Below are 57671 nucleotides of genomic sequence, written 5' to 3'. Positions count from 1 at the left end.
CGCTGAACGAGCAGCAGGTAGGACAGGTTGAGGTCCTGGATCTCGTCCAGAATGGAATCGGTAGTCATGGTAGGTGTTCCCTGCGTTGTTCGTTATCAGGCCGAGCTCTTGTGGCTCTGGGCAGTGCGTAGTGCGCCGTTGTGCCCTTATTATCGTCGCCCGTTGTCATTCCCCTTGGGCGCCTGCTCGGTTGCCGGTGTCCGGCGCGAGCTAGGATGAACGTAGTTTGAGACTTTTATATGATGTCTTTCAACACCCATCTTCAACGGGCTGAGGTAAAGGCACTAAACCTTGACCTGAATCAAACTGCAGAGAGGGAAGGGAAAACAGCAGGTTAAGTTAAATTACTAAATTTTCACGTAGCAATTTAGAGACATTAGGACATCCACGCAGAGACAATTTATTACAATTTGTCTCCCATCACTGACGCGTTTCTTCCTCCAAAGACAGCTCACGGGCCCAGATCAGCAGCTCGGCAATCACCTCATAGAGGGTCGAAGGTATCCGTTCGTCGATATCCAGCTGCATCAACAGGCTGACCAGCTCCGGGGCATCGTGCACGAAGACGCCCTGGCGCCGCGCCTCGGCGATGATGCGTTCGGCCAGGTCGCCGTAGCCGCGCGCCAGCACCCGCGGAGCGCCATCGCTCTCCTGATAGGCCAAGGCCACGGCCTGGCGGCGCCTTGGGGGCGTAGTGCGTTCACTCATGATGGTCCCCCTCCTCGACGCGCAGGCGCGCCAGCAGCGCCACTTCCTGGAAGCCGCGCGCCGTCAATCGGTCACGCAGGCGCTCCTTGCCCTCCTCCAGACGCTGGACCACATCACGAGACACGCTCTCAAGGGTCAGTGCTACCCGCTCGCCCTTGAGGCGCAGATCGACGTGGATCTCGCCCAGAGCCGGCAGCGTCAGCGACAGCGTCGAGTGCCAGGCCGGCTCTTCCTCCTCATGGGCGCCGCCCCCCTCACCCGGTGGCGAGCGCTCACGCTCGACGGGCAGCTGGATCATCAGCGCCATGAAGATACCCGACCATACGTCACCCTCCCAGCGCAGTATCGGCGTTACCAACACCTCCAGCTGATGGCGGATCAGGCCCTGCAACAGTTCGTTGGTCGACTCCGCGAGCTGCCCCGCGGCGCGCGAGGCGACTGGCTCAGCGCCTTCCATAGCCTGGGCAGCGACCTGGGCGGGAAGTGCCGGCGGAGCAGTGCTAGCGACCGGCGCTGACGCCGAGGCGCCTGGCGCGGCGAATGACGGCTGCGAAGATAACGGTATATATCCACCCGCCCCCAGCGTGTTGGCCGCACCACCAGCGCCCGGCTGAGCCGTCGTCATCATCCCTAGCGCCACCGACGCAGCAGGGCTGCCGAGCGGCACGAAGGGGCCGCTGAACACCAGGGCCCCACGCGGTGACAGCGGCGCCGCCGGCCACTGCATAGCCCCGCCGCCAGCGGATGGCGACAGCGTAGCGGGTGCCGCCTGGGGCGCTCGCTGCCCCTGCGTCAGCTGCATCTGGGGCTGGGCGTCCAACGCCTGACGCGGCAGTTCACCACGGTACCAGCGCCCCAGGTGGGATTCATAGAACAGGCCGCTATGATTGATCGATGACTGCAGCTGAGTGGCCAGCTGGCCGGCGGGAACCGCCGCCGGCTGCGAGGGCGCCACCAGCGGCGCAGCGGGACGCAGTGTCGACGGCGGTGCAGGAAACTTGACCAGGATGTCGGCGATAGTGCGCGCCGCCTGGCTGAAATGCGTATGCGTGGAGGCTGGCGCATCACCAGTGGGCAGCGCCGGCCCCGGCAGCCGACCGCCCTCTCGCGCCACCGCCCCGGTCAGGCCCTGCACAGTGGGCTGGCGCGAGTCAAGGCGCGAGTCGCTGTGCACCGCACGGGGCGCACGGCTGGGGTCGGTAGGACGGACCGGCTCGTTCAGCTCGCGCTGGGTCGGCAAGTCGACTCGCTTGCCCAGCACCTGGTGCAGCAAGGTGTCGAGCAGTGGCGTGATACCACTCACGAGCTGCCTGGCGGGTTACGCATGGTCTCGCCGGTAAACACGTACTCGGCATCGACCACATTGTTGCCACTGGCGGTGCGGTAAGCGCGGCTCAGGTCGCGCTTGCGCTGGCTGGTGCCGATCAGCGTCCCCAACTCATCGCGTCGCGCCACCAGTCTTTCACGCACCTCACGATCACTCTCGAGGATCGCCTCGAGCAGCAGCGCCTTGCGCTGGCGATTGTCCGCATCGAAATCGAGCCCCTCTTCCAGGCGCGACAGTCGCTCGACTTCCACGACATAGCGTGCCTGCTGCTGGATCAGCTCACTCCAGGCTTCGCTGCGCGCCAGCTCAAGCATGCCGTCGGCCTGCACCCGCAGCGCCTCATAGCGCTTGAGCACCAGCGTCTGCTTGGCGGAGTTCGAGAGTTCGCCGGCGCTCACTGGCCGCTCGCTTGCGCGCCGGGCTGGGTACCAATCTCGCGCCAGGCAGTGCCAATGTCTTCGAGGAGCTTGCCCGCCTCATCGAGACTCTGTTCGTCGTTGCGCAGATTAGCGGCCAGCAGCAAACGCGCGATGTAGTCATACAGTGACGCCAGGCGCTGGGCGACGTCTCCGCCGCGCTCGGCATCCAGTGCCGCCATCAGGCCGTTATTGACGATATCCAGGGCCTTGGAGATCGACTTGCCCTTTTCGGCAGTGTTGCCGTTCTGCATATGGATCCGCGCCGCACGAATCGACGCCTGGGCACCGTCGAACAGCATCACGATCAACTGATGAGGGCTTGCCGACATCACCCCGCTCTCGACGCCGACCTTAGCGTAGGCATTGGCACCGCGGCCATAAGCGGCCGCTCCGCGCATCGCACTCATGTCATGATTCCTCTTTTTCGATGGCTACCTTTTTACCAGCCCCGGTGACCAGCGGTCGCGGAAAAAGGCTAGGCGTTGATGGTCAATTCAAACTATCGGCCCCGGCTTGGCGATCTTTAGCCATTTTTGCCCTCAACGACAGCGCCCGGCCTGGGCCGGGCGCTGTCGCCTATATCGCTGAACGCCACTCGATTCAGCCGGGAGTAACGCCACGCAGCCGCTCTCCACGCCGACGCAGCAGTTCAAGCGTCGTCAATAGCAGCATCGACAGCAGCACCAGCAGCGTGGCCACGGCCAGGATGGTGGGACTGATCTGCTCGCGAATCCCCGACCACATCTGGATCGGCATGGTGCGCTGCTCGGGCCCGGCGATGAACAGCACCACCACCACCTCGTCAAACGAGGTAATGAAGGCAAACAGCGCCCCCGACACCACCCCCGGCGTGACCAGCGGCAGCACCACCTTGAAGAAGGTGCGGGTGGGGTTGGCACCCAGGCTGTGCGCGGCGCGAATCAGAGTGGTATCGAAACTCGACAGCGTCGCGGTGACGGTGATCACCACGAACGGAATCCCCAGCGCGGTATGCGCCAGGATCACGCCCAGATAGGTCTGCGCCAGGTTGATCCGCGAGAAGAAGAAGAACATCGCCGCCGCCGAGATGATCAGTGGCACGATCATCGGAGAGATCAGCAGCGCCATGATCACGCCACGCGCCGGCATGTGGCGGCTCGACAGCCCCAGCGCGGCGATGGTACCCAGCACCGTGGCCAGGATCGTCGAAGCGATACCGATGATGAAGCTGTTCTTGATCGCGTTGAGCCAGCGACTGGAGGTGAAGAAGTCCTGATACCAGCGCAGCGAATAGCCCTGCGGATCGAAGGTCAGCATCTCCTGGGTAAAGGTGAAGTAGGGCTGCGCATTGAACGACAGCGGAATGATCACCAGCAGCGGACCGACCAGGAACAGGAAGATCAGCCCACACAGGCCGAGGAACACGTAGTGCCAGATGCGCTCGCCGCGAGTGGCATAGGAAGGTATCGCCATGAGTTACCCCAGTTTGACCTTGTCGACGCCGACCAGGCGATTGAAGACCATATAGAAGACCACCACCACGCACAGCAGGATCGACGCGATCGCCGCCGCCAGGCCCCAGTTCAGCGAGGTCTGCATGTGGTAGGCGATATAGTTGGTGATGAAGCGCCCGGACTGGCCGCCCACCAGCGCCGGCGTGATGTAGTAGCCGATCGACAGGATGAACACCAGGATTCCCCCGGCGGCGATGCCGGGTATCGTCAACGGGAAATAGACCCGTCGGAAACACAGAAAGGGGCGCCCGCCTAGCGAGCGCGCCGCACGCATGTAGCTCGGCGGGATGGTCTTCATCACCGAATAGAGCGGCAGGATCATGAACGGCAGCAGGATGTGCGTCATCGCCACCACCGTGCCGATCTTGTTATGGATCATCTGCCAGCGCGCGTCATCGGCGATGACGCCAAGGAACACCATCATATCGTTCAACACCCCCTGGGACTGCAGGATCGCGATCCAGGTCGTGGTGCGCACCAGCAGCGACGTCCAGAACGGCAGCAGCACCAGTATCATCAGCAGATTGGAGTGGCGCAGCGGCAGGTTGGCCAGCAGGAAGGCGACCGGATAGCCGAGCAGCAGCGTCATCAGGGTGATCAGCCCACTCATCCAGAAGGTACGCCAGAACAGGCTGACGTGAATCTGCTGGTTGTCGGGCGCCATGGTGATGTCGCCATCCGGCGTCAGCTGTCGATCCAGGGCCGACAGGTAGTACGTCATGGTAAAGGGCGACGCTTCTCGCTCGATCAGCTTCCAGGTATCTAGCTCGCCCCAGCGTGCATGGGCGTCCATCATCGCCTCGCGATAGGGCGGCTCCATCGAGCCTAGGCCCCGCGCGGTGCGGTTAATCGCCGAACGCATGCCCGAGCGCTCATAGTTGAGCCGGCTGGCCAGCAGACCGAGGTTGCGCGCCGCCTGTCCCTCGCGAAGATCCTCCACCAGCGCCTCGAAGACCGGTTCATCGGGCAATGCCTGACGATCCCAGTTCTCCAGCGCCGCCACGGTGCGCGGCAGATGGGTACTGACTTCGGGGTTGGCGACACTACGCGACAGCATTTCGAAAATCGGGATCACGAAGGCGATCCCCAGGAACAGCAGCAAAGGCGACACCAGCAGCAGCGCCTTGAGTTTAGAGCGACGCACGGCACGACGCAGGCTGACCTTGAGCGGTACGCCGTCGGCCGTGGTCAACGGAGCAGCAGAGTCGGACACGCGGACCTCTCCATCAGTCAGTCGACAGGAAACGGACGTCGCGCCACCCAATGGGTGGCGCGACGGAGGGTCTTACTGTGCCAGCCAGGCGTCGAAGCGCTGGCTCAACTCGTCGAGGTAGTCGGCCCAGAACTCATCGTCCTTCTGGATCGCCGTGGCGAAGTTGGGCTCGTAGGTGGGCATGTGGGTTTCCATCTCGATGCCGGTCTCGGCGTGGGTCGAGACCAGATCCGCAGAGGAGAGGCGCGCCGGGCCGTAGGAGATGTACTGCGCCTGGTCGGCGAGGCGCTGGGTATCAGTGGCGAAGTAGAGATAGTCGCGCACCTTGTCGAGCTTGCCGGTGGGCACCACCCAGCCATCCAACTCGAAGACCTGAGCGTCCCAGATGATGTCGAACGGCTGGTTCTCGCTGACCATGGCATCGAAGATACGGCCGTTGTAGGCCGATGCGAAGGCCACTTCCTGGTCGGCAAGCAGCTGCGGCGGCTGAGCGCCTTCTTCCCACCAGATCACGTGATCCTTGATGGTATCCAGCTTGGCGAAGGCGCGCTGAATGCCCTCCTCGGTCTCGAGCATGTCGTAGACATCGTCACGATCGACACCGTCGGCGATCAGAGCCCACTCCAGGTTGTTGATAGGGCGACGCATCAGCGCCCGCTGACCGGGGTAGTTCTCGAGGTCGAAGACATCCTCGATGGTGCTCGGCTGGTCGTCCTCGGGGAACATCTCGGTATTGAAGCCAACGATGTTGGAGTACACGATGGAGGCCACGAAGCACTCACCCAGCGCGCCGTCGACGAAGTCCTCGCTGGGCGGCGTGCCGTCCGGCGCATCGGCCAGCAGCTCGTCATGGTCGAGGGGCTCGATCAGGCCCTCGGCGCAGGCAATCATGGCATCCGCAGGCAGCATGTCCACCAGGTCCCAGGTGACGTTGCCGGCCTGGGTCTGGGAGCGCAGCCCGGCCAGGGCATTGGCGCTGCGATCGATGTTGACGATCTCATCACCGGTCATTTCCATCCATGGCTTATCGTAAGCCTCGTGCTGGCTCATGCTGTAGGCGCCGCCCCAGGAGACGATATTCAGCGTCTGCTGCGCATGGGCGCTGACCGCCACGGCGAGTGCCGACAGCCCCACGACGGCAATGCCGGATCCTTTGAGAACGCGGTTGCGAATAATGGACTTCATAGAGTTTCTCCGGTTGTTGTTGTTGCAGTTGCCGCCGGCATCGGAAGATGCCGCGATACGGCGATCTTGACTGCCGCCCCCTCAGGCATCCAGCGCGCGGCAGTCGGCGCTCGACCAGCCGACCTGAATCTGCTGGCCGGGGCGCATGACGCCATACCCCTGGGCATTGGGCGTCTTGAGAATGAATTCATCATTGCCGCATACCGAGAGACGCGTGCGCAGGTGGTCGCCCAGGTAGATGACCTCCTGTACCGTGGCGGTAAACTGATTATCGAACTGCTCGGCGGCATCCTCGCGCAGGATGCTGACCCGCTCGGGGCGCAGCGACAGGGTGGTCCTCGACCCCACACCGCCCACTGCCACCGGCTTGGCTATCACCGTTTCGCCGCTGTCGAGACGCACCTTGCAGTCATCGCCGAGACGCTCGCTGACTTCGCCCATCAAGCGATTGTTCTCGCCGATGAAGTAAGCCACGAAGGCGTTCTCCGGACGCTCGTAGAGCTCATCCGGTGAGGCCAGCTGCTGCACCACACCGTCGTTAAATACCGCAATGCGGTCTGACATGGTCAGCGCTTCGGTCTGATCGTGGGTGACGTAGATCATGGTCACGCCGAGGCTGGCGTGTATGCGCTTGATCTCGTACTGCATCTCTTCGCGCAGGTTCTTGTCGAGCGCGCCGAGCGGCTCATCCATCAGCACCAGCTCGGGCTCGAACACCAGCGCCCGTGCCAGCGCTACCCGCTGCTGCTGACCACCGGAGAGCTGCGCCGGCCGACGGTCACCGAACTCCTCGAGTCGCACCATGGCCAACGCCCGGGCGACCTTCTCCTTGGTCTGTGCCTTGCTCAGATGACGGACTTCCAGCGGGAAGGCGAGATTCTCGGCAACCGTCATATGCGGAAACAGCGCATAGTTCTGAAACACCATGCCGATGCCGCGCTTGTGCGGCGGCAAGCCGCTGATCGGCTCACCCTTGAGCAGGATCTCGCCGTGGGTGGGAGTTTCGAAGCCTGCCATCATCATCAGGCAGGTGGTCTTGCCGGAGCCGGACGGCCCCAGGAGGGTCACGAATTCGCCCTTGCGAATATCCAGATTGAAATCCTTGACTACCAGCTCAACGCCATCGTAACTCTTCTGGACGTTGGTAAAGCGCGCAAAGATCTCATCCGTTCCAGGCTGGACAGACGCCATGGGCGCTGCCGACTCGGCTTCGGGGGTATCGGTCATGCCACTTCCCTGAGTTTGTCGTTGTTTTGTAAACCAATGGAGCGACATTAGTCGCATCAGGGGGCCAACCACAACCCCGCCAGGGGACAATCAACGTTGAATATTACCTGTGTCGCATTTACGCATTTTGGCTATCAAACGGCTGTTTACATCTCAACACCGCTCAGTCCCCTGAGGCGTGCTAGCATTGTTGATCTCGACGAAGCGATGAGTCCGCTACATGCTCGATTGGTTAAAGCGCACCAAGCTGCCCGACGTCTGGGCCATCAAACAGATCGACGACGATCTGCTTCATGTGTGCGGCCGGGGCCAGCTGGAATCCCGTGAGCGCTCTGCCAAGGCCCTGCAGGCGCTGCAAGAAAACCGCTTCGAGGGTGCGATCCGCATGCGCGACAGCGCACTGGTGCTCAACACCCGCCTGTTCGTCGCACTCGCCCCGGTCGACGACCTGATACTGATCGATAACAGCCAGGCCGAGTGGCATGGACAACGGTATCGCATCTCCTGGGTACCCCAGCGCTGCTGGATCTATGATGGCCGCCTCACCGCCACGCTGACACAGCTCAACGGCGCCCCGCAGCGCGTCAGCGTCGAGGATGTCTCGGCGATCCGCGACAAGGCCGCCGCTGGGGAAGGCGACGAATCTGGCTCCCTGTTTGCCGCCCTAGACGCCCTGGAAACGCTTCCGCCGCGCAATAACGATCCCGAGCGCCGCCAATGAGTGACGCCAGTTTGACCGCCGAGCGACACGGCGGTCGTCTGACACTGTTCATCTTTCTGATGCTGCTGGTAGGCCTCAACCTGCGCCCCGCCCTGTCGTCACTCTCCCCGCTGCTGGGCCGCATCCAGCAAGAGACCGCCCTCACCCCGTTGGGCATTGGCGCACTGACCACCCTGCCGGTGCTGTGCCTGGGGCTTTTCGCCCCCTTGGCGCCGCGCCTGGCGCGACGCCTAGGCCCGGAACGCGCACTCTCGCTGGGCCTGCTGGCACTCGCCGCCGCGCTGGTAATCCGCGCCCTGCCCAGCCTCTGGTTGCTGTTCTTCGGCACCCTGCTGGTGGGTGGTGCCATCGGGGTCTGCGGCAGCCTGCTGCCGAGCCTGGTCAAGCGCGAACTGCCACGCGGCGCCGACCTGATGACCGGCGTATACACCATGGCGCTGTGCCTGGGCGGCGCCCTGGGTGCCGGTATCAGCGTACCGCTGGCCGAGCTGCTCGGCAGCTGGTCACTGAGCCTGTCCAGTTGGTCGCTGCTGGCGCTGGCAGCACTGATCGCCTGGCAGCTCGGCATGCCGCAGCCACGTCCTGAGCTCCTAGCCGGTGACCAGCCGACACCGGCGGTTTCGCTGCTGCGTTCGCCGCTGGCCTGGCAGGTCACGGGGTTCATGGGCAGCCAGTCGTCGCTGGCCTATATCGTGTTCGGCTGGCTGCCGGTCTTGATGCAGCGCCGCGGTCTCGGCGAAGGCGAGGCCGGCTGGCTGCTGGCGATGTCGGTGATGTCGCAACTGGTGGCCGCCCTGGGCGCGCCGTGGCTGGCACGGCTGGGTCGCGATCAGCGCCTGGCGGCGCTGCTGCTGCTGGGGGCCAGCGCCGGCGGCATCCTGATTCTGCTGTTAGGCCCGCTCGAGGCCCGCTGGGTGGGTGCTGCCTTGCTGGGCATCGGCCAGGGCGGCTGCTTCAGCCTGGCGCTGACGCTCATCGTGCTGCGCAGCGGCACTCACCAGCTGGCCGGCCAGCTCTCCGGCATGGTCCAGGGCATCGGCTACTGCCTGGCCGCCCTGGGGCCGCTTGGCGTCGGCCTGTTGCTGCAATTCGATGCCGGCAACCGCACCATCAGCCTGCTGCTGATGGTGATCGTCACGGTTGCCGCCGGCTGCGCCATGCTGGCCGGGCGCCAACGCCGCCTCGAGGTCGCAGACGGCCGAGTCATCACCCGCTAGACCAGCCGCCAGGGCAGCGTGTCCCCCGCCAGCAGCGGCACGATCACGCCACCATCGGCGTAGGGCAGCGTCTCGGGTAGCTTCCAGTTCTCGCGTACCAGCGTCACCTGGCGTGAATTGCGCGGCAATCCATAGAAGTCCGGCCCGTGATGGCTGGCAAAGCCCTCCAGCTGCTCGAGTCGCCCGGCCTGTTCGAAAGCCATGGCATACAGCTCGAGGGCGGCAGGCGCGGTGAAGGCCCCGGCACAGCCGCAGGCGGACTCCTTGTCGCCGCGGGCATGGGGGGCGCTATCGGTGCCCAGGAAGAACTTGCTGCTACCTGACGTCGCCGCCGCCAGCAGTGCATCGCGATGCCGTTCACGCTTGAGCACCGGCAGGCAGTAGTAGTGCGGCTTGATGCCACCGACCAGCATATGATTACGGTTGAACAGCAGATGATGGGCGGTGATGGTGGCGGCAATATTGGCCGACGATTCGCGCACGAAGTTCACCGCGTCTTCGGTGGTGATGTGCTCGAACACCACCTTGAGCTGCGGAAAGCGGATCAACAGCGGCGCCATCACCCGCTCGATAAAGACCGCTTCGCGATCGAAGATATCGATCTCCGGGCTGGTCACCTCGCCGTGCACCAGCAGCGGCAGGCCAACCCGCTCCATGGCCTCGATGGCCCGCGAGCAGTGGTCGATATCGGTAACCCCGGAGTCGGAGTTGGTGGTGGCCCCGGCCGGGTAGAGCTTGACCGCGTGCACGATGCCGCTGGCCTTGGCCCGCTCGACCTCCTCCGCGGGCGTGTTGTCGGTGAGATACAGCGTCATCAACGGCTCGAAGTCACTGCCCTCGGGGAGCGCCGCGAGGATACGCTGGCGGTAGGCGTGGGCCTGCTCGGTCGTGGTCACCGGCGGCGTCAGGTTAGGCATGATGATGGCACGCCCGCATTGGCGTGCGGTGTAGGCCACCACCGAGGCCAGGGCGGCACCGTCGCGCAGGTGCAGGTGCCAGTCATCGGGTTGGGTCAGGGTAATCTGGGTCACGGGCAGGCCTTATAGAGAGAGTACGCTGTCGTTACACCATCGCGATGGCAAAAACCACGCCATTATAGACGAACGCCGGCCCCACGGTCAGCCGAGGGCAAGGCATGGTGAGCGACTCCATTAGCCTGTTAACATCATGGCCTTTAGTCTAAGGGAAACCTCGATGCCACCCACCGTTGCCGCACGGCCCTCGCTCAAGGCCGACGCCTTGCTGCTCTCGGTCACCATGATGGCCGCCGCCGGGTGGATCTTCTCCAAGGAGGCGCTGGATGGCCTGCCGCCGCTGCTGTTCATCGGCACGCGGTTTCTGCTTGCGGCATTGTTGCTGGGGATGGTCGGCTGGCGCGCCCTGCTCAACCTCGATGCCCGACAGTGGCGCCAGGCCGGCGCGGTAGGGGTACTGTTCATTGGCGCCATCACGCTCTGGATACTGGGCCTCGATGCCTCACAGCATCTTGGGGAGAGCGCCTTCATCAACAGCCTGTGGATCCTGATGGTGCCGTTCATGGCACGTTTCCTGTTCGGCGACCGGCCGCCTCCCGCCACCTGGCTGGCGCTGCCAGTGGCAATGCTGGGTTTCGCCTGCCTGTCGCTCAACAACGGCTTTCGGGTCGAACCCAGTCAGTGGCTGTTTCTCGCCTCGGCGACGCTGTTCGCCCTGCTGTTCAACGTCAACAGCCAGGTAGTCAAGCGCGTGCCGCCGCTGCCCTTCACCATCATCCAGATGCTGGTGCTGGGCGCCGGCTTGACGCTGATATCGGCGCTCAGCGAGCCCTGGCCAAGGCAGGTGGCCTCCCCCACCCTGGGGTGGCTGCTGGCCAGCGTGGTCATCGCCAGCGTAATGCGCTTCTGGGTGCAGCTCTACGCCCAGCGGCTGACCAGCTCCAGCAACGGCGCGGTGATCATGATGCTCGAGGCGGTATGGACGGCACTCCTCGCCGCGCTGTGGTTTCGTGAAACCATGAGCCCCCTGCAGTGGCTCGGCTGTGCGCTGATCTTTACCGCACTATTGATCAATCGCTGGCACTGGCTACGCCGGCTATGGCATAAACGCCCCGCGACATAAGGTAAGCTGACGCAATGACGACGGGTAGGCACGGGATAATACAATGCTAGCGGTACGCACATCGGGCGATTTCGTCGCCCTGCTCGAAGGCCTGGTATGGCTGTTGCTGGCCTGGTCGGCCAGCTACTCGGCCGCAATCGGCGAGCCCCTGCCCAGCGTCGCCATGCTTAGCATAAGCGCTACGCTGGTATTCGTTTGCTGGGCGCACAGGCCATTTCGTCTGACGCTGCAGCGCTACCGCATACGCCGTCGACGCACCGAGATGCTGATGCACATCATCGCCCTGCCGCTACTGCTGGCACTATGCTTTGGGGTGTTGATCGAGAGTTTGCTGACACCGCTCAGCGGCCAGCAGAAGATGCTGATGTATAACGTCCTCGCCACCTCGGGATGGCTGGTCTTCGCTCTGACACTTCTGGTCAAGTACCTGATGTTCCGACTCAAGCCGCGCTGAAATGGGGCTGGTCGGCTGGCAGCCTGGGGCTAAAACGACTAAGGTAATGGCACTGTGTCGCCATCGCGCGACTCGCCAGGGCAATACCGGGTTACCCATGAATGCCTCGTTACCTCGTTTCCTGACACGCGTTGCACTGATCCCCCCAATGGCGCTTGCCATGGGTGTGGCACTGGCTGACGGTGACATGCCGGTGCACTACAGCGGTGACTTCACCGAGCTTGCGACGCTGAACAATGGCGTAGTGCTGGAAGGCGCGGAACTGGCGATGCCCGATGGCGCCACGTCAGGCTTTCGCCTGCTGGCTGGCTACCTGCTGCCAAGGCTGCCGCGGCTAGGCGTCGGCGCCGAGATAACCTACCTGGTGACCGACGAAACCCCGACTGCCATCGATAACCAATCGGTGCTGCTCAACACCACCAGCCTGCAGGGGGCCGTCACCGCCGGCCTGCATCTCGGCAACTTCAGCCTATTTGCCAAGTCCGGCCTGGCCGACTGGAGCGGTGACCTGGAAACCACCTTGGCCGGAAGCGATGCACAGGAGCAGGACATGGCCATGGGTGGCACCGCCCAGGTTCACGGCTTCGGTGCGCGCATGAACTTCACTCCACGCACCGTGGCGCATCTGCAGTACGAGCGCATCGACGCACCGCGCCTCGAGCACCTCAATCTGACCTCCGCCAAGATCTCCTATCACTTCTAAGCCTGCAGCGCTCCCGGCTGGATCAGCATCATCGTGACTGACGTCTCACCTACAATGGCCTCGGCGCCACTCACAGATGAATGATCACCTCGACGCGGCGATTCTTGGCGCGCCCCTCTTGTGAATCGTTGCTGGCCAACGGGCGGGTATCGCCGAAGCCCACTGCGCGCAGCCGCGAGGGCGACACACCTTCATCCGCCAGGTAGCGCAGAATCGCCGTGGCCCGGGCGCTGGACAGCTCCCAGTTGGAGGGAAACTGCGGCGTGTTGATCGGCCGGCTATCGGTATGCCCCTCCACCGAGACCTCTCCATCATGACGCTGAATCAGTGCCACCAGGCTCTCGATGACATCGCGGCCAGCGCCGGTCAGTTCCGCCTCGGCGGTGGAGAACAGCAGGTTGTCCTCGACCCGCAGGCTGATGCCCTCGGCCACCCGCGATACCTCCACGCCCTCGAGATCGGGCAGGTGCGGCGCTTCAGCAACGCGCTGCTCCAGGGTCTCGGCAAGCGTGGTGGCCACCGCCACCGCCCCGGGGTCGATCTCCTGCGAGCGCTCGGGTGCGGTGTCGGTCACCACAACGACCAGTTCCTCCAGCGGCACCTCGAGGTTGGCGCCATTGGACGCCACCACCTGCGGGCTCGGCGGCTGCCAGTCGGCCATCATTGGCTCAGCGGGGAACGGTCTCGCCGGAACCGGTGCGACAGGCTCCGGCGCCCGGCGCGCCACCCCGAGCGCCACCACCACCGCCGCCGGATCGATACGCGTCGCGGCGCCGTTCAGGTACGGCGCCGGGGGCGCCATCGCCGCCAGCATCTCCTCGGGCAGCGGCACCCCCAGGTAAGGGGCTGGCGTAGCATCCACTTCGCTATAGAGCGTCACCGGCTCGGCATCGCTCTGCCCCAGACGAAACGACAGCGCGAACAGCAGCACGAACAGCGCCACCAGCAGCGTCATCACATCGATGTAACTGACCATCCAGCCGCTGCTCGATTCGGCATCTCCCGCCTCCTCGAACAGCGCATCGTAGCGCGAGGTATCAGGCATGCTTGCGCAGCCTCACCGGCCACTGCAGGCGCCGCCCGGTCTTCTCCATCGGCTCGTCGAGCAGCACCTGGTCGCGCAGTTCGTCATGATGATTGGCCATGAACGACTTGAGGGTCTCCTCGATGAACGACGGCAGCCGCCGCCGCGACATCAACGACACCCCCTCGAGCACCATGTTCATGGCGATCAGGCGTTCTTCGGTACGCCGTTCCAGCTTTACCGCGATCGGCTTGAACACCAGGTTGGCCAGCACAATGCCGTAGAAGGTGGTCAACAGCGCCACCGCCATTTTCTCGCCGATCACCCCGATCTGGTCGGTATCCATCACCTCGAGCATATTCACCAGCCCCACCAGGGTGCCGATCATGCCGAAGGCAGGGGCGTAGAGTGCCATGGTGCGAAAGATCTGCGCCTCGGCCCGCTCCCGCGCCTTCATGCGCGCCACCCGCCAACGCAGCAGGTCGAGGATCTCTTCTTCACGGGTATTGTCGATCACCAGCTGCACGCCGGTGCGCAGGAAGGGGTTGCGCACGTCATCCTCCAGCGCACGCTCCACGGCATGGATATCCCCCTTGAACCATAGCCGCGACAGCCGCACCAGCTCCTGGATATCCTCCTGGACGCGGCTGTTCTCGCGACGAAACACCAGCGCCACGAGCCGCACCACTCGCACGACCTCCTTGAGCGGGTAGCTGATGAAGGTCGCCGCCAGGGTGCCGGTCAGCACGATGGCCAAGCCTGGCAGGTTGATGAAGCTGGCCGCCGACTCGGCGCTCAGCAAGAGGACGCTGGCCAGCATCAAGATACTGGCGGCGATGCCGATAAGCGTAGAAGGATTCATGCGCTCGCCCGTGGTAGATGACTCGAAAGAGACGTCGTTCAGGCTGACATGATACTCACCGCACTACTCGGCAAAGGGTCGAAAAGCCGCCATTCGTGGGGCTACTCCGGCGTAGTCAAGGTGACGAACTGACTATCGCGCGGCATAACGCTCGGCGGTAGCCAGCATCTCGGGAAGGCCGATGGCGTTGTTGAGCTCATCGAAAGCGGCCATGCGGTCGCGGAACGGCTCGGTGGAGCCGTGCTGCTTGAGGCTCTCGAAGTAGGCAGAGACCTGCCGAATCACCGCGCGGGCCAGCCCACCGGGGAAGATCACCAGCTTGAAGCCCAGATCGGCCAACTCGTCGGCACTGCCCGCCGGGGTAAGTCCGCCTTCGACCATATTGGCCAGCAGCGGGACACGCTGCTGGAAGCGCTCGGTGATCATCAGCTGCTGCTGACGACTCTGGGGCGCCTCGATGAACAGTACATCGGCGCCCGCCGCGAGATAGCGTTCGGCGCGCTCCATAGCCGCCTCGACACCCTCCACGGCGATGGCGTCGGTACGCGCGATGATCTGAGTTGCACTGCTCTGTCGAGCGTCACAGGCCGCCTGAATCTTGCCCACCATCTCATCGCCGCTGATTAGGGTCTTGCCACTCAGGTGGCCGCAGCGTTTGGGGAAGGTCTGGTCCTCAAGCTGAATCGCCGAGGCGCCGCTACGTTCGAACACCCGCACGGTGCGCTGCACATTCAACGCATTGCCATAACCGGTGTCGGCGTCGACCACCAGGCCGATATCCACACGGTCGCGAATCGCCGCAATGCTGTCGGCCACCTCGGTCATGGTGACCAGGCCCAGGTCAGGGCGCCCTAGCTGGGTATAGGCCAGGCTGGCCCCGGACAGATACACACATTCGAAGCCGGCCTGCGCCGCCAGATTGGCCGTAAAGGGGTCATAGACACCCGGAGCGACCACGGCCCCCTGGGTGTGCTGGATCAAGTCGGCGAGCGGAGTCATGGCATTTCCTCAACGATAAAAATCACGCGCCCCAGACGCGCTGGTTATTGTGGGTCTCGCGCCCCAGCGACATCTGGTGCTCGTAGGTGTCTGGGCAGTAGAACCCTTCGATGTATTCGATCGGACGGCCTTCCTCGTCGAACACGGTGCGGCGAATGCACAGCAGCGCGTCGCCCGGCTCCATGTCGAGGAGGCTGGCCTGAGCGGGCGTAGCCAACTTGGCAGTGATCGCCTGCTCGGCGCGAGCCACCTTGGCACCGCCACGCTCCAGCAACAGCAGCAGCGGCTGGGACGCCATGTCCTGATCGCTGAACGTGCGCCCTATCGCTTCGGGCACATAGGTGGTCAACAGCGAGAACGGCGCCCCGCGATGGCTACGCACCCGGGTGGCCTTCTGCACTGTCGCCCCCGGCGCCACATCGAGGGCCTGAGCGACCTCCGCCGAAGCCGCCACGTAGCCAAAGTCGAGCACCTTTACCTCGGTCTTGAGCCCCATGGCGATCAAGTTCTCGATCACACCGGAGATGCTCGCCTGCACCGGCGACGACTCGTTGGAGGCCACCGGGAAGGTTCCCTTGCCGCGGTAGCGAACCACCAGACCTTCGCGATCCAGACGCTCCATCGCCTTACGAATGGTGATGCGCGAGACCTGAAACTGTTCGGTTAGCAGGATCTCATTGGGCAGCGGCTGCTCGGGGGTATAGCGCCCCTCCAGAATTTCCTGACGCAGCACCAGATAGACGCGATGATGCTTCGGCCACGGGTCACTGGCATCCCCGCCGGGCTGGCGTTTCGAGAGGTCTGTCACTACGCCTCCTTAGCCTGTGTGAAATGAGCGGCTAACTGTTGTTGGTCGGACTTCATGTCCTATTGACATGACAAAATTACCATGCATGAATAACCCTTGCCAATGCATGATGCACCAAGGGTTATCAGACACACCTGACGTATACCAGCGTTCATGCATTTGCAGGTGCTACACGACACGCCAAACAAGAACGACACCGGAGACGCCATCATGACCCATAAGACGAGCCCTCTCAGCGCCGCCATCAAGCGCGGCCTGCCCACCCTTAGCGCCGGAGTATCGTGCCTGGTGCTGAGTGTTGGCCTGGCCAGTGCCGCCCAGGCCGACTGGCCAGAAGACCCCATCGAGATCGTCGTCCCCTTCGACGCCGGGGGCAGCGCAGACCGCATGGCTCGTGGCCTGGCCGAGCACATGTCGCCGCGACTCGATGTGCCGGTCAGCATCGTCAACCGCCCCGGGGGTGCCGGCGCACTCGGCGCCACCTACTTCCAGCAGCAGGCCGCCGATGGCCAGACCCTGCTGGTCATGCAGGCCACGCCCTACCTGGCCAGCGCCATCGAGGTCGGTGGCGCCCCGGTTGAATGGGAAGACTTCCAGCTGCTCAGCGCTCAGTGGAACGACTACGGCATCGTCGCCGTACACAACGACAGCCCCTACCAGGATCTGGAAGCGCTGGTTGAAGCGCTGCGTGAGCCCGGCGCGGTCAGCTCCGGCGTCATCGTCGGCAACGGCGGCCACCTGCAAACCCTGGTCATGATGGATGCGCTGGATATCGAACATGACAACGTGCGCTTCGTTACCTACAGCGGCGGCGCTCCGTTGCGCGCCGCCTTGGCCGGCAACCAGGTCGACTTCGAGATCCTGGCTGCTGAAGCCGCGCTGTCAATCAGCGATGAGGTGCGCGCCCTGGCAGTGGTCAATGACGTGCCCAGTGACAACTGGGACGCGCCGCTGTTCAACGATGAAATGGAGAATCTCGGCGTCGAGCCGCTGCCGCTGATTGGCGGTAACGTCACGGGCCTGATCGTCCACGCCTCGCTGCAGGAAGAGCATCCCGATCGCTATGCGCGCCTGGTACAGGCATATCAGGAAACCCTGGAGAGCGACGAGTTCCAGGCCTGGGCCGATGAAGCCGGCATTGGCGCCGACTGGGTCTCCCCCGAAGAGAGCCAGGCGCTGGTCGACGAAGCCTATCGTGCCGTTCAGCAGTACGCGCCACTCCTGCAGTAACCGCACCGCCGGGCAACCAGGCCCTTCACTCATCGGACTGACAACGCGGGAGGTAGAGCATGGCAACCTCGATACGCCGGCAGCGCTTTCCCTTAGGCAGCGTGCTGTTCTCGCTAAGCCTGGCGGCCGTATTCGGCTACTACGCCCATGGCGTACACGCTGCCGCCCGCGGGGTCACCGACTGGCTACTGATCTTGCCGGCAGCCGGCATCGGCATAACCGCGCTGCTGGTGATCGTCGGCACCAAGGTGATTGACTGGTACCGCCAGCGCGACATAGCCGTCGCAGAAGATCCCTCGGCACTGCCTGCGCTGCTGTTCATGGGCCTGCTGGCACTCTACGTGGTGACAATTCCCATCATCGGTTTCGATCTCGGCAGCCTGCTGTTCCTGTGCCTGGCGCTCTACCTGCAGGGGGAGCGGCGCTGGTGGGTAATCGTCGGCTTCGGCGTAGTGGTCTCGGCCACCATCGTACTGCTGTTCATCGAACTGCTGGGGGTTCGACTGCCCACCCTGCTGCTCTGAGCGTCCGCCACCTATCTGACAAGAGGCATCCCGCGTCATGATCAACGCCGAGGCTTTCCAGGCCGCCCTCAGTCTGCTGGGCAACACCCCGGCCGCCTGGTTGGTGGTGCCGCCGGGGCTGATCATCGGGCTGTTTTTCGGCTCGATCCCCGGCCTCTCGATCTCGATTGCCATGGCGGTCTTCCTGCCCGCCACGATGTACATGGATTTCCTTCCGGCGATCCTGTTCCTTACCGCCATCTTCACCGGTGGCGGCTTCGGCGGGGCGATTCCAGCCATCATGCTCAATATCCCCGGCACCTCATCGTCGGTGGCCACCGCCTTCGACGGTTACCCCATGGCGCGCCGCGGCGAACACGCCCAGGCGCTCGGCATCGGCCTGGTTGCGTCGGTGCTCGGCACCCTGGTCGGCTACCTGTTGCTGCTGTTTACCGTGCAGTCGATCTCGCAGTGGGTGCTGCGCCTTGGTCCTACCGAGATGCTGGTAGTGGCGATCTGGGGCGTTACGCTGATCGCCGTGCTCAATGATGCGAGCATCTCCAAGGGCATCGCCGCTGGTATCCTCGGCATCCTGATCAGCACCATCGGCTACAGCGACGCCGGGCAGATGCGCGGTACTTTCGGCAGCATGTATCTGCTCGACGGCATTCCGGTAATACCCGCGCTGATCGGCTTCTTCGCCGCCTCGGAGCTGTTCAACCTGGTCGGCAAGCGCTACATCGTCGATGACAGCAGCCTGCGGGTGGTGCGTTTCCGTCACATTCTCGACGGCATGGGCCAGGCCGCCAGCAAACCTTTCCAGCTGCTGCGCGGCGGCAGCATGGGCGCGATCATCGGCGCCATCCCCGGGGTCGGTGCTAGCATCGCCAACCTCGCCGCCTACGCCACCGCCAAGCAGCGCTCCAAGGACCCCGAGTCATTCGGCAAGGGCAATCCGTCAGGGCTGATCGCCGCCGAGTCGGCCAATAGCAGCTCCGAAGGCGGCTCGATGATCACCCTGCTGGCACTGGGGCTGCCCGGCGGCGCCGGCACCGCGGTACTGCTCGGCGCCTTCGCCCTACACAACGTGACCGGTGGGCCACGCTTCATCCGCGAAAATCCCGACATCGTCTATGCGCTGATCATCGGCAATATGGCCCAGGCGGTACTGCTGATGCTGGTCGGCGTGGGTTTTATCTTCCTCGCCGGCTACATCGTCAAGCTGTCGCTCAAGCTGATGATACCCATCGTCATGGTGCTCTCGGTGGTCGGTTCCTACGCCATCACCGGCAACATGGTCGGCCCGATCACCGTAGTAGCTACCGGCATCATCGGTTGGCTGATGCGACGCTACGGCTTCCCGGTCGCCGCCACCGTGGTTGGCCTGCTGGTCGGCGGCATGGCAGAAGGCGAGCTGGTGCGCAGCATGCAGATCAGCGGCGGCAACCTCGGCTTCGTCGCCGACCGGCCCATCACCCTGGTGCTGCTGGCCCTGCTGCTGCTCTCGGTGCTACCGCGGGTCATCGGTAGCCTGCTCAAGCGGCGTCGTGCCACTTCCTGACACTCACCGAGGACGTCTTCATGAATCAGCCACATCTCACCCTGTTCGAGAAGATCTGGCGCCAGCACGTGATCGCCAGCGCAGGCGAGTTCGACCTGCTGTGGGTCGACCGCCACTTCGTTCACGAGGGCTCCTTCCACGCCTTCGACAAGCTCGACAGCAGCGGCCGACCACTAGCCTACCCGGAGCTCACCATCGGCATCGCCGACCACTACGTGCCCTCCAACCTGGCTCGCCTCAACGACGACCCAGAGGTGGCAGGGATGATCCGCCTGCTCGAGGACAACACTGCCAGGCACCAGCTAACTTACCTCGGGCTTGGTCACGGCGACCGCGGTATTGTTCATGTTGCGGCACCCGAACTGGGTCTGACACTGCCCGGGCTGATCATCGTCTGCGGTGACTCCCACACCACCACCCACGGCGCCTTCGGCGCGCTGGCAATGGGCATAGGCGCTACCGAAGTGGCTCACGTGCTCGCCACCCAGACCCTATGGCAGCGTCGGCCCAAAACCATGCGCATCCATGTCGATGGCAAACTGGGCGCAGGCGTCACCGCCAAGGACCTCGCCTTGCATATCATCCACCAGATTGGCACCGGCGGGGCCACCGGCCACGCCGTTGAGTACACCGGGCCGGCGGTGGCCGCCCTGTCGATGGACGCCCGTATGACCCTCTGCAACATGACCATCGAGGCTGGCGCACGGGTCGGCATGGTGGCCCCGGACGACACCACCTACGCCTGGCTGCGCGACGCCCCACAAGCGCCCAAGGCAGAGGGTCTCGCCCAGGCCGAGCGCCATTGGCGCACCCTCTACAGCGACCCCGAAGCCCACTACGACAAGGCCGTAACCGTCGACGCCAGCGCGGTCGCACCGCGCATCACCTGGGGCACCAGCCCCGAGCAGTCCATCGCCGTGGACGAACCCTTCTCGCCGAACGACAGCGAGGCTACCCGCAGCTCGCTCGACTATATGGGCCTAAGTGTGGACCGGCCGATCCTCGGGTTGGCCATCGACCAGGTGTTTATAGGCTCGTGCACCAACTCGCGGCTCAGCGACCTGCGCGACGCCGCGCGCATACTCGATGGCGGCACCGTGAAGGTGCCCACGCTGATCGTCGCCGGCTCCAATCGCGTCAAGGCCCAGGCAGAAGCTGAGGGACTGGCGGAGATATTCCGTACTGCCGGAGCCCGCTGGGGCGAGAGCGGCTGTTCGATGTGCGTGGCCATGAACGGCGACAGCGTGGCCCCCGGCCAACGTTGCGCGTCCACCAGCAACCGCAACTTCCCCGGCCGTCAGGGCCCCGGCGCGCGCACCCACCTGATGAGCCCGGCCATGGCCGCCGCCGCCGCGCTCAACGGCACGATCGTCGATGTTCGCCAATTCGCCGCAGGAGCCAATGCATGAAGCCCGTCACCCAGGTCGTGAGCCCAGCGCTGCTGCTGCTCGACGCCAATATCGACACCGACCAGATCATTCCGGCGCGCTTCCTGCGCAAGCCGCGCAGCAGCGGCTACCACCACTACCTGCTTTACGATGCTCGCTACGACATGCAGGGCCAGCCGCGCTCCAGCTCGCCAATACCCGAGTCGCAGGAGGGCGCAAAGATCGTCCTGGCCGGCCATAACATTGGCTGTGGTTCATCCCGCGAAGGCGCGGTCTATGCCTTCGTCGACTACAGCATTCAGGTCATCATCTCGACCAAGATCGCCGACATCTTTCGCAACAACGCCATCCGCAACGGCCTGCTGCCCATCATGTTGGACCAGGCCCAATTCGACACCCTCGTCGCCTACTGTCAGACCCATCCCCATGCGGATCTGACGGTAGATCTGCAAGCCTGTGAAATACGCTGGGAAACTGACAGCTGCCTGGCCTTCGAGATCGACGACGGTAGCAGGGAACGCCTGCTCAAGGGAATTGATGACATCCAGTCCACCCTGGAGTGGGAGCAGAAGATCGATGTTTTTGCCAAACATTATCTGGCAGAGCGGCCATGGGTAGTGCCTGGCAGCACATGACCAAACATCATATCGCGGCACTGCCAACAGGCGCCTAATGGTCAACGAGTTGGATTGACAATAGCTGGCATTTCAAATGCTCATCAGCCAGCAGCAACCACCATGCTACTATCGTCTATTGCCAATAATCACACCGCTGGGGACACAATAATGCAACGCATGACAAAGACACTGCTGGCATCCACCATCGCCATTGCTGCTTCAATTGGCCATGGCCATGCCGATGACATCGTGGTCGGCGGGCTTAACTATACCGAACACTTGCTGCTCACCTCGGCTACCACTCAATATCTCGAGCATCACGGCTACGAGGTCGACCAGCGTGAAGGCCTTGGAACCAGTGTACTGCGCCAGGCCCAGGAGAATGGCCAGGTCGATCTTTATTGGGAATATACCGGCAATTCGGTAATCCTTTTCAATGACCAACCCCAGCCCGAGAATGCCGAAGAAACCTACCGCATCGCCAAGGAGCTGGATGCCGAAAAAGGCCTGGTATGGCTGGACGCAACCGATACCAACAATACCTACGCCCTGGCGATGCGCGAGGAGGATGCCGAGGCCCGCGGTATTGCCAACATGAGCGACCTGGCCGCCGCCCTGAACGCGGGAGAAGAACTGGTACTCGCCTCGAATGCCGAGTTTTATGCCCGGGATGACGGCCTGCGCCCGCTGCAGGAGGCCTACGGTTTCGAGTTTCCCCGCGACCGCGTAAGGCGCATGGACTCGGGCCTTACCTACAACGCCCTGCGTGATGAAAATGCCGATGTCGCTCTGGTATTCGCCACTGATGGCCGCAACGGCGCCTTCAATTTCCGCGTGCTCGACGACGACCAGTCGTTCTTCCCCGTCTATGCCTTGGCCCCCGTGATCCGCGAAGACACCCTCGAACAGCACCCCGAGCTGGAGGCGTTACTCAACGCCATGGCCGCAACGCTCAACGACGATCTGCTTATCGAACTCAACAGCCGGGTCGATGTTGACGGCGAGGAAATCGGGCGTGTGGCAGCCAGCTACCTGACCGAACACGGCTTGATCGATTGAGCGATACCTAATGATCGCCCCGGGGCGACGATGCTTTCGACGCCTCGCGGCTACAAGCCTTGGCCAGGAGATACCCCCCTATGTTTCCCAGCGGTGCTCAACCCGACAGCCGCGAAGTACACGAGTTTCCCCAGCCGATCAGTGAAACACCCAACCTGTGGATTCCCCTGCCCGACGGCACACGCCTGGCGGCTAGGCTATGGCGTCCTGACAGCACCACGCCCGTCCCGGCCATCATCGAATGCATCCCGTATCGCAAACGCGACGCCACCAGTCTCGACGATGAGCGCATGCACCCCTACTTCGCCGGCCACGGCTATGCCGCGCTGCGCATCGACCTGCGTGGCAGCGGCGAGTCCGACGGCATTCTCGAGGACGAGTACCTGCTCGAGGAGCAGAACGATATCATCGCCGCAATCGCCTGGATCGCCGCACAGCCTTGGTGTAGCGGCCAGGTAGGCATGATGGGCATTTCCTGGGGCGGCTTCAATTCACTGCAGGTTGCCTCGCGGCAGCCGCCGGCACTCAAGGCGATCATTGCCGTCGGCGCCACCGTGGACCGCTACCACGACGACGTTCACTATAAAGGCGGCTGCGTTCTCAACGAGAATTTTGGCTGGGCCGCCACCTCGCTGTCGTTCATGTCGCGACCGCCCGACCCCGCGCTTCGCGATGATTGGCGCGAGCAGTGGCAGTACCGTCTGCAGCGCCAACCGTTCGTTGCCGAGAACTGGTTTGCCCACCAGACGCGCGACGCCTACTGGCAACACGGTTCGGTCTGTGAAGACTACCGCCGCCTAAAGACCCCGATCCTGGCCGTGACCGGCTGGGCCGACGCCTATGTCAATTTCGTCGCCGAGCTGATGCAGCACGCTACCTGTCCGCGACTGGGTATCGTCGGCCCCTGGCCACACGCCTATCCTCACGTTGCCATGCCGGGCCCGACCATTGGTTTTCTTCAGGAAGCCCTGCGCTGGTGGGATCACTGGTTGAAGGGCCACGACAACGGCATCATGAACGAGCCTCGCTACCGTGTTTACTGCCAGGCGTTTTCCGGCGCAGACCCCGCTAGCCTGCATACCCCGGGACATTGGCTGGGCGAACAGCGCTGGCCATCGCCCAATGTGGCCGATAAGGCATACTCGCTGGGCGACGCCAGCCTGCACTCGACGTGTTCCGGCAACGCGGCGGCGCTGACGCTCAGCGCTCCGGCCGACAACGGTCGCCAATGCGGCGAGTACATCCCTCACTGTAGCGGCCCCGAGATCGCCGGCGACCAGCGCCAGGATGACGCCCACTCGCTGGTCTTCGATACTCAGCCACTCAATGAGACACTGACGCTACTCGGCCGGCCACGCCTCGCGCTGCGTGTCAGCGTCGACCAGCCCCAGGCCAACCTCATCGTCAGGCTTTGCGATGTTTCGCCCACGGGGGTCTCGCAGCGCATCAGCTACGGCGTACTCAACCTCTGCCACCGACACAGCCACAGCAAGCCGCAGGCCATACCGTGTGACACCCCGTTTGACGCCGAGGTACAACTCAACCAGGCCTGCCACCAGCTCGCACCGGGCCACCGGCTGCGGGTATCCGTCACCACCGACTATTGGCCGCTGGTCTGGCCTAGCCCCCGCCCTGTCACGCTGACGCTGTATCCGGGCGAATCACAGTTATACGTGCCACAGCGCACCTCACCCGAGATAGAGACCCCCGTGCACTTTGCACCGGCTGAGCACTCCGGGCCGCTGCAAAGCCGCCAGACGCGCCAAGGAGACCATCGCCGGGATGTGATTCATGCCCTGGCAGATGGCCACACTCGCCACGAGATCGTCGATGACTTCGGCGAGGTCGCCTACGATCACGGCCTGACCAACACCGCCAACGCCGATGAACGCTACCATATCGATCCCCAGTGCCCGGCCAGCGCGCGAATGAGCAAGAGCTGGACCCAGCACTTCAAGCGCGATGACTGGCAGGCTCACACCACCACCTGGGCCGAGCTGCGCTGCGACGCCGAGTGGTTCTACCTGGAAGCCCGGCTCGAGGCCTTCGAGAACGGCGAGCGCTTCATGGACCGCCGCTGGGTGACGCGACGCAAGCGCCATCATGTCTAACACCTCAAAGCGTAAGGTCACGCTTGAGCCGCTGCTTCATCAGCGCAGCAACCAGCGGCGTATCGGCATCGCGGTGAGTCGGCATGGCAAAGCGCGCCGCCTCGATATCGGCCATCTCGAGCACCGCCGAGACCACGCCAACACCGTCATCTGCCCGCGCCAGTATCTGGCCCCGGGCATCGACGATACAGCTGCCGCCCCAGAACCAAGCCTCGCCCTCCGCACCAAAGCGGTGGGCCATGGCCAGCGGCGTGCCGTACATCATGGCGTAGAAACGCAGACAGGTCAGCCAGTTGGCTTGATCGTCGAAATCGCCGTCGACTATGCCGGAGGCCGAGTTGATCGAGGTCAACAGCACATCGGGACGCTCGAGCATGGCCGCATGCACCAGCCCGGGGTTCCACAGGTCGGCACAGATCGTCACCCCGCAAGCAAGCCCCCGGGTGGTCACCTGGGTGAGACGTTGGCCCTTGCTGAACACCTTGCCCTCTTCATGCCCGCCATAGGTGCAAAGATTGACCTTGCGATGAACCGCCAGCACCTCGCCGTTCTGCAGGCACGCCACCGCGTTGGCGAACTCGCCAAGCCCGATACGCTCGACGAATCCGACCAGCGCCAGCATCTCACCCGCATCACGAGCCAGCCCCAGCAAGCGCGGATCATCTGCCGCCATCGCTACCTCAGGCACCCGCGCGCCGAGGTCATACCCCGTAAGCGACAGCTCCGGGAACACCAGCACTTCAGCCTGCTGCGACCGGGCCTCGCCGATCAGTTCCCGGTGCACCGGCAGATTGGCCTCAACGTCTCCCAGCTCACAGTTCATCTGGGCGACAGCGACACGATGGCGTGGGCTCATGGCAGGGTTCCTTAACTAAGCGAATGGCGGAAAAACAGGGTGACTTTCTTACCACGCCAGGCCGCCAGACGTCACTCACCGATACCAGGAACGCATCACGTCATGCACGACAGCGATACGAATTTTGCCCCACTCGATTGGATCCTTGACGTCGATCTCGACGCCCTGGGCGACACGCATCTGGTCCAGGCCAAGCGCGCCCTGCTCGACACCCTTGGCGTAGCCGCCGGGGCCAGCCGTACCGCGCTTGCCAGGCACGCCGAGCGCTATGTGATCAGCCAGCACGGCGGCGGTCGCCCGCTGCTGTTCTCGACTGCCACGGCCTCGGCCTCCGGCGTGGCGCTTCACGGCGCCTGGATGATCGATGCCCTGGACGCCCACGACGGCCAGGTACTTACCAAAGGCCACTGTGGTGTCGCCCTGGTGCCGGGAATCCTGGCACTCCCCGAGGTGGAAAAGCTGTCTGGGCGTGCTCTGCTCGGCTTGCTGGCAATGGGCTACGAAGTCGCCACGCGTGCAGGTATCGCCCTGCACGCCAGCGCCTGTGACTATCACACCTCCGGGGCGTGGAACGCCATCGGCGTGGCTGCCGTCGCCGCCAAGCTGCTTAGGCTCGATCGAGCGCGCCTCCACGAGGCCCTCGGCATCGCCGAATTCTACGGCCCACGCAGCCAGATGATGCGCTGCATCGACCACCCCACCATGGTCAAGGATGGTTCGGGCTGGGGGGCTCAAGCCGGTATCGCGGCCGCGCTACTCGCCCAGGACGGCTTTACCGGCGCGCCAGCCGTTACGGTGACCGGCAGCGACGTCACCCAACACTGGCAGGATCTCGGCAGCCGCTGGTATCTGCACGAGCAGTACTTCAAGGCCTATCCAGTCTGCCGCTGGGCCCAGCCCGCAGTAGAAGCAGTGCTAGCGCTGGCCCGCCAGAGTGTCGACATCGATGCGATAGAGCGCATCAGCATCGCCACCTTCCACGAAGCCAAGCAGCTGCACGTCGTTCACCCCACCACCACCGAGCAGGCCCAATACAGTTTGCCATGGTCGGTCGCCTGCGCACTGGGGTTTGGCACCATCGATGTGCATGCGGTAAGCGACGCCCTCGATGACCCGCTTATCAAGGCGCTGGCCCAGCGCGTCGAACTGGTCGAAAGCGAGACATTCAACGCCCGCTTTCCCGCCGAGCGCTGGGCACAGGCCACGCTCATCATGCACGACGGCAGCCAGCATCGGAGCCAGCCACACGAAGCTCGCGGCAACCCTCACAACCCGCTAAGCGATGAAGAGCTGACACAAAAATTCCATGCTCTGGCGACGCCGGCCATCGGCCAGGCCCATGCCACGGAGCTGCATGAGGTGATCATGACGCTAGAGGAACGCTCGACGAAGCACCTGCTGGAGCGTTTATAGGAGAGCATATGAGCATGTAGCGGTGACCAAGCGTTGATACATCTGTGGGGATATTGTCTAGGCTGAGTGCTATATCAGGAAAAGCACGAGGGGCTGGACATGGGCGACAGCTGGCGCCTCAGAAGCGCGCAGGCCTTTATCATCTGGTGGTGTGCCGCTCTGCTTGTCAGCCTGACACTCCCTGCGATGTCCGAGATGCTGCCCATCTCGCCACTATGGATGGCCAATGCGCTGGCCTACGGCAGCGTTCTGGTTCATGGCATACGGCTGGTGCCAGCTTTCGCACTGGCGGCGCTGATCTGGAACATCGCTCGCGGAGACGCGCTGTTAGGCATTGTGGTGGGCACCGCTGCCTTTGTCATTGTCATGCTGTTCGTGGCTGGCTTTTCGGCATGGCTGGAGCGCCACATCGACCAGGATCGCGCCCGACGCCTACTGCGGGTTCCGATCATCGCCCTGTTCAGCGCCTTGTTATTCACCCTGCTCGGCGCCTGGTAATTCGCACGGGGCACGCCAAGCATCGAGCTGATGACCGGGCTATGGCTATCTGAAGTCACTTCGGTCCTGCTGTTTACACCACTCGCTTGCCAGTGGCACAGGCAAGGCAGCGGCCTGTTCAAGCGCTTACCAGACGCGCCTCTCGCGGGCCTCGGGCTCGGCATCTGGAGCGTTATCGCGGTGCTGGTAGTGATGGCGCTCTGGCAGTTCGGTGCCAGTGACCAGATACCTCAGCGCTGGGTGCCCTACGCCGCGCTGTGCACCCCTATCCTGGCCATTTACCTGCTGCCGACGGGCCTGTCGCGAATGGTAGTGCCCGTTTTCATGCTGGCCTGGACAGCGATTCACCTACACCTCTATACCGATCCAGCAGCGGGCTTCGATGACGTCGCCATGCTCAACAGCCAGATGATCATCTTTACCGCGGCACTGGTCGGTTTCATCGCCATTGAAGCGGTCCACGCCCATGAGACCACCAATCGCAAACTCGAAGCTGCGCGCCTGCATGATGGCCTGACCGGGCTCTACAACGACCTGGGGCTGAATCACCACATGCGCCACCACCTTGCAGCGGAGCAGTATGCGCTGATCGGCATCCAGATTCCCGATATCGACGATCTCGCCACTCTCACCGGAGTCGACGAAGTACACCGGCTGGAACAGGGTATCGCCAATATCCTTCGCGGCTGCATTGCCGCCAGCGAAGGCCTGGGAGCTCGTCTCCAACCCGGGCTCTTTGCCGTTCTGATGGTAAGCAGACATGTCCAGGCTCCGCTGATCCTCAGCCGCCTGCGACACGCCTTGCGCCACTCCGAGCACGTCTCGGCGGCACGACTCAATATGCGCATAGCCCTGATAGACACACTGACACCTGGCGATCGTCGTCACCTTACCTCGCTGCTGCTGATCAGCTGCCAGCGAGCCGGCCATCATGACCAGGCAGGCTTCTACCATCACCAGGCATCTGCGTTTGAGCTGATCGAACAGCACCACGAGGCCCTGAACTGGGCACGTCGCCTGCGCCACGCCCTGGCCGGAGATAAGTCCCATGGGCATTTCACGCTATTCGCGCAACCCATTCTCGAGCATAAACACCCTGGCGAGCATCGCGCCGAGATTCTGATTCGCTGGCAACGACCTGACGGCAGTCTCTGCGGAGCGGACACCTTTCTGCGCGTTGCAGAGACGTTTGGCCTGATGCCACAGCTTGATGAGTGGGTGATCAACCACGCCCTTGGCAAGCTAGCCAATCATCCTGGAGGGCAACAGCTGACCATGGTCTCTATCAACCTGTCGGGCCACTCACTGGCCAGCCCCGGTCTGCCCGAGATCGTCGATAACGCCCTGGCTCTTCACGGTTGGGCACCACAAGAACTCTGCCTCGAGATCACGGAAACCTGCGACATTCGCGACACCCAAGCCGCGCAGCGCAATATCGATGCCATCCAGGCGCGCGGCGTCAGCCTAGCCATCGACGACTTCGGTACCGGGCTTGCCACCTTCGACTACTTGAAGCACTACGCCGTGGAAGAGATCAAGATAGACGGCAGTTTCATCCGCGATGTCGCCACTTCCGGCCTCGATCAGGAGATCGTCAGAAGTACCTGCGCGCTAGCCAACTATCTCAACGTTCGGGTAGTGGCCGAGTTCGTTGAGAACCAGGCCCAGATCGATATTCTTGCCGGCCTGGGTGTCGACTTTCTCCAAGGCTTTGGTATCGCCCATCCCATGCCCCTGGATGATTACCTGGAGCATCTTGTAGAAGGTGTAACGGTCACGTCGGCCTATAAGTGATCCGCTTTAGCGCCCTACCGCATAGCCCTGCATGTGGCGCGCCGAGGCACCAGCGTGAAGCATGCCATCGCGCACTGCCACGGCACACACCCGGCCCAGCGCCCACTCATCCTGTATCGCCAGGTCATGGCCTTTATCACGCAGCGTCGCCAACGCCGCCGGGGAGAAGCGGTTCTCGATCAGCACCCGCCCCAGCACGCACTCACGCGGATGGAAGGATGCCGGGAAATGGCGCACCTGAAACTGCGGCGCATCGATGGCGCGCTGCAGGTCGTAGCCGTAGTGCACGATGCGCAGGAAGGTGGTCAGGCTCCACTGGTCCTGCTGGTCGCCGCCGGGCGAGCCCAGGGCCATGCACGGCTTGCCATCGCGGGTGACCAGCGTCGGCGTGAGCGTCGTGCGCGGACGAACGCCGGGGCGCAGTGAACTCGCCAGTCCAGGCGCCAGCCAGGTCATCTGCGCCCGCGTAGAGATCGAGAAGCCCAGCCCCGGCACACTGGGCGAGCTTTGCAGCCAGCCGCCGCTGGGCGTCGCCGAGACCATGTTGCCAAAGCGATCGACGATATCCAGATGCACCGTATCGCCCTCCACCTCAGGCAGCGGCGCAAACGTCGGCTCACCGCCGCCGGGTCCAATCGTAGGCTCGCTACCCGCCAGTGCCATGATCGTCGCTATCCGGGCATCGCCGCCCTCCAGCCCCGGGCGCATCTCCAGCGACGCCCGCTCACCGATCAACTGGCGTCGAGCCGCGTTATAGTCAGCGCTGAGCAGCGTCTCCAGCGGCACCTCGGCGCCGGCCGGGTCGCCGTACCACGCCTCGCGGTCGGCGAAAGCCAGCTTCGCCGACTCTGCTACCCGGTGGACGAACGCGGCGCTCTCGGGACCAAAAGAGCTGAAATCGACACCCTCCAGCAGCGCCAGCTGCTGCAGGAATACCGGCCCCTGGCTCCAGGGACCGCACTTGTGAACGCGATAGCCTGCGTAATCCGCGCTTACCGTGGCCTCTTCACTCGCTGACCAGCGCGCCATGTCCTCGCCGGTCAGCAGCCCGGCACGGCGCTCCCCGGTGCTGTCCATCAGCGGCTTGCGATAGAAGGCATCGACGGCGTCGGCCACGAAGCCTTCATAGAAGGTCGCTCGGGCACGCTCGATCTGTGCCTCACGGTCGGGGCCCGCCAGCGTCGCCTCGGCGAGAATACGCCGGTAGGTGCGAGCAATCGCCGGCGAACGAAACAGCCGGTCAGGACGCGGCGCAGCGCCGCCCACCAGCCACTGTTCGGCAGAGCTCGGCCACTCCTGCTTGAAGAACTCGGCAACCGGCAGAATCGAGGAAACCACACGACCGAGCAGCGGAAACCCGTTCTCCGCATAGTCGATGGCGGGCTCCAGCACCGACGCCAGCGGCATGCTGCCGTAATCGCGCAGCAGTCGCATCCAGGCGCCGAACGCCCCCGGCACCACGGCCGGCAACAGCCCGGTGCCCGGCACTGTCTTGAGCCCCAACTGCGCGAAGTACTCCGCGGTGGCCCCCGCTGGCGTCACCCCCTGGCCGCAGATCACCCGCGGCGCCGTATCGTCATGGCGCATCGCGATGATCGGTACCTCGCCGCCAGGACCATTCAGATGAGGCTCGACGATCTGCAGCACGAAACCCGCCGCCACGGCCGCATCGAAGGCGTTGCCGCCCTTCTCCAGCATTGCCATCGCCACGCTGGAGGCCAACCAGTGGGTAGTAGTGACGGCCCCGAAGGTGCCCTTGATCTCAGGACGAGTGGTGAACGGCGGCAAGCTGGGCATGGCGATCGGTTCCTCTTGTTGTTGAGCACCACCTGATACTGGGCGGCTCAGGTTGTACTTGAACCTACCATGTTTTACAGGCAGGATCATTAGAGCTATATAGCTATATTAACAACAACGCCAACTGAACGCGGTGGCCCATGACACTCGACAAGATCGTCAACGCATGCCTGCCCCACTTCGAGAACGAGCGCCTCGGCGTGCCGAAGTACGCGCGTTTCTATAACGCCATCAAGGAGGCCGTGCATGCCGGCCACCTCCTGCCCGGCGACAAGCTGCCCTCGGAGCAGGAGCTATCAGCGCGACTGCCGGCGAGCCTCGGCACCCTGCAGAAAGCGCTCAAGGCGCTATCCGACGATGGCATCGTGATTCGCGAGCACGGTCGCGGCACCTTTATCCGTGACCAGGAGATCAAGTTCGAAGACATCCGCGTCTTCCGCTTTCTCGATAATGGCCGGCCGCTGCCGTTGACCCTGCAGGGCCTGGGCGTCCAGGCGGTAGAACTTTCCCCCGAACTGGCGACATTCTTCGGCCGCGACCGAGCCGCGGTGATTCAGCGTCTGGTACAGGTCGAGGGCGAGCCGTGGACGTTCAACGAGTTCTTCCTGCCACTCGAGTACGCCCATGACCTGATGGATAAGCCGGCCAGCGACTTCGATGGCCTGTCGCTACACGAGCACCTGTTCCAGACCCAGCGCATTCTCACCAGTCACTTCGTGCATCGACTCGGCGTCGCCCCCTTCTCCGCTGACGCCAGGCGCTTTCTCGGCCTCGCCGACGCTGTCAGTCACGGCATGCAGTGGCGGGTGCACGGCTACTCGCGTGATGGCAAGCCAACGACCTTTCAGCGCTTCGAGGTCCAACCCGGCCATCGCGATATCGAACTCAGCACCCAGGCAGGTCAGGGGCGCGGCACCTGACACCTTGATGTAACGCCGCAATCGACGCTTCAAACCGCTCAATCAACAATAAAGGTAATCACATGACCCAGGATTCCAACCACAACGATAACGGCCCCATCGACGCGCGCCGTCGGCAGCTGCTCAAGGCCGGCGTCGTCGGTGTCGGCGTCGCCATGTTTCCCGGTATCCTCGCCGCATCGCCGACCCGCGAACTGCGCTGGGGCTCGGCAAGCCTTGGCTCGACCGGCTATATCATCATCGAGGCACTTGCCCAGGCCGTGCAGCGCAATAGCGATATGCGTACCACCACGCTTTCAACCTCGGGTGGCGCCGAGAACATGGTGATGGCAAGCCGCGAGGAGATCGAGTTCGGCCAGACCACCTCCACCGACTGGCCGCCGGCCACCCAAGGCGAACGCCCCTTCCCCGGGCCCATCGATGCGCGCCAGATGTTTGCCTATACGGTGTGGAACATCCCGCTGATCGTGCGCGCCGACTCCGACATTCACTCCCTGGCAGACCTCGCCGGCAAGCGCGTAATGCCGTCCACCGCAGGCGGCGCCACGGCCATCATGCACCAGACCATTCTCGAAGCAGCGGGCGTTGCCGACGAGGTCGACTGGACCTACGGCTCATGGAACGACACCTTCAGCGCTTTCCAGTCGGGTGCCGTCGACGCCATCCCCTCGACCCTGACCAACGGCCGCGCCTCGCCGGCACTGGCAGAAATCGACAGCACGGTGGAGTTCCGCGTGCTGCCGATCGAGCCCGAGGTACTCGAGCGAGCCCAGGCCATCAACTCCGGCCTGCTGGCCACCACCGTCAGCGCCGAGCAGTGGGATAAGGTAGACGGCGAGATGCTGATGCCCGCCATCTCCGGCGTGCTGGCCGCACGCCCCGGCGTCACCGACGACGAGGCCTATGCCGTCTGCAAGGCGATCTTCGATGACCCGGAGCAGGTGCGCCGCGTCGGGTCGCAGCTGCAGGACATCGGCGTGGAGTTCGCGGTGGAATACCTGCTTTCCGACTACCCGGTCAATGCCGGCGCCGCACGCTACTTCCAGGAGCGCGGTGTATGGCGCGATGAGCTGATCGTCGCAGACCCGGTCTCCGCGTAACCCTGCTACCTGCCATGCACCGCGGTGCATGGCAGCCGCTCAACGATGAGAATGAAGGCCACCCATGACGCCCAAGCTGCTTAACGACAAGCGCGGCTACATGAATACCGCCAATCTCGTACTGCTCCTCACCCTGGTAATGGTGGCCACCCATCTGCTGCAGGTATTCAACTACTACCTGCCATCCGGCCAATTCAAGGCGCTGCACCTTGGCTTGGCACTCCTGATCATCTTCACCAGTGCCACTGGCCATGCGCGGCACTGGCTGGGCCGGCTAACCTATGCCGGCTGCTTTATCCTCGCCGGCATCGCCGCCGGCTATGTGTTCCTCGAGTACGACGGCTTGATCACCGACCGCGTGTTCGGCCCTGAGCCAATGGACGTGGTGATCGGCTGCCTGCTGGTCGCCGTCAGCCTGGTGGCCGCCTGGCAGCAGTGGGGGCTGACCATTCCGCTGATCGGCGTGGTGGGGCTACTCTACGGTTATTTTGGCAATACCCTGCCCACACAGCTGCTCTATCATGCAGGGATGGGGCTGGAGCGGCTGGTCTCCTACGCCTCGATTCCTAATTTCCAAGGCGTGCTGGGATCGCTCACCGAGCTCTCCGCCGGCACCATCTTCATTTTCATGGTCTTTGCCGGGCTGCTGAAATCGACCGGTGGCATCGACTTCATCATGGGCTTTGCCACCAAGCTCGCCGGCAACTCGCGGGGTGGCCAGGCCAAGATTGCCGTACTGGCGAGCGCCTTCATGGGCATGATCTCGGGCAGTACCGTGGCCAATATCGCCAGTACCGGCACCATGACCATTCCGACCATGAAGCGCACCGGCTTCAAGGGCCCTTTCGCCGGCGCCGTCGAAGCCGTCGCCTCCACCGGCGGCCAGATGACGCCGCCGGTGATGGGCCTGACAGCCTTCCTCATGGTCGGCGTTACCGGCCTGGCCTATGACCAGGTGATTCTCGCCGCGGCGCTGCCGGCAGCACTCTACTATTTCTATCTGATCCTCGCCGTGCATCTGCAGGCGGCCCGCGAGAGGATCGAGCCCAACCAGCAGGCAGCCACGCAGACACTCCCCGCCAGGCAGTTGCTGGCCCGCTACGGACACCTGCTGATCGCCATCGGCGTGCTCGTCTACCTGCTGGTCAGCCGCATGCCGCCCTCCTACGCGGCGGCTTACGGCTGCCTGGCGATCATCGCGCTCGAACTCATCAGCAGCCTGCTGCGCCAGCACCGCCAGCCGTTCCATGCGCTGACCGGAGCGTTCACTCGGCTGATCGACGGCCTGCGCGAAGGCGGCTTCAGCGGCGCCACCATCGCCGTGATCGTCGCGGTGATCGGCATCTTCGTCGAGGTGCTAACCGCCACCGGCTTCGCCCAGAAGCTCTCCTACCTGATGTTGGGCATCGCCGACGGCAGCCTTGGCGTGCTGCTAATGATTGCCGCCGTGGCCTGCCTGATCTTCGGGCTTGGCCTGCCCACCTCGGCGGCCTACATCCTGGTCGCTCTACTCACCGCCCCGGCACTGGTCGACATGGGCCTGAGCCTGATGGCGGCGCACATGTTCGTGCTCTATTTCGCCGTCTTCTCGGCGCTCACGCCACCGGTTGCCGTCGCCTCGCTGATCGCCGCGCGCATCGCCGAAGCGCCATACTTCACGACCGCCATGCAGGCGGTGAAGATCGGCCTGCCGGGCTTCTTCCTGCCCTTCCTGTTCGTCGCCAGGCCCGAACTTCTGCTGATGCAAGGCTCGTTGCTGGATCAGCTCTTCGTATTCATCATCAGCATCATTGCCCTGGCCGCTCTCAACGTCGCCATGGTCGGCCAAGGGTTCATCCGCACCGCATGGCCGATAAGGGCGGTACTACTGGCTGCCTCGACGCTAACCCTGGTACCGGGGCTGCTGGGCACCCTGCTGGGCTGTGCCGTGATCCTGGCGATATTTGGCTACCAGTACGCGGCAAAAGCCAAGCAGCCCGTTACCCGTGCCGCCTAGCGGGATGGCATCGAGCTATATTCCATCAGTTGAGAGGCTAGATAGGCCAGGTTGTCACGCCCCTTGCCGATCAGTACCAAGCCTGGCGCATGGCGACGCTGCGTCCGGGTGACGCTGGAGCCGCTGGGCGTCCACTGCAGTAATAAGCAGCCGCTCGGCGTCTCCTCACTGGCAACAAACCCTTTGGCCCGCAGCAGAATCGACGTAGCTGCGTCGAGTACCTGGGTCAGCCTGCTGATATCGACAGGGCCCGGCAGGGTGAGCGTAAAAGAGGCTAAAGCACCTGGCACCAACGGCGTTAACTCAGGCACGATGGCTTCGCCAAGGCAGTCTCCGCGGTGTGTAATGACGGCAGGCTGTGGGGGTGCTGCCCAGGATATCTGGGCATTGGGGCTCAACGCCTGCAGTTGGTTACGCCTTGCGTCACACTCGTTTCTACTCAACCCTTCCCATCGATTGAAAACCATCGCCGGTGCCTCCGCTACTTGATGGCGCACCAGGTCACCGACGGTTGCATCCTCCAGAAGACGCCCGATAGCAGATATATCGACAAGCAGCTTGACGTCGGCCAGATAGTAGCCACGCGCTGAGTTGAATAGCTGCATAAGAGGCCTAGGCTGAGCCACACCACTCGCTTCCACCACCAGCCATTGCGGAGGACGCGGCCAACGGGATATTTGCGTTAACTGTGACGACAGGTTCCCTGATAACCCACAGCAGGCACATCCGTTGGTCAGCCGTATGACACCTCCCTCTCTCGATTCGATCAGATCTGCATCGATGTTCATACTGCCAAAGTCATTGATCAAGAAAAGCGCATCGCTGATCTTGCCATCCGCAATCATTTCATTGATCAGGGTGGTCTTGCCGCTGCCAAGAAAACCGCATAGAAGATGCACACCGATAGGTTGGTCGCTATCAAGCATCAGTTGGCAGCCCGCCAAGAAGAGTAGCGTGAATACCAATATCCTTCAGAGCAATACTCTCATCCAGCGGGTCATCGTCCAGCACCGCTACGTCCGCCCACTTGCCCGGTTCAAGGCTACCAATATGCCGATCTAGGTGCAGGGTCCGTGCCGCACCAAGGGTAATGGCCTCGAGGGCTACCTGACGGTTAATCGCCTCCTCCACTCCCAAGACAGCTCCCGATGCCGTTTGGCGGCGATGAGCGCAGTGGGCCGTGAAGAGCGGCGAGAGCGGTGTAACGGGAGCATCGCAGTGGATACCGAAGGTTATATCAAGCCGGTTGGCGCTGGCAGTGGGTTCCAGACGCTGGCAACGATCGAAACCGAGCGTGCGTGATAGGTGAATATCCCCCCAGTAATAAATATGGTTGGCAAAGATATTGAGGCAAGCGTCAAGCTGTTTGACTCGATAGAGCTGATCCTGACGAATCAGCTGGACATGTTGCAGGGTGTGACGATGATTGGAGCGCGGCCACAGGCAGAGAGCCTCCTCCAAGGCGTCCAGCATCACTTCAACGGCTTCATCGCCGTTGGTATGAATATGCAGTTGAAAGCCTGCTTGGTGATAGTGCAGCACCATGTCGTGAAACGTCTGCGGGGGTGCGTTCCATACACCATTGCCTTCAACATCGAGATAGCCTGGCCACTGTAAGCGTGCGGTATAGTTCTGGATCGCGCCATCGGTCACCAGCTTCACAATACCGAAGAAGAGTTTATCGTGGCCCTGCGTCATCGCCTTTGCCAGCTGCTCACTGCCCTCCTCGGGCGCCCACCCCAGTGCATTGAGCGCGGGCACCAAGCGTACAGGGAAGCTCGGCTCCAAGGTCGTACTGCGCATCGACGCGACGGCATCATCGCTGAGTGGGTTAAGCAAGTCGGTGATGGTCGTAATGCCCTCACGCCGAGCCGCTCTGGCATACTGACGCAGCGCCTCAGGTTGGCTAGCCTGCTCGAAGAAATCGATACCATAGCGATCAAACACCAAATGCATGGCCGGCATTTCCTGCAACTCACCCACGCATTCACCGCCAGCTTTTCTTACGATACCGTCTATCTCTTTGCTGGCGATAGCGGCCTGCTCGATCACCGCCGAATTCACCGTCATGACATGCAGACTGGCATGCATGACAATGATCGGTACTGTATCGCTGACCGTATCCAGCAAGCCTTTATCCAAGCGCGCGCCACTGAAGTAGATAGGATCGAACCCCCAGGCGATCAACGGCTCGCCCGGGGTCAACCTGGCCAGCCCTTCGGCCAGGCGTGCCTGAAGAGACGCCACGTCTCGCAGCCCCGACCAGCGCTGCCCCGCCGGTGACTGCTTGTCGAACCAGCCGAGATAGATGTACTCCCAGATGGCCCCTTCCAGGGCATGACTGTGTCCCTCCACGAAGCCTGGCATCAGCACTTTGTCGGCATAGCGATCGTCTACTGTCACTTCGCCAAAAGCACGTGCCTGCTCTAGTGAGCCGAGGCTCAATACACGCCCATCCTTGACGGCCAGACAGTCACCTTCCGGCTGCGAAGGGTTCATGGTGATAATGCGACGTGCCGGGTAAAGCGTAATGGTCATAATGACTCCTTACTGAGACGCTACGGCCAGTCGACGCTCCACCATACGTGCCATGATGCTAGCTCCGACAGGCAAGATGCCATCGTCTAGCACATAACTGGGATTATGCAGTGGAATCGAGCCCGCATGCCCCACCCAGCAGTACGCCCCGGGAATCACCTGCAACATATCGGCAAAGTCTTCACTACCGGTTACCCGGCGATCCACCAGGCGTGCGTTCTCTTTACCAACGATATCCGCAGCCGCGTCGATGTAGGCGCTGGCACAGTCGGCGTCGTTAACCAGAACACTGAATATATTGCGCAAGTCGATCTCTATACGCACATCATGTGACAGCGCTAGCCCCTTGCAAATACGACGCATGCGCTCATGCACCGCCTCACATAGCTCGTCTTCAAAGTAGCGGACGGTGCCAGATACGGTGGCACTATCAGGAATGACGTTGTACGCAGATCCAGCATGAACCTGGGTAACGGAGAGCACCAGAGGACTGGTCGGCGGCGCATTACGGCTGACCACCGCCTGCAGCTGCTGGACTAGCTCAGTGGCAATGATGATGGGGTCGCGGGATTGATGTGGCATGGCGGCATGGGAACCGACACCATGTATCGTAATATCAAAAAAGGTAGCCCCTGCCATCGCGGGGCCTGGAGTAATCGTGACCTGGTCAGGTTCACTCCCCGGATCATTGTGCAGGCCATAAACTTCATCACACGGAAAACGTTCAAAAAGCCGGTCGGCGAGCATCCGACGGGCGCCACCCAAGCCCTCTTCCGCTGGCTGAAAAATCACCACCACGGTACCCGCAAAATTTCGACTCTCCGCCAGGTAACGCGCAGCCCCTAGCAGAATCGTGGTGTGACCATCATGGCCACAGGCGTGCATCTTGCCGGCATGTTGAGAAGCATAAGGAAGATCGGTCGCCTCATGGATCGGTAGCGCGTCCATATCGGCACGCAGTCCAATGCAACCGCCATCCCCCTGCCCCTTGATAATGCCCACCACCCCGGTGCCGGCAATCTCCGTGTGAACCTCATCCAGGCCCCACTCCCGCAGTTTTTTTGCGACCAAGGCGGCGGTACGCGACTCCTCGAACCCCAGCTCTGGATGAGCATGAAGGTCGTGACGTATCGCCACCAGCTCATCCTGAAACTCACTGATACGACTGATCGTTGGCATAGTGCCTCACTTGTTAATGGTTATGATGGTGGTCGAAAACGGACGTTGGTCATGCACTAAGCAGCTCGCAGCAGTTGGCAAAGTCCCACTCACGTCCAGGGGCAGCATCGATAAGCATCCGCGTATATTCGTGGCGTGGGTTCGACAACACCTCTCTAGCACTGCCGTATTCAACAATGACCCCATGCTGCATGACGATAACCTCATCGCAGATCTGCGCCGCGACCCGCAGATCATGGGTAATAAAGAGAATCGCAATACCTAAACGCGCCTGCACCTCATCCAGGAGATCCAACACCTGCGCCTGGACCGATACATCCAGCGCCGATACGGCCTCATCGGCCACCAGCAAGTCCGGACGCATCATCACAGCGCGTGCAATGGCGATCCGCTGGCGTTGACCACCGGAGAACTGATGCGGGTAACGCTCTAAGGCATCCCCGGGCAGGTCAACCAACTCCATCATCTCCAGTGCCCGCTCATACGCTTCATGACGGGGCGTGCCAAAGTTGACCGGTCCCTCAACCAGACTGCGGCCAACGGTCCAACGCGGATTGAGCGAGCGAAAGGGATCCTGAAACACCACCTGAAAGTGTTTGCGGTGTGGCCTTAGGGCCCGCCTCGACAAGGTGGCCACCTCTTTGCCGGCAACCCGTATTGATCCCGATGTCGGATCGACTAAACGCATAATGCTGCGTGCAACCGTCGTCTTGCCGGAGCCACTCTCTCCAACGATCCCCAGCGTCTGGCCGCGCTTGACGGTAAAATTGATATCCCGCGCGGCATGCGTGCCGGGTTTTCGCAAGAAAAATCCTCCCCCGCTGTACACCTTCTGCATATCGCTGACTTCCAATACCGGCTGCGTGCTGTCTTGGGAGCGCGCGCCCCTAGGCACCAGACTGGGTACCGAACTCAGTAGTCGCTTGGTGTACTCATCGGAGGGGTGGCGAAAGAGCGTTTCGACCGGCGCGTGTTCGACTATCTTGCCGTGCTTCATGACATGCACCGCATGTGAGACTTCCGCGACGACTCCCATGTCATGCGTAATAAACAGTACCGCCGTGCCATGCCGCTCCTGCAACTCGGCGATCAGTGACAGAATCTGTGCTTGGGTAGTGACATCCAGCGCGGTGGTTGGCTCATCGGCAATCAGCAATTTTGGCTCCAGCGCCAACGCCATGGCGATCATGATCCGCTGCCGCTGTCCTCCCGATAGCTGGTGCGGATAAGAGCCATAAATACGCGCCACATCGGGTAGATACACTTGCTGCATCACATCCAGCACCCTATCTCTGCAGTCTCGCTTCGATAGCTCGCGATGGGTTTGCAGTACTTCAGCGATCTGGTCCCCGACGCGCATTACCGGGTTTAGCGCCGTCATCGGCTCTTGGAAAATCATCGCCATACGCTGCCCACGCAGCCTGCGCATCTGAGAAGGCGTCAACGTAAGTAGCGATTCACCATCCATGTCTATTTCACCGCCAGATACCTCCAAGGCTCCCTTAGGCAAAAGCCCCATCACGGCCAGCGATGTTACCGACTTGCCGGAGCCACTTTCGCCCACAAGACTAACGGTTTCTCCTTCATGTACCTGCAAGCTGATGTCATCCAGTACCAGGCTGCCCGGATCCTCCTCACCGCTCAGCCGAACCGAAAGGTGACGGATATCCAATACCTCTTTCGCACTGCTCTTGTCGTTGTTCTTGAAACGCATCATCACGCCTCCCGTTTCTTGAGCCGAGGATCTAGCATGTCGCGGGCGGCATCACCCAGTAGGTTGATCGACAGGATACACAGCGACAGAATGGCACCGGTCCAGAAGATCAGGCCCGGCTTGACCTGGAAGTAGGTGCGTCCTTCGGCCATGATATTGCCCCAGGTAGGAATATCGGTACTCACGCCAGCCCCTAGGAACGACAATATCGCTTCGGTAAGAATCGCCGATGCACATATATAGGTCCCTTGAACGATCATGGCAGGCACGGTATTCGGCATTAAATGCTGCCAGAGGATCTTAGGCATGGAGCTGCCCAACGCGATCGCCGCTTCCACATACGGCTCCTCACGCGCGCCAAGCACCACCGAACGCACCAAGCGAACCACCCTCGGCACCTCAGGAATGGTAATTGCCACGATCACCGACCAGACACTAGGGCCGCTCAAGGCAACCAGTGCAATGGCCAGGAGAATGGCGGGGATTGCCATCAGGCTATCCATGATGCGCATGATCACCGCATCTGCGGCACGGAAGAAGCCAGACACTAGACCGATTATCATGCCCACCACGACACTGAACAGCGCAGCCCCAACGCCAATCAGCAGCGACACTCGCCCGCCTGTCATAATGCGGCTGAACAGATCCCGACCATACTGGTCAGTGCCCAATAGATGCTCTGCGCTGGAAGGTTGCAGCCGATTTAGCGACCCCATCTGCATAGGGTCGTAAGGCACGTATAGCGGCGCCAGCAGCGCCGACAGCACGATCGAGAATAGCACGACAGCCGCAATCAGCGGCCCCGCCCCGAGGCGCCATTGACGTGGCAGAGACAGCATCCCCAGCACGGTCTGCATGGCGGCGGAAGGTTGGGTAGCATGAGCCATCAGTAGCGAATCCTTGGATCGATGATCGTATAAGAAATATCAATCAGCAGGTTAACCAGCACGTAGAGTCCGGCCGTCAGCAGAATCATCGCCTGTATTACCGGGTAATCACGGGCCAGGATGGCATCCACCGTCAAGCGGCCCACTCCGGGTATATTGAAGACACTCTCGGTGACCACTACCCCAGCAATCAACAGCGCGAACCCGGTGCCAATAATCGTCATAATCGGCACCGCGGCGTTGCGTAGCGCATGGCGGAAAAGAATCGCACTTTCCCGCAGCCCCTTGGCTCTCGCCGTACGGACATAATCCTCTCCCAGCACATCCAGCATGCTGGCACGCGTCATCCTTGCAATCAGCGCCACATAGATTGTCGCCAGCGTGAAAGAGGGCAGTAGCGCGCGCTGGAAGAACCCCAGTAAATCCTGAGTAGGCGCCGTATAGCCCTGCACCGGCAGCCAGCGAAGTTCAATGGCAAATATCTGGATAAAGATATAGCCGATCACAAATACCGGCACCGAAAAACCTAGTACCGAGAAGCTCATCACCGCATAGTCAACCCAGCTGCGATGACGCCAAGCGGCCAGCACCCCCATGGGCACTGCTATCAGTACGGAGAGGAAAATCGTCAGCATGGCAATATTTAGCGTTGGCCAGATACGCTGACCGATCATGCTGCTAACAGGCGTATTGGAAATGAGGGAGACGCCAAGATCCCCCTGGAACATCATTCTCACCCACTGAAAAAATTGTTCATATAGGGGCAGATTGAGCCCCAAGCGGTCACGAATCCGCTCTAGTTGGGCAGGTGTCGCTGAGTCACCAGCCAGGATGGCCGCAGGATCTCCCGGCGTAAGCCGTAGTATCAAAAACACAAACAGGGCGACGATAATCATGACCGGTACAACGGCCAGCAATCGCCTGATGATATAGCCCAGCATCCGCTCCCCCTCACAGACCCGCTGTGATAAACACACTTTGCATGTAATGGCGGCGGGACCTGCCCGCCGCCCTACTCAGCGGCTACTGTTTATCGATATTCCAGAACACCGGAACCGGCGAAGGAATCATGTCGGTGATATTATCCCGGCGTGCTTGCGGCATGATGTACTGCCCCAACGGGATATAAATCACCTCATCGAGGGTATGTACCTGGAGCTTACGTGCGACCTCCTGCCGCTCCTCGTCCGACTCGGCGGCGATAAATTCGCGACGCAGCGCCTCCAGCTCTTCATCTTCCGGCCAGCCAAACCAACCATCTTCACCACGTCCATTCAGCATGACGTTGATCAGCGGCGAAGTAATCTCCGGCACCATCCAGTTGGTAAAGAAGATATTCCAGCCGCCCTCATCCGGTGCAGACATACTCGCGCGGCGGTTGACCAGGGTCTGCCAATCCATGGGCTGCATATCCACCTCGAAACCGGCTTGGCGCAGTGCTTGGGCAGCAACCACCGGCTGAGCGGAAAGACTCGTTACATCGGTCGGCTGCATCAACACCACGGGTGTGCCGTCATAACCAGCTTCCTCTAGCAATTGCTGCGCGGCTTGAGGATCACCACCACTGGTCAGCGACTCGGATCCACTCTCATCAGCCAAGGGGGTGCCACAACCAAATATAGCGCCGCAAATCTCGTAGTACTCGGAGTCCCCCATCATGGTCGCCAGGACGTCCTCCTGGCTCAGCGCCAGCAGCGCGGCTTGACGTATCTGCTTGTTATCAAAAGGCGGATACTTGAAGTTGAGGCGACCCATGGTCTGATAGCCGAGCGGATCGCGATTCTCCACCACCACATCCGGGCTCGACTCAAGAATCGGCAATAGGTCGACCTGCACCTGCTCGATATAATCGATCTCACCGGTAGTCAGCGCATTGATAGCGGTTTGAGCATCCGGCATGGTCGTCCACACAACCCGATCGACGTTGACCACCTTGCCGCCCGCCATCCAGCTAGGCTCTTCTTCCCGCGGCACATAGTCATCGAAGCGCTCGTAGGTGACACTCACACCGGGCTCATACTCGTCTTCCAGGAAGCGAAATGGTCCCGAGCCAATATGCTCGGAGATCGACGAATCAGCCGACGTGGCCGCAATACGCGCCGGCATTATGAACGCCGGCACTGCAGACTGCTTGGCCAGGGTATCGATCAATGGCGGATAGGGTTCTGAAAGCGTCCAGGTAATCGTTTGCTCATCCGTGGCTTCCAAACTCTCGGTGACATCAAATATCAACTGGCCACCCGAGTCGCGTTCGCCCCAGCGCTCCAGAGACACCACCGCGTCCTCGGCCGTCACCGCCTCGCCGTCGTGAAACATCAACCCTTCACGTAATGTCAGGGTATAGGTGAGTGAGTCATCGGATATCTCCCAGTCCGCCATCTGCGGCTGAGGGTTGAAGTCTTCATCCGATGCCAACAGCACATCGTAAATCATATAGCCGTGATTACGCGTGATATGTGCTGTAGTGATGATCGGATCCAATACGCGCAAGCTTGAGTGCATCACGGCGGTAATCGTGGTGTCATCGCTCTTGGCAGTCATTGGTAATGTCAGGGCAACAGCGGTTACCGCTGCAACAGCAGCCGACATTGGCTTGATGCGTAACGTCTTGCGTAGAGTGGGTATTGTCATTAGTAGTTCCCCTATGATTGCTTTCCCGTCGTTGGGAATAAAGGCATGACCTCCACGACTGCAGTCAGTTGACTGGATGGAAGGCATCACCAAGTGGGCCAAGACGCATGCCGGGCATCAGATGCTTCCAGGGTAGATCGGAAGGACTGAACGCCATTGGGCCGGGCGCAAGGCAAATCAATATATGCGATGCAATAGAAGTGAAGTCAGCGCGAAAGTGCGTAGAGCTTTTAACCACTAAAATTTCGGTCGTCTCTGGCTCGATACCCACAAAGCGGAACATCTCTCGGTCGGCCAACTGTGCTTTATGGGTGGTAACCACGACCCTGACGCCGCCAATACGCAAGCAAGCAGAAGGGCCAAGAGCAAGCGATGCGCCACCGTAGTAGGGGCCTCGTGCAGTCAAGCGGCCATCCGACAATGTCTCGACTTTCGCTATCACCCGATAGGGGCTGTCGCCCACCACGCCAGACTGGCCTCCCAAGGTGAACGCCAGACTAGCCCCCTCGCCAGCCGTATGTGCTTCGAGCGCCGCATCGGGGTCGACCAGGAGCCCCAGCGCCGCGTCCGTCACCTCCGCCTCGATCAGCGCGCGCAGCATGCCCGTGGTATTGGAATCACCACCAGCCCCTGGGTTGTCCTGGGTATCGGCAAGCACCACAGGTCCGACTGCGCCGCTCCTAACGAGCCTCTGGGCCTCCGACACTCCTTTATCGGCTGAATATACCTGCCCAGCAAAGCTCGCCTCAGCCCTGGCAAACTCATCAGCCAGCTGCTCGACTGCGGCACTGGCGTCAGGGCCATAGGCCACCAGGCTCGGGCCACAGTCGTTAATGTCAGCCGCAGGGAAACCCATGAATAGAGAGGCACTGATAACGGACTCCCCCTCCAGTTCAGCGAGACGTGCATACAACGATGCGGCAGGCTCGAGGTCGGTGGACTGCCAGGGGATGGGTATCAAATAGTCAAGGCGGCGAAAGGCCTTGGTGGGCTGGGCGCCGGACGTCATTAAGTAATCCAGGCCCTCTGCGGCACGCCGCCCGGTTTCCGCCATATCCACATGGGGATAGGTGCGAAACCCTACCAGCATATCCGCCATATCCACCATTCGAGCGGTAATATTGCCATGCAAATCCAAACACGCCATCACCGGCACAGAAGGGCCCACCACGGCCCTCACACGCGCCAGCAGCTCGCCCTCACCATCATCCAGATGTTCGCAAACCATGGCGCCATGAAGGTCGAGAAAGACACCGTCTAGTGGCAACGCAGCCGATAGACGAGTCACCAGTGCCTCGACGATATCCTCGAAGGCCTGCTTGGTCACATGCGCAGAAGGAATGGCGCCCGCCCACAGTAGCGGCAGCATCTGCCATTCTCGCTCGCCCCCGTAATCCACAGCCCCCGAGATGCCCAGGTTTATTCCTCGACAGGCACTGAACATGGCGTTGCCATGCGCCATGGGCATGTAGCCACCGCCCTGGACGAAATCGTCGTAGGTCGCTCTGGTCGGTGCAAAGGTATTGGTCTCATGCAGAAACCCTCCCATTGCTACGCGGTAAGTCATTGTTATTGTTTCCTTTATATAAAGGTAAGTAGAACCTCTACTTAGCGGCCACTTCGTTAATAACGGTGATATCTGAAATGGACACACTGTATCGCTCAGCGATACAATCGTATTGTTTTATTGATCATCATCAACCTTAGTCGCAACGTTCCGATCGCGCAAACATAACGGAAAATATTATGCAGAGAACTATAAGATCGCTTTTGAATCAGCGCGTTATGACAGAAAACCAGAAGAACGATCCGCTATTTCTGCAGTCTGTGGCCAGAGCCATGCAAGTGCTATCGGCATTTCATACGGCCGATGGCGCCATGAGCCTATCGGAGATTGCCAAGCAGGCCGGTATCGACAGGAGTGCCGCACAGCGCATCGTTCATACCCTGCGCGAACTGGGCTATCTCAAACGCGATAATGAGGATAGCGGCTTTCTCCCTGAGCTCAGGATTCTCGATCACACCCTCGACTACTTAAGCCTCAACCCAGTAGTACGCAATGCCACCCCTGTACTGCTTGAACTAAGGCGAAATATTCGCGAAAGAGTCGACCTTAGCCTCTTCGATGACACTCGCGTGGTATATGCGGCACGTATGCAAAGCAAGCGGGAAACGTTTTTTGCCACCTTGGTAGGCCATAGCGTACCCACCTTCTGCAGTTCTGGCGGTCGAGCTATCCTCTCGCGTCTGAATGATGATGAAGTACGCGATATCCTTGACCGGTCCGACCTAACCCCAGTCACGCCGCGCTCGATTACCGACCCTGCGGCAATTCTTGACAAGGTCCAAGAGGCACGCGAGCAAGGCTATGCATTGGCAAAAGAGGAAATTCTCATCGGAGAGATCGCGCTAGGCGTGGCCATCACCGACAAACATGATCGTCCGTGTGGCGCGATACACGTGGCTGGCTCGCTAAGCGATTGGACAACCGAAGCATTTCGGGATCGCGTCTTCCCACTTGCGTCGGAAGCTGCCAGGGCGATATCGCGCTTTTGAATCCGCCCCGACGCAATTCATTGTCCTGCATCGCATAAGGAGGTAATGGTAAGCCGACTTGCCGCATGTATCAGGCTGTGCCAGGGTTACTGGTGTTATGGAAAATTCAACAACAAAAGGAATGATAACCATGGCCATTATCCCACGTCGCAGCGCACTACCCATCGCTCTGATGACTGCCGCACTTCCTTTGAGTGCTGCCATGGCGGGCGATGACTCAACGGTTAGCGTGCGTGACCTCTACGACGGCAAGCTCATGCCCGACGAGCAGGTCGAAGCCTATCGCAACATAGATGCGCTGTTTCCATCGCGCACTGTCAGGGCATCATCGACGCCCCATGCCTTTGGCGAGCGCGAAGTGGACATTGAGGGGTTCACCTTTACCGACGATGACACCACCTACGATCTCTACGACTTCATGTCGCTCAACCGCGTCAGTGGTTTGATCGTGGTCCACGACAACGACATCGTCTTCGAGCAGTACGCCCTGGGCAACGACCGGGACACACGCTGGATGTCGATGTCCGTGGTCAAGTCCATCGCCTCCACGCTGATCGGAGCGGCTATCGAGGACGGCCATATTGGCAGTCTCGACGACAATGTCGTGGAGTACGTACCAGAGCTAGCGGGCAGCGGCTACGATGGCGCCACGGTGGAACATATCCTGCTGATGGCCTCAGGGGTTGCCTGGGATGAGACCTACGACGATCCGGACTCGGACCGCCGCGAGATGCTGGAGCGCCAGATTGCCCAGGAGAGCGGCGCCATTGTGCAGCAGCTGGCGGAGCTCGAGCGTGTGGCAGCCCCCGGGGAGGTGTGGAACTACAGTACCGGTGAAACGCAGCTGCTGGCTGCCATTATCGAAGGGGCCGTCGGCACCAGCGTGTCCGATTACCTCTCGGACACCCTCTGGGCAAGCTATGGCATGGAGCACGACGCCGCATGGTGGCTAGACGGTGAAGATGGCCAGGAAATTGGCGGTAGCGGCCTTCTGGCGACGCTGCGCGACTATGCCCGGTTCGGCCAATTCTTCCTCGATGAGGGGCAGGCAAACGATGGAGAGAGGATCTTGCCAGAAGGCTGGGTTGAAGTCGCCGGGCGAGGCCATGACATCGGCGGTGAGCCTATCGCCTATGGCTATTCATGGTGGCCGGTGGGTGATGAGGGTGCCTTTGCCGCCGTAGGCATCTTCGGTCAATGGGTGTTTATCCATCCCGACAAGAATATCGTGATCGCCATGAGCGGCGCGCAACCGAAGTCTCTCGGCTTCGAGATTGTTCCGGTAAGCCGGTTTTTCCACGCTCTCGCGGATGCCATCACCGAATAGCCTTTCAAGCGGCTCCCACATCTTTCTGGCGCCACTCCCTGTGGGAGCAAATTCATTGCGATGGCAGCGCGCAGCGCTGCCCGGGCCAAAACCAACCAACCCCATCGCGATTAAAATCGCTCCTACATTGGCCTTGGCGCCACTCCCCTGTGGGAGCGAATTCATTCGCGATGGCAGCGCGCAGCGCTGCCGGCGAACCCACCCCATCGTGACTGACGTCACTCCTATACTGGCCTTGGCGCCATTTCCCTGTGGGAGCGAATTCATTCGCGATGGCAGCGCGCAGCGCTGCCGGCCAACCCACCCCATCGTGACTGACGTCACTCCTACATTGGCTTTGGAGCCACTCCAAGTGGGAGCGAATTCATTCGCGATGGCAGCGCGCAGCGCTGCCGATCAACCCACCCCATCGTGACCGACGTCACTCCTACACTGGCCTTGGCGCCATTTCCCTGTGGGAGCGAATTCATTCGCGATAGCAGCGCGAAGCGCTGCCGATCAACTCACTCCATCACGGCTGAAGCTGATCAGCCTTGGCTCGACAGGTCAGCCTGAACTAGCTGGAAAATCGGCCACTAGAAACGCCCGGATGAAGTGGTGCCGGCGCTCAGAAACCACCTGGAGAACACGCTTCATATCCAAGTTCAAGTAATCATGCACGATGCGGTTTCTCAGGCCTATGATGGCATTCCAAGCCGTGAGGTCAGATGAACTCAACACTCCTAAAGAACCAAGCATGTGAAACGTATCATACGCCGAAATAGGAACCGCCTTTCCCTGCATCTTCAAGGTGTGCTTGGCCTTACCGATGGCGTTCTCTATCAAGACTTGAAACGCATGCAACACACCATTTTCTTCCAGCTCACTGAGCGTATCACCGTCGTCCAGGCGCTTGGCCGCCTGATCAAGAAGATGGCACTGGCGATCAGCCAACGAACGTGTCTCGGCCAGGTAGTGCTCAAGGCGCATAGCGTTTCTCCAACTCCCAGTGTTCCATGTCCTGCCAGGTGCGCTTCAGGAACAGCGCCCATGCCAGTGAGTCCTCCCCAACAAGAGGAATACCCTCCTCGGCGACTGCGGCACGCAATGCAAGCCCGGCACGCTGAAGATCCGCCACATCGATACACGTAGGGTCGATACTCAAGCATTCGGCAACCGCTAGGCGCAGCGATTCGCCACGCCCGAAGTATTCAACAGAGTCGCTGGGCACGTCCTGCCACTTCACGGCGATATCCCAGTCGCTTTCGGCATGTGCTTGCCCAGTGGCACGGCTACCGAACAGGATCGCAAAATCGAGCCCTTCAATGCCGCCAAGACAGGCTGCAAGGGGGTGATGTTGATCGGCACCTAGCAGGTGACTGGTCTTCACGCTACCTCCTCTGCACGCTGGCTCACTGACGTATTGCCGCCCACGCGCTAATCCACATAGGTGAGATTGGTTTCCCAGCTCTCGCTGCTGACTTCGATGGCGGCCTGGACCCCCGCCGCGTCGCCGGCCTGGAAGGCGGCATAGATCGCCTTGTGGTCCTTCAGAGCCACCTCGGGCAGCGTCTGCATCGAGGTCTCCAGGGCGGCTTCGATCAGCTGGATCAGCGTCTCGCCGACCCGGATGGTCATCGGATTGTGGGTCGCCGCCAGAATGGCGCGATGAAAGGCCACATCATGATGGGCGGTCTGTTCGCCGTTGGCGATGGCCGCCTCCATGGCCTCGATGGCCTGGCGAATCCGCGCGTGGTCCTCCGGCGTGGCGTTGTGCATGGCCTGCAGGGTGTAGGCCGGCTCGAACATCAGGCGAAATTCCATCACGTCGCGGGTCATGCCACGGGCCAAGATCATGCCGAAGGCCATCGGGTCGACCAGCGGGTCTCCCGGCTCGCGGCGGATAACGGTGCCCTGCCCGCGACGCACTTCCACCACGCCGATTGCCTGCAGCATCTTGATCGCCTCGCGCACGCTCGACTTGCCGATGCCCAGGCTGTGGGTGAGCTCGCTCTCCGAGGGGAGGTAGTCGCCTGGCTTGAGTTCGCCACGAATCAAGGCCGTCTTGATCCGCTCGAGAATCTGCATGGCGACGGAGCTGCGCTCGATGGAGCCGCCGAAGGAGTCGCTCGAGAGAGGCCGTGTGGCAAGCCGGGGATTCAGACTCATGGGTTATCTCACTGTTGGCGCCATAGCGCATGTTACCAAACTGACATTAGGACGTTGCTGAACCTAGCTTGCAAGGATACCGAATTCCTGACTAGTATAACCCACATGACATCAGACATCAGATGTCTGCCATGAGAAGCCATTGGACCGCATAATGACAACATCCAAGCTCGTGGTGCTGACCACCGGCGGCACCATTGCCAGTAGCCAGAGCGATTCAGGGCGTCACCGCTCCGGTGCCCTCCAGGGCGAGTCGCTGCTGTCGCAGGTCTCGCTGCCGGCGGGACTGACGGCCGAGATAGAGGTTCGCTCGGTGCTGCAGAAGCCCAGCAACGCCATCTCGCTAGACGACCTGATGCTGCTGCGTCAGGAGTGCCTGGCGCTCGGCGAGTCCCCCGAAGTGGTCGGCATCGTCATCACCCACGGCACCGATACCCTGGAAGAGACCGCCTACTTCCTGGACATCACCCTGCCCGGCCGCATCCCCGTGGTGATCACCGGGTCGCAGCGCGCGCCCCACGAGCCGGGCACCGACGCCTTTCGTAACATCGCCGATGCCATCCAGTTGGCGGCCTCGCCGCAGGCCCGAGGCCTGGGCACCCTGGTGCTGTTCAATCAGACGCTGTTTGCCGCCCGCCAGGTACGCAAGATCGACACCTTCCAACTCGCTGGCTTCGCCGCTCCCGAGACGGGCCCCCTCGGCTACATCGACGGTACGCGTATCCACCTCGCCGCCAGGCCGGTACGCCCCCAGCCGATCGCCGCCGCCCTGGGTGCCGCGCTGCCCCGGGTCGACATCCTGCCGGCATACCTGGGAGCCGCCCCCGACATGGTCGATGCGGCCATCGAACGCAGTAGCCAGGGCCTCATCGTCGATGCCCTGGGCCGCGGCCATGTGCCACCAACCTGGCCCAGCCACATTGCCAAGGCAGTCGCCGAAGGCACGCCAGTCGTCATCGTCAGCAGCTGCCACCGGGGGCCGATAGAAACCGTCTACGAATTCGACGGCAGCCTCTGCGACCTGGTGGCCGCAGGCGCCATACCCCTACAGGATCTCAGTGCCCGCAAAGCCAGGCTGGCACTCTCCGTCCTGCTCGCCTCCGCTTCATCGGGGCCACTCGAGGCGAGCTTGAAGGCCCTGACGTCCGCCAGCGCGGCGTGACGCACCATCTGGGTCATCAGCCCCATAGCAACGAATAAACCCAACGACTCGCAGAGGTAGCACCATGAACAACAAACTTATCAAGACGTCCCTGGTGGCAGCCGTGGCCGCCGCCACCTTTGGCATCGGCCAGGCCAACGCCGCCGATTACACCTTTACCTTCGCCCACGTGCTGATCGAAGACACCCCGAATGGCCAGGCCGCCCTGCGCTTCAAGGAGGAGGTGGAAGAGAACTCAGACGGCCGCATCCAGATCGACGTGCTGCCCGCCGCCCAGGTGGGAGGCGATGTCGAGATCATCGAGCAGATCCAGATGGGCCTGGTGGACATCGGGATTCCGCCGTCCGCTACCCTTGGCAACTTCGAAGAGCGTCTGCAGATTCTCGACCTGCCGTTCCTGATCCCCGACTACGACACCATGGTCGAGCTGCTTGACGGCGAGGTGGGCCGCGAGATTCTCGACACCCTCAACGATCACAACATGTACGGCGTGAACTTCTGGGGCGCCGGTTTCCGGCACATGACCAACAACGACCGCCCCATCGAAACGCCTGAGGATCTCGACGCCATTCGCATGCGCACCATGCAGGCACCGATCATCATCTCCACCTACGAAAACTTCGATGCCAACGCCACCGCCATGGCCTTCACAGAGGTCTACAACGGCCTGCAGCAAGGCGTGGTGTCCGGCCAGGAGAACCCGCTGGCCAATATCTACACCATGCGCTTCCACGAGGTGCAGGACTACCTGTCGCTGACCAATCACGCCTACCACGCCTATGCGGCGGTGATTAACACCGATTCGTGGAACTCGCTCCCCGAGGACCTCCAGGAGGTCATGCGCGATGCCTTCGACAACGGCCGCGATGCGTCGCGTCAGCTGACCCTCGAAGACGAGGAGAACATCATGGCCTCGCTGGAAGGCGAGATCGAGATCAACGAGATCTCCGCCGAGGCCCGCGAAGCCTTCGTCCAGGCCAGCCTGCCGGTGCACGAGGAGTATGAATCTGTCGTGACCACCGAGCTGCTGCACAAGGTCTACGACGTCGTCGGCATCGAGTACTGAGACGCCGCGGGCGCCCTCGCGGCGCCCGCGCTCCATCACGGGTTTCTCCACGAAGTGGCCTAACCATGTTCGCAACGCTCAACAGGATTCTCGATCACGTGGAAAGCGTGGCGATGGTGGTGTTCATGTCCATCGCCACCCTGCTCACCGCGCTCCAGGTGATCTACCGCTACGGCTTCAACAGCTCGCTGTTCTGGGTCGAGGAAGTCGTCATCTACTCCATCATCTGCATGAGCTTCGTCGGCGCCAGCATGGGCGTGCGTAACGGCGTGCACATCTCTGTCGATGTACTCAACGCCTTCGTGCCCCCCGCCGTCAATCGCTGGCTGCATATCATCGCTGCCGTGCTCGGCATCGCCTTCGCCTGCTTCCTGGCCTACTACGGGTTCCAGCTGTTCTTCAACACCCTGGGAAGAGGACAGCGAACCGCGGCACTGCGCCTGCCGATGGCCTGGTTCTACCTGCCGATCGCCATTGCCGGGCTGCTGCTGGTGGTGCGCTACCTGTGGGTCATCCACCAAGCCTGGACCAAACCGCCGGTCAGCCTCGCTGAAGAGCTTGCCGCCGAAAAAGACAAGCTCGTCTGACGACTGGAGTTCGTTATGATCACGGCACTTCTGCCCATCTTCTTTGCGGTGCTGCTACTGGGGCTGCCGATCTTCGCCGCCCTGGCCTTCGCCGTCTTTCTGGCCATTCAGTTCTTCGGCACCACCGACCCGATCATCGTGCCCATGCGCATGTTCACCGGGATGAACAACTTCTCGCTGATGGCGATCCCGTTCTTCATCCTGGCCGCCGAACTGATGCGCATTGGCGGCCTGTCCGGCCGCCTCATCGAGCTCGCCAAGGCGCTGGTGGGCTGGGTACCCGGCGGCCTGGCGGCCGCGACGGTGCTCTCCTGCCTGCTGTTCGGCGCCATCTCCGGCTCGAGCCCGGCCACGGTGGTGGCGATCGGCTCGATCATGTTTCCCGCGCTGGTTGCCGCCGGCTACGACAAGCGCTTTGCCATCGGCCTGATCGCCACCGCCGGCACCCTCGGCCCCATCGTTCCGCCGAGTATTGCGCTGATCATCTACGGTTCCGTCACCGGCACCTCGGTGGGCCGGCTGTTTGCCGCCGGGCTGATCCCCGCCCTCCTGATCGCCTCGCTGCTGATCGCCTACTGCATCATCTATGCGTCGCTCAAGGGCTACCCGCGTGCGCCCTTCCCCACGCTCAAGGAAATCATCGCCGCCTTCCGCTCGTCGGCCTGGGGCCTGGGGCTGCCGTTCATCCTGCTCGGCGGCATCTACAGCGGCATTTTTACCCCCACCGAGTCGGCCGCGGTAGCCTGCATGTATGGCCTGTTCGTGGGCATGGTGATCTACCGCACCATCGGCTGGCGCGACCTGCTCGGCACCCTGCGCAGCTCGGGGCTCACCTCCGCCACCCTGCTGCTGATCACCGCCGGCGCCTCGGCCTTCTCGTGGCTGCTGGCGATTACCGGCACCCCCACGCAGCTGGCCAACCAGGTGCTGTCGCTCACCGACGACCCGATACAGGTCATGGCCCTGTTCAACGTGGTCATGATCGTGGCCGGGTTCTTTCTCGACAGCGCCTCGGCGATCATCGTGCTCTCGCCGCTGCTCGAGCCGATTGCCGGCCGCGTCGGCGTCGACTCCGTGCACTTCGGCGTCATCACCCTGGTCAACTTCTCGGTGGGCATGATCACCCCGCCGGTCGGCCTCAACCTGTTCGTGGCCATGGCGATCTCGCGGATGTCGCTGGTGGAGGTCTTCAAGGCCTGCCTGCCGCTGATCGTGATGATGTTCATCGCCCTGATCATCCTCACCTATGTGCCATTCCTCAGCACCTGGTTGCCGTCGCTGATCTACTGAACCGGATGGGAGACACGAAAGGCGTATGAACGAACTCACATCACTCGGCGCCAGCATCGATGGCCAGCGCTTCTGGAACGACATGCTCGACCAGGCCCGGATCGGTGCCCTGGCGCCCCGCGGCCTGCGCCGCCTGGCCCTGGATGACCATGACAACCAGGCGCGCTGCTGGCTGGTCGAGCGGGGCCGCGCGCTGGGCTGCGAGGCGTACTACGACGCCCTGGGCAACGTCTTCCTGCGCCGCGAAGGTGAGGACCCCAGCTTGGCACCGCTGCTGATCGGCAGCCACCTCGACAGCCAGCCCAGCGCCGGCTGCTACGACGGCACCCTCGGCGTGCTGGCCGGCCTGGCCGTGCTGCGCGCGCTGCACGAGGGCGACATCCGCCACCGGCGGCCAGTCGAGGTGGTCTCCTGGACCAACGAGGAAGGTGCCCGCTTTGCCCCCGGCGCCTCCGGCTCGGCGTGGTTCGCCGGCCAGCGCGACGCAGCCGAGATTCTCGACGCCACGGACGATGACGGCGTGCGCTTCGCCGATGCCCTGGCCGACTGCCTAGCACGCCTCGACGCCCACCGGGTCAGCTACCGGCCCGAGCCGTTCACGCCCCACGCCTTTCTCGAGCTGCATATCGAGCAGGGGCCGGTGCTTGAGTCGATGGGCGTGCCGGCCTGCGCGGTGAAGGGCATTCAAGGGGTCAACTGGTACAGCGTGACGCTGCAGGGTCAGGCCAACCACGCCGGCACCACCCCCGAAAGCGCCCGCCGCGATGCCTTCACCGGCGCCCACGCCCTGGTCACCGCCCTGCGCGAGGCGGTCGCCGAGCACGGCGACCAGGTATGCTTCACCATCGGCAAGTTCGCGCTGGAACCCAATGCCACCAACACCATCCCCCAGCAAGCGACCTTCAGCATCGACCTGCGCCATCCCAGCGCCGAGGTGCTGGCCGCCCTCGACGAGCGCTTCCAGCGGCTGGGCGCCGAGACGTGGTCCGGCTGCAGCGTCGAGCTCAGCACCAGTTCACGGGTGGCGCCGGTCGACTTCGATGACGACCTGGTAGAGATCGTCGATACCAGCGTCCAACGCTATGCCCCCACGGCCCCGCAGCTGGTGTCCGGCGCCTTCCACGACGCGATTCACCTGGCCCATCGCTGCCCCACTGCCATGCTGTTCATGCCGTGCCGCGACGGGATCAGCCACCACCCCGACGAGCATATCGAGCGTGCCGACGCCGAGATCGCCGTGCGCGCCCTGGCCGACAGCGTCGGCACCCTGCTAGCCCGTTGACCCCATCTATCCCATCAGGAGAACACCATGTCACTTGCCGATGCCCTGGCCCAACGCGGCCTCAGCCTGCCCGACATCCCCGCGCCCCGCGGTACCTTTCGCCCCTGGTCGCGGCTGGATAATCAGCTGTTTCTCGCCGGGCAGATTTGCGAGCGAGACGGCAAGGTGCTCTACCCCGGCAAGGTGGGTGCCGAGTTCGACCTGGAGACCGGCAAGCTCGCCGCCCAGGCCTGCGCGCTCAACCTGCTCGCGGCGCTGAACGATGCCGTGGAGGGCGACATGGACCGCGTCGTGCGCTGTGTCAGAATGAACGGCTTCGTCAACGTCGCCCCGGGGTTTCATGACGTGCCGCTGGTGATCAACGGCGCCTCGGAGCTGTTCATCGACCTGTTCGGCGACGCCAGCCGCCATGCACGCACCGCCATCGGCGTGGCGACCCTGCCGGGTAACGCCGCCGTCGAAGTCGAATCGATCTTCGAAATCCGCTAATTGCCAGGAGCCCCACCATGACAACAGCACCGCTCCAACAACCGCTGCGGACCCTGCACCGGGCACTGCGCGACGGCAGCGTGAGCGCCGCCGCGCTCGCCGAGAGCGCCAGCCAGGCCTATCGCAGCCGCGGCCAGCACGACCACGCCTACCAGACCTGGAACGGCGACGCCGCCCAGGCCTTCGCCGACGCCACCGATGCCCTGCTCAAGCAGGGCGGCGACGCCGGCCCGCTGATGGGCCTGCCGGTGTCGATCAAGGACATCTACGCGGTGCCCGGGCTGCCCACCTATGCCGGCTCGTCGCGCCGTCTTCCCGCCGAGTGGGAACGGCCCGGGCCGGTGGTCAGCACCCTGCTCAACCAGCTGCCGGTGATAATGGGCAAGACCCACACCGTCGAGTTTGCCTTTGGCGGCCTGGGCACCAATGCCCACCACGGCGCGCCGCGTAACCCCTGGGATCCGGCCGCCCATCGCACCCCGGGCGGCTCGAGCTCCGGCGCCGGGGTCTCGCTGGCCAGTGGCACCGCAGGCCTGGCCTTCGGCACCGACACCGCTGGCTCGGTACGCGTGCCCGCCAGCATGACCGGTGTGGCCGGCCTCAAGACCACCGTGGGCCGCTGGTCCACCGCCCAGATCGTGCCGCTCTCCACCACCCTGGATACCCCAGGACTGCTGGCCCGGCGCGTGGATGACCTGGCGTTCGCCTTCGACGCCCTCGACCCAGGCCTGAGCCCCGGTAGCGGAGGCGTCCCCGCCACGCCAGACCTCGCCGACCTCACCTTCGGCGTACCAGAGCACTTCTTCTGGGACGACTGCAGCCCCGGCATCGCCGACACGGTCACCAAGGCCATCAAGCAGCTCGAGGCCGCCGGCGCGCGCATCGTCACCATGGAGCTACCCAAGACGGGCGACGCCTTCACGCTGTTCCAGCAAGGCGGCCTGGCCGCTGCCGAGCTTGCGGCGTTCCTGCACACCTCACTGCCGGATGCCATCGACGCACTGGACCCCAACGTCGCCGCCAGGATCGCTGCCGCCGACGGCATGCCGGGCTGGGAGTACGTGCGCCGCCGCCAGGTCATCGACGACCTCACCCGCGCCGCTACCCAGCGCCTGCGACAGGTAGATGCCATGCTGACGCCCACCGTCGCCATCACCCCGCCGACGCTGGAGAGCCTCAAGCCCGAGGGCGCCTACCCCAAGGCCAACATGAAGGCGCTGCGCAACACCGTGATGGCCAACTTCATGGGGCTCTGCGCGCTCACCCTGCCGGTCGGCCGCGACGTCGCCAACATGCCCGTCGGCTTGCAGGTGATGGCCGGCCCCTGGCAGGACGCCCGACTGCTCGCCATCGGCCAGGCCATCGAGGCCAGGCTTGGCAACGGCCTCGATATTCTCGGCGAGGTACCGACCGTCGGTTAACAATGTGGGAAATGGGATGGACCCGTCCCCCCTTGTGCCAAGATGAGTTTGCAACGCCATCTTGGGTGCATGGGGCACCACACGGCATCTCGGA

General features: G+C 62.4%; 54 protein-coding genes (1 of these 54 running past the window's edge). 27 read left to right on the top strand and 27 right to left on the bottom strand.

Features of this window, described 5'->3' with window-relative positions; translation table 11 throughout:
- The 9 genes from flhD to QC821_RS10825 all read right to left on the bottom strand — a co-directional run.
- On the bottom strand, positions 1 to 68 hold the beginning of the coding sequence (flhD, locus tag QC821_RS10865; RefSeq protein WP_309720949.1) for a flagellar transcriptional regulator FlhD. Its footprint begins 262 nt before the window's first position; 68 of the gene's 330 nt are visible here — the first part of the coding sequence; the start codon lies at positions 66 to 68; its stop codon lies beyond the left edge, outside the window.
- Positions 69 to 420: 352 nt separating this feature from the next.
- Positions 421 to 708, bottom strand: a complete 288-nt coding sequence (locus QC821_RS10860) for an EscU/YscU/HrcU family type III secretion system export apparatus switch protein (RefSeq protein ID WP_309720946.1) — start codon at positions 706 to 708, stop codon at positions 421 to 423.
- Complete coding sequence (fliK, locus tag QC821_RS10855) at positions 701 to 2011, bottom strand: flagellar hook-length control protein FliK (RefSeq protein WP_309720943.1); 1311 nt, start codon at positions 2009 to 2011, stop codon at positions 701 to 703. The genes QC821_RS10860 and fliK overlap by 8 nt, the downstream gene beginning before the upstream one ends.
- Entirely contained in the window at positions 2008 to 2433 is a 426-nt protein-coding gene (locus tag QC821_RS10850) for a flagellar protein FliT (RefSeq protein ID WP_309720940.1), read from the bottom strand. Before QC821_RS10850 ends, fliK begins: the two co-directional genes overlap by 4 nt.
- On the bottom strand, positions 2430 to 2861 hold the full coding sequence (fliS, locus tag QC821_RS10845) for a flagellar export chaperone FliS (RefSeq protein ID WP_309720937.1): 432 nt from the start codon (positions 2859 to 2861) through the stop codon (positions 2430 to 2432). Before fliS ends, QC821_RS10850 begins: the two co-directional genes overlap by 4 nt.
- Positions 2862 to 3054: 193 nt before the next feature.
- A complete protein-coding gene (locus QC821_RS10840) occupies positions 3055 to 3906 on the bottom strand; it encodes an ABC transporter permease (RefSeq protein WP_309720934.1) in 852 nt (283 codons plus the stop codon).
- A gap of 3 nt (positions 3907 to 3909) precedes the next feature.
- On the bottom strand, positions 3910 to 5160 hold the full coding sequence (locus tag QC821_RS10835) for an ABC transporter permease (RefSeq protein ID WP_309720931.1): 1251 nt from the start codon (positions 5158 to 5160) through the stop codon (positions 3910 to 3912).
- Positions 5161 to 5232: 72 nt separating this feature from the next.
- Positions 5233 to 6345, bottom strand: a complete 1113-nt coding sequence (locus tag QC821_RS10830) for an extracellular solute-binding protein (RefSeq protein ID WP_309720928.1) — start codon at positions 6343 to 6345, stop codon at positions 5233 to 5235.
- Between the two features lie 81 nt (positions 6346 to 6426).
- Positions 6427 to 7536 (bottom strand): ABC transporter ATP-binding protein, encoded by a 1110-nt coding sequence (locus QC821_RS10825; protein ID WP_309721559.1) that lies wholly within the window; start codon positions 7534 to 7536, stop codon positions 6427 to 6429.
- A gap of 256 nt (positions 7537 to 7792) precedes the next feature.
- Between QC821_RS10825 and QC821_RS10820 the strand changes: the two genes are divergently transcribed.
- Together QC821_RS10820 and QC821_RS10815 are read left to right on the top strand one after the other, a co-directional pair.
- Positions 7793 to 8293: a hypothetical protein gene (locus QC821_RS10820; RefSeq protein ID WP_309720925.1), complete on the top strand. Its 501-nt coding sequence runs from the start codon at positions 7793 to 7795 to the stop codon at positions 8291 to 8293.
- Entirely contained in the window at positions 8290 to 9510 is a 1221-nt protein-coding gene (locus QC821_RS10815) for an MFS transporter (protein WP_309720922.1), read from the top strand. Before QC821_RS10820 ends, QC821_RS10815 begins: the two co-directional genes overlap by 4 nt.
- On the opposite strand, the gene pyrC is transcribed toward QC821_RS10815, so the two are convergent.
- Positions 9507 to 10541 carry a dihydroorotase gene (gene pyrC, locus QC821_RS10810; protein ID WP_309720920.1) on the bottom strand — a complete coding sequence of 345 codons (1035 nt, stop codon included), beginning with the start codon at positions 10539 to 10541 and terminating at the stop codon, positions 9507 to 9509. The genes QC821_RS10815 and pyrC overlap by 4 nt on opposite strands.
- 163 nt (positions 10542 to 10704) lie before the next feature.
- Between pyrC and QC821_RS10805 the strand changes: the two genes are divergently transcribed.
- From QC821_RS10805 to QC821_RS10795, 3 genes are all read left to right on the top strand, one after another.
- On the top strand, positions 10705 to 11607 hold the full coding sequence (locus tag QC821_RS10805; RefSeq protein ID WP_309720917.1) for a DMT family transporter: 903 nt from the start codon (positions 10705 to 10707) through the stop codon (positions 11605 to 11607).
- A 43-nt stretch (positions 11608 to 11650) separates the two neighbouring features.
- Entirely contained in the window at positions 11651 to 12061 is a 411-nt protein-coding gene (locus QC821_RS10800) for a hypothetical protein (RefSeq protein WP_309720914.1), read from the top strand.
- Positions 12062 to 12221: 160 nt separating this feature from the next.
- On the top strand, positions 12222 to 12764 hold the full coding sequence (locus QC821_RS10795; RefSeq protein ID WP_309720911.1) for a hypothetical protein: 543 nt from the start codon (positions 12222 to 12224) through the stop codon (positions 12762 to 12764).
- A 70-nt stretch (positions 12765 to 12834) separates the two neighbouring features.
- Here QC821_RS10795 and QC821_RS10790 read toward each other — a convergent pair whose 3' ends face one another.
- The 4 genes from QC821_RS10790 to QC821_RS10775 form a co-directional block, all read right to left on the bottom strand.
- Positions 12835 to 13809, bottom strand: a complete 975-nt coding sequence (locus tag QC821_RS10790; RefSeq protein ID WP_309720909.1) for an OmpA family protein — start codon at positions 13807 to 13809, stop codon at positions 12835 to 12837.
- Complete coding sequence (locus tag QC821_RS10785; RefSeq protein WP_309720906.1) at positions 13802 to 14650, bottom strand: motility protein A; 849 nt, start codon at positions 14648 to 14650, stop codon at positions 13802 to 13804. The genes QC821_RS10790 and QC821_RS10785 overlap by 8 nt, the downstream gene beginning before the upstream one ends.
- 132 nt (positions 14651 to 14782) lie before the next feature.
- Positions 14783 to 15649: an isocitrate lyase/PEP mutase family protein gene (locus QC821_RS10780; RefSeq protein ID WP_309720903.1), complete on the bottom strand. Its 867-nt coding sequence runs from the start codon at positions 15647 to 15649 to the stop codon at positions 14783 to 14785.
- A 22-nt stretch (positions 15650 to 15671) separates the two neighbouring features.
- Entirely contained in the window at positions 15672 to 16457 is a 786-nt protein-coding gene (locus QC821_RS10775) for a GntR family transcriptional regulator (protein ID WP_309720900.1), read from the bottom strand.
- A gap of 210 nt (positions 16458 to 16667) precedes the next feature.
- Between QC821_RS10775 and QC821_RS10770 the strand changes: the two genes are divergently transcribed.
- The 7 genes from QC821_RS10770 (at position 16668) to QC821_RS10740 (ending at position 24926) form a co-directional block, all read left to right on the top strand.
- Positions 16668 to 17687, top strand: coding sequence for a Bug family tripartite tricarboxylate transporter substrate binding protein (locus QC821_RS10770; RefSeq protein WP_309720897.1), 1020 nt, complete (start codon positions 16668 to 16670; stop codon positions 17685 to 17687).
- A 59-nt stretch (positions 17688 to 17746) separates the two neighbouring features.
- Positions 17747 to 18211 (top strand): tripartite tricarboxylate transporter TctB family protein, encoded by a 465-nt coding sequence (locus tag QC821_RS10765; RefSeq protein ID WP_309720893.1) that lies wholly within the window; start codon positions 17747 to 17749, stop codon positions 18209 to 18211.
- 37 nt (positions 18212 to 18248) lie between these two features.
- Positions 18249 to 19751, top strand: coding sequence for a tripartite tricarboxylate transporter permease (locus QC821_RS10760; protein WP_309720887.1), 1503 nt, complete (start codon positions 18249 to 18251; stop codon positions 19749 to 19751).
- A 20-nt stretch (positions 19752 to 19771) separates the two neighbouring features.
- Positions 19772 to 21160, top strand: coding sequence for a 3-isopropylmalate dehydratase large subunit (locus tag QC821_RS10755; RefSeq protein WP_309720885.1), 1389 nt, complete (start codon positions 19772 to 19774; stop codon positions 21158 to 21160).
- Positions 21157 to 21774, top strand: a complete 618-nt coding sequence (leuD, locus tag QC821_RS10750; protein ID WP_309720882.1) for a 3-isopropylmalate dehydratase small subunit — start codon at positions 21157 to 21159, stop codon at positions 21772 to 21774. The genes QC821_RS10755 and leuD overlap by 4 nt, the downstream gene beginning before the upstream one ends.
- 150 nt (positions 21775 to 21924) lie before the next feature.
- Positions 21925 to 22815, top strand: coding sequence for a glycine betaine ABC transporter substrate-binding protein (locus tag QC821_RS10745; RefSeq protein ID WP_309720879.1), 891 nt, complete (start codon positions 21925 to 21927; stop codon positions 22813 to 22815).
- Positions 22816 to 22895: 80 nt separating this feature from the next.
- Positions 22896 to 24926 carry a CocE/NonD family hydrolase gene (locus tag QC821_RS10740; RefSeq protein WP_309720876.1) on the top strand — a complete coding sequence of 677 codons (2031 nt, stop codon included), beginning with the start codon at positions 22896 to 22898 and terminating at the stop codon, positions 24924 to 24926.
- A gap of 4 nt (positions 24927 to 24930) precedes the next feature.
- On the opposite strand, the gene QC821_RS10735 is transcribed toward QC821_RS10740, so the two are convergent.
- A complete protein-coding gene (locus QC821_RS10735) occupies positions 24931 to 25782 on the bottom strand; it encodes a nitrilase-related carbon-nitrogen hydrolase (protein ID WP_309720872.1) in 852 nt (283 codons plus the stop codon).
- Positions 25783 to 25884: 102 nt separating this feature from the next.
- Between QC821_RS10735 and QC821_RS10730 the strand changes: the two genes are divergently transcribed.
- The 3 genes from QC821_RS10730 (at position 25885) to QC821_RS10720 (ending at position 29487) form a co-directional block, all read left to right on the top strand.
- The gene (locus QC821_RS10730) at positions 25885 to 27195 is read left to right on the top strand and encodes an MmgE/PrpD family protein (protein ID WP_309720869.1); all 1311 of its coding nucleotides are present in this window, start codon (positions 25885 to 25887) and stop codon (positions 27193 to 27195) included.
- 99 nt (positions 27196 to 27294) lie between these two features.
- The gene (locus tag QC821_RS10725) at positions 27295 to 27693 is read left to right on the top strand and encodes a hypothetical protein (RefSeq protein ID WP_309720865.1); all 399 of its coding nucleotides are present in this window, start codon (positions 27295 to 27297) and stop codon (positions 27691 to 27693) included.
- A gap of 180 nt (positions 27694 to 27873) precedes the next feature.
- Positions 27874 to 29487, top strand: a complete 1614-nt coding sequence (locus QC821_RS10720; RefSeq protein WP_309720861.1) for an EAL domain-containing protein — start codon at positions 27874 to 27876, stop codon at positions 29485 to 29487.
- Positions 29488 to 29493: 6 nt separating this feature from the next.
- On the opposite strand, the gene QC821_RS10715 is transcribed toward QC821_RS10720, so the two are convergent.
- Positions 29494 to 31284, bottom strand: a complete 1791-nt coding sequence (locus tag QC821_RS10715; RefSeq protein WP_309720859.1) for a gamma-glutamyltransferase family protein — start codon at positions 31282 to 31284, stop codon at positions 29494 to 29496.
- 140 nt (positions 31285 to 31424) lie between these two features.
- On the opposite strand from QC821_RS10715, the gene QC821_RS10710 reads away from it, so the two are divergent.
- The 3 genes from QC821_RS10710 to QC821_RS10700 all read left to right on the top strand — a co-directional run bounded on the left by QC821_RS10710 (position 31425) and on the right by QC821_RS10700 (position 35300).
- Positions 31425 to 32204, top strand: a complete 780-nt coding sequence (locus QC821_RS10710; RefSeq protein WP_309720855.1) for a GntR family transcriptional regulator — start codon at positions 31425 to 31427, stop codon at positions 32202 to 32204.
- 62 nt (positions 32205 to 32266) lie between these two features.
- Entirely contained in the window at positions 32267 to 33304 is a 1038-nt protein-coding gene (locus QC821_RS10705) for a TAXI family TRAP transporter solute-binding subunit (protein ID WP_309720852.1), read from the top strand.
- A gap of 64 nt (positions 33305 to 33368) precedes the next feature.
- Positions 33369 to 35300, top strand: a complete 1932-nt coding sequence (locus tag QC821_RS10700) for a TRAP transporter permease (protein ID WP_309720849.1) — start codon at positions 33369 to 33371, stop codon at positions 35298 to 35300.
- Here QC821_RS10700 and QC821_RS10695 read toward each other — a convergent pair.
- The 8 genes from QC821_RS10695 to QC821_RS10660 form a co-directional block, all read right to left on the bottom strand.
- Positions 35297 to 36226 carry a CobW family GTP-binding protein gene (locus QC821_RS10695; RefSeq protein WP_309720846.1) on the bottom strand — a complete coding sequence of 310 codons (930 nt, stop codon included), beginning with the start codon at positions 36224 to 36226 and terminating at the stop codon, positions 35297 to 35299. The genes QC821_RS10700 and QC821_RS10695 overlap by 4 nt on opposite strands.
- Positions 36219 to 37838 (bottom strand): amidohydrolase, encoded by a 1620-nt coding sequence (locus QC821_RS10690; protein WP_309720844.1) that lies wholly within the window; start codon positions 37836 to 37838, stop codon positions 36219 to 36221. Before QC821_RS10690 ends, QC821_RS10695 begins: the two co-directional genes overlap by 8 nt.
- 9 nt (positions 37839 to 37847) lie before the next feature.
- A complete protein-coding gene (locus tag QC821_RS10685) occupies positions 37848 to 39017 on the bottom strand; it encodes a M20 aminoacylase family protein (RefSeq protein ID WP_309720841.1) in 1170 nt (389 codons plus the stop codon).
- Between the two features lie 49 nt (positions 39018 to 39066).
- Entirely contained in the window at positions 39067 to 40734 is a 1668-nt protein-coding gene (locus QC821_RS10680) for an ABC transporter ATP-binding protein (RefSeq protein ID WP_309720838.1), read from the bottom strand.
- Complete coding sequence (locus QC821_RS10675; RefSeq protein ID WP_309720835.1) at positions 40734 to 41618, bottom strand: ABC transporter permease; 885 nt, start codon at positions 41616 to 41618, stop codon at positions 40734 to 40736. The genes QC821_RS10680 and QC821_RS10675 overlap by 1 nt, the downstream gene beginning before the upstream one ends.
- The gene (locus QC821_RS10670; RefSeq protein ID WP_309720832.1) at positions 41618 to 42559 is read right to left on the bottom strand and encodes an ABC transporter permease; all 942 of its coding nucleotides are present in this window, start codon (positions 42557 to 42559) and stop codon (positions 41618 to 41620) included. The genes QC821_RS10675 and QC821_RS10670 overlap by 1 nt, the downstream gene beginning before the upstream one ends.
- Positions 42560 to 42641: 82 nt before the next feature.
- Positions 42642 to 44249 carry an ABC transporter substrate-binding protein gene (locus QC821_RS10665; protein ID WP_309720829.1) on the bottom strand — a complete coding sequence of 536 codons (1608 nt, stop codon included), beginning with the start codon at positions 44247 to 44249 and terminating at the stop codon, positions 42642 to 42644.
- A 64-nt stretch (positions 44250 to 44313) separates the two neighbouring features.
- Positions 44314 to 45816: a M81 family metallopeptidase gene (locus QC821_RS10660; protein ID WP_309720825.1), complete on the bottom strand. Its 1503-nt coding sequence runs from the start codon at positions 45814 to 45816 to the stop codon at positions 44314 to 44316.
- Positions 45817 to 46019: 203 nt separating this feature from the next.
- On the opposite strand from QC821_RS10660, the gene QC821_RS10655 reads away from it, so the two are divergent.
- Both QC821_RS10655 and QC821_RS10650 read left to right on the top strand, forming a co-directional pair.
- Positions 46020 to 46805: an IclR family transcriptional regulator gene (locus QC821_RS10655; RefSeq protein WP_309720822.1), complete on the top strand. Its 786-nt coding sequence runs from the start codon at positions 46020 to 46022 to the stop codon at positions 46803 to 46805.
- 130 nt (positions 46806 to 46935) lie between these two features.
- Positions 46936 to 48132 carry a serine hydrolase domain-containing protein gene (locus QC821_RS10650; protein ID WP_309720820.1) on the top strand — a complete coding sequence of 399 codons (1197 nt, stop codon included), beginning with the start codon at positions 46936 to 46938 and terminating at the stop codon, positions 48130 to 48132.
- Positions 48133 to 48678: 546 nt separating this feature from the next.
- Here the strand turns inward: QC821_RS10650 and hepT are convergent.
- From hepT to QC821_RS10635, 3 genes are read right to left on the bottom strand one after another with little or no spacing between them, the layout of a single operon-like run.
- The gene (hepT, locus tag QC821_RS10645; protein WP_309720816.1) at positions 48679 to 49101 is read right to left on the bottom strand and encodes a type VII toxin-antitoxin system HepT family RNase toxin; all 423 of its coding nucleotides are present in this window, start codon (positions 49099 to 49101) and stop codon (positions 48679 to 48681) included.
- Complete coding sequence (gene mntA, locus QC821_RS10640) at positions 49091 to 49501, bottom strand: type VII toxin-antitoxin system MntA family adenylyltransferase antitoxin (RefSeq protein WP_309720813.1); 411 nt, start codon at positions 49499 to 49501, stop codon at positions 49091 to 49093. The genes hepT and mntA overlap by 11 nt, the downstream gene beginning before the upstream one ends.
- A gap of 47 nt (positions 49502 to 49548) precedes the next feature.
- Positions 49549 to 50280 carry a FadR/GntR family transcriptional regulator gene (locus tag QC821_RS10635; RefSeq protein ID WP_229358935.1) on the bottom strand — a complete coding sequence of 244 codons (732 nt, stop codon included), beginning with the start codon at positions 50278 to 50280 and terminating at the stop codon, positions 49549 to 49551.
- Between the two features lie 154 nt (positions 50281 to 50434).
- Here QC821_RS10635 and QC821_RS10630 point away from each other — a divergent pair, with 154 nt between their 5' ends.
- The 7 genes from QC821_RS10630 to QC821_RS10600 all read left to right on the top strand — a co-directional run bounded on the left by QC821_RS10630 (position 50435) and on the right by QC821_RS10600 (position 57577).
- On the top strand, positions 50435 to 51442 hold the full coding sequence (locus QC821_RS10630; protein WP_309720807.1) for an asparaginase: 1008 nt from the start codon (positions 50435 to 50437) through the stop codon (positions 51440 to 51442).
- Positions 51443 to 51506: 64 nt separating this feature from the next.
- Positions 51507 to 52508 carry a TRAP transporter substrate-binding protein gene (locus QC821_RS10625; RefSeq protein ID WP_309720804.1) on the top strand — a complete coding sequence of 334 codons (1002 nt, stop codon included), beginning with the start codon at positions 51507 to 51509 and terminating at the stop codon, positions 52506 to 52508.
- Between the two features lie 65 nt (positions 52509 to 52573).
- Positions 52574 to 53095 (top strand): TRAP transporter small permease, encoded by a 522-nt coding sequence (locus tag QC821_RS10620; protein ID WP_309720801.1) that lies wholly within the window; start codon positions 52574 to 52576, stop codon positions 53093 to 53095.
- Between the two features lie 15 nt (positions 53096 to 53110).
- Positions 53111 to 54385, top strand: a complete 1275-nt coding sequence (locus tag QC821_RS10615) for a TRAP transporter large permease (RefSeq protein WP_309720798.1) — start codon at positions 53111 to 53113, stop codon at positions 54383 to 54385.
- 25 nt (positions 54386 to 54410) lie between these two features.
- Entirely contained in the window at positions 54411 to 55667 is a 1257-nt protein-coding gene (locus tag QC821_RS10610) for a M20 family metallo-hydrolase (protein ID WP_309720795.1), read from the top strand.
- Positions 55668 to 55694: 27 nt separating this feature from the next.
- Positions 55695 to 56156, top strand: a complete 462-nt coding sequence (locus QC821_RS10605; protein WP_309720793.1) for a RidA family protein — start codon at positions 55695 to 55697, stop codon at positions 56154 to 56156.
- A gap of 17 nt (positions 56157 to 56173) precedes the next feature.
- A complete protein-coding gene (locus QC821_RS10600; protein WP_309720790.1) occupies positions 56174 to 57577 on the top strand; it encodes an amidase in 1404 nt (467 codons plus the stop codon).
- The last annotated feature ends 94 nt before the right edge of the window (positions 57578 to 57671 follow it).

This window comes from Franzmannia qiaohouensis, from assembly GCF_031451695.1.
In the GTDB taxonomy this organism is placed as follows: Bacteria; Pseudomonadota; Gammaproteobacteria; order Pseudomonadales; family Halomonadaceae; genus Franzmannia; species Franzmannia qiaohouensis.
Note: the sequence above shows the minus strand (reverse complement) of the source record. Positions and strands in the feature narration are given on the sequence as shown.

Excerpts from the sequence above, each read along its gene's own strand:
- QC821_RS10690 (WP_309720844.1), bottom strand. The coding sequence starts at position 37,838 with ATGACCATTACGCTTTACCCGGCACGTCGCATTATCACCATGAACCCT.
- QC821_RS10615 (WP_309720798.1), top strand. The coding sequence starts at position 53,111 with ATGATCACGGCACTTCTGCCCATCTTCTTTGCGGTGCTGCTACTGGGG.
- QC821_RS10630 (WP_309720807.1), top strand. The coding sequence starts at position 50,435 with ATGACAACATCCAAGCTCGTGGTGCTGACCACCGGCGGCACCATTGCC.
- QC821_RS10790 (WP_309720909.1), bottom strand. The coding sequence starts at position 13,809 with ATGCCTGATACCTCGCGCTACGATGCGCTGTTCGAGGAGGCGGGAGAT.
- QC821_RS10805 (WP_309720917.1), top strand. The coding sequence starts at position 10,705 with ATGCCACCCACCGTTGCCGCACGGCCCTCGCTCAAGGCCGACGCCTTG.
- QC821_RS10665 (WP_309720829.1), bottom strand. The coding sequence starts at position 44,249 with ATGACAATACCCACTCTACGCAAGACGTTACGCATCAAGCCAATGTCG.
- QC821_RS10625 (WP_309720804.1), top strand. The coding sequence starts at position 51,507 with ATGAACAACAAACTTATCAAGACGTCCCTGGTGGCAGCCGTGGCCGCC.
- QC821_RS10800 (WP_309720914.1), top strand. The coding sequence starts at position 11,651 with ATGCTAGCGGTACGCACATCGGGCGATTTCGTCGCCCTGCTCGAAGGC.
- QC821_RS10825 (WP_309721559.1), bottom strand. The coding sequence starts at position 7,536 with ATGGCGTCTGTCCAGCCTGGAACGGATGAGATCTTTGCGCGCTTTACC.
- QC821_RS10745 (WP_309720879.1), top strand. The coding sequence starts at position 21,925 with ATGCAACGCATGACAAAGACACTGCTGGCATCCACCATCGCCATTGCT.
- QC821_RS10695 (WP_309720846.1), bottom strand. The coding sequence starts at position 36,226 with ATGCTTGATAGCGACCAACCTATCGGTGTGCATCTTCTATGCGGTTTT.
- QC821_RS10710 (WP_309720855.1), top strand. The coding sequence starts at position 31,425 with ATGACACTCGACAAGATCGTCAACGCATGCCTGCCCCACTTCGAGAAC.
- QC821_RS10635 (WP_229358935.1), bottom strand. The coding sequence starts at position 50,280 with ATGAGTCTGAATCCCCGGCTTGCCACACGGCCTCTCTCGAGCGACTCC.
- QC821_RS10610 (WP_309720795.1), top strand. The coding sequence starts at position 54,411 with ATGAACGAACTCACATCACTCGGCGCCAGCATCGATGGCCAGCGCTTC.
- QC821_RS10820 (WP_309720925.1), top strand. The coding sequence starts at position 7,793 with ATGCTCGATTGGTTAAAGCGCACCAAGCTGCCCGACGTCTGGGCCATC.
- QC821_RS10735 (WP_309720872.1), bottom strand. The coding sequence starts at position 25,782 with ATGAGCCCACGCCATCGTGTCGCTGTCGCCCAGATGAACTGTGAGCTG.
- QC821_RS10815 (WP_309720922.1), top strand. The coding sequence starts at position 8,290 with ATGAGTGACGCCAGTTTGACCGCCGAGCGACACGGCGGTCGTCTGACA.
- QC821_RS10740 (WP_309720876.1), top strand. The coding sequence starts at position 22,896 with ATGTTTCCCAGCGGTGCTCAACCCGACAGCCGCGAAGTACACGAGTTT.
- QC821_RS10725 (WP_309720865.1), top strand. The coding sequence starts at position 27,295 with ATGGGCGACAGCTGGCGCCTCAGAAGCGCGCAGGCCTTTATCATCTGG.
- QC821_RS10705 (WP_309720852.1), top strand. The coding sequence starts at position 32,267 with ATGACCCAGGATTCCAACCACAACGATAACGGCCCCATCGACGCGCGC.
- QC821_RS10785 (WP_309720906.1), bottom strand. The coding sequence starts at position 14,650 with ATGAATCCTTCTACGCTTATCGGCATCGCCGCCAGTATCTTGATGCTG.
- QC821_RS10675 (WP_309720835.1), bottom strand. The coding sequence starts at position 41,618 with ATGGCTCATGCTACCCAACCTTCCGCCGCCATGCAGACCGTGCTGGGG.
- QC821_RS10840 (WP_309720934.1), bottom strand. The coding sequence starts at position 3,906 with ATGGCGATACCTTCCTATGCCACTCGCGGCGAGCGCATCTGGCACTAC.
- QC821_RS10715 (WP_309720859.1), bottom strand. The coding sequence starts at position 31,284 with ATGCCCAGCTTGCCGCCGTTCACCACTCGTCCTGAGATCAAGGGCACC.
- fliS (WP_309720937.1), bottom strand. The coding sequence starts at position 2,861 with ATGAGTGCGATGCGCGGAGCGGCCGCTTATGGCCGCGGTGCCAATGCC.
- QC821_RS10620 (WP_309720801.1), top strand. The coding sequence starts at position 52,574 with ATGTTCGCAACGCTCAACAGGATTCTCGATCACGTGGAAAGCGTGGCG.
- QC821_RS10680 (WP_309720838.1), bottom strand. The coding sequence starts at position 40,734 with ATGATGCGTTTCAAGAACAACGACAAGAGCAGTGCGAAAGAGGTATTG.
- QC821_RS10860 (WP_309720946.1), bottom strand. The coding sequence starts at position 708 with ATGAGTGAACGCACTACGCCCCCAAGGCGCCGCCAGGCCGTGGCCTTG.
- QC821_RS10685 (WP_309720841.1), bottom strand. The coding sequence starts at position 39,017 with ATGCCAACGATCAGTCGTATCAGTGAGTTTCAGGATGAGCTGGTGGCG.
- QC821_RS10650 (WP_309720820.1), top strand. The coding sequence starts at position 46,936 with ATGGCCATTATCCCACGTCGCAGCGCACTACCCATCGCTCTGATGACT.
- QC821_RS10780 (WP_309720903.1), bottom strand. The coding sequence starts at position 15,649 with ATGACTCCGCTCGCCGACTTGATCCAGCACACCCAGGGGGCCGTGGTC.
- QC821_RS10670 (WP_309720832.1), bottom strand. The coding sequence starts at position 42,559 with ATGCTGGGCTATATCATCAGGCGATTGCTGGCCGTTGTACCGGTCATG.
- QC821_RS10730 (WP_309720869.1), top strand. The coding sequence starts at position 25,885 with ATGCACGACAGCGATACGAATTTTGCCCCACTCGATTGGATCCTTGAC.
- QC821_RS10760 (WP_309720887.1), top strand. The coding sequence starts at position 18,249 with ATGATCAACGCCGAGGCTTTCCAGGCCGCCCTCAGTCTGCTGGGCAAC.
- QC821_RS10830 (WP_309720928.1), bottom strand. The coding sequence starts at position 6,345 with ATGAAGTCCATTATTCGCAACCGCGTTCTCAAAGGATCCGGCATTGCC.
- QC821_RS10700 (WP_309720849.1), top strand. The coding sequence starts at position 33,369 with ATGACGCCCAAGCTGCTTAACGACAAGCGCGGCTACATGAATACCGCC.
- QC821_RS10755 (WP_309720885.1), top strand. The coding sequence starts at position 19,772 with ATGAATCAGCCACATCTCACCCTGTTCGAGAAGATCTGGCGCCAGCAC.
- QC821_RS10770 (WP_309720897.1), top strand. The coding sequence starts at position 16,668 with ATGACCCATAAGACGAGCCCTCTCAGCGCCGCCATCAAGCGCGGCCTG.
- QC821_RS10660 (WP_309720825.1), bottom strand. The coding sequence starts at position 45,816 with ATGACTTACCGCGTAGCAATGGGAGGGTTTCTGCATGAGACCAATACC.
- hepT (WP_309720816.1), bottom strand. The coding sequence starts at position 49,101 with ATGCGCCTTGAGCACTACCTGGCCGAGACACGTTCGTTGGCTGATCGC.
- leuD (WP_309720882.1), top strand. The coding sequence starts at position 21,157 with ATGAAGCCCGTCACCCAGGTCGTGAGCCCAGCGCTGCTGCTGCTCGAC.
- QC821_RS10795 (WP_309720911.1), top strand. The coding sequence starts at position 12,222 with ATGGGTGTGGCACTGGCTGACGGTGACATGCCGGTGCACTACAGCGGT.
- QC821_RS10765 (WP_309720893.1), top strand. The coding sequence starts at position 17,747 with ATGGCAACCTCGATACGCCGGCAGCGCTTTCCCTTAGGCAGCGTGCTG.
- QC821_RS10605 (WP_309720793.1), top strand. The coding sequence starts at position 55,695 with ATGTCACTTGCCGATGCCCTGGCCCAACGCGGCCTCAGCCTGCCCGAC.
- QC821_RS10600 (WP_309720790.1), top strand. The coding sequence starts at position 56,174 with ATGACAACAGCACCGCTCCAACAACCGCTGCGGACCCTGCACCGGGCA.